Raw genomic sequence first — 53,834 nt, forward strand, 5'->3', positions numbered from 1 at the left:
CCGTCGGCGCCAAGATGCTGATGATCGACCTGGCCGGCGCCGGTACGGTCGAATGGACCGGTTCGCTGCTGGGCATCGGCGCGCTCATCCTGATTGCCAGTTACGCCGCACCGGTGCCGCCCGGCACGCTTCCAGATGGAGAGGACACCCGATGAAAGGACTGCTCGTTCCTGCCGCACTCGCGCTGGCCTCACTCGGCCCGGCGCACGCCGCCGACATCAAGCCCGGCCTGTGGGAATTCAAGTCGGCGATGAGCATGCCGGGCATGCCCGACATGTCGGCGCAGATGGCGCGCATGCAGGAAGAAATGAAGAAGATGCCGCCGGAAGCGCGCAAGATGATGGAACAGCAGATGGCCGCGCAGGGCGTGGCCATGGGCAGCGGCGGCGCGGTCCGCGTCTGCATCACGCCGGACGACGCCAAGCGCAGCGACATCTACTCCGGCAAGAACGATGGCAGCTGCTCCTACAGCAACGTCACGAACACCGCGAAATCGGTCAAGGGCAAGATCAGCTGCACCAATCCGAAAGCCAGCGGCGACTTCGAGGCGGTGATCGACAGTCCGACCCATTTCACGTCGAAAATGAACATGCAGTCGGCTGAGGGGTCGATGAAGGCTGACACCGACGCGCGCTGGATCGCCGCCGATTGCGGCGCGGTCAAACCGACCGCCCGCTGACCCGCCGACTGTCCGACCCAACGCTTCACCCGATTGCAGACCCAACGCTGAACAGGAATGAAGGACTCACTGCTGCGGACGCCACTGGCGGACGCGACCGGACAGCCCGCCCGTCCGCAGCCGCCTGAACAGCCCATGCACGCCGCACACCCCGAACACCCGCGCAACCGCCGGCGGGCCGACAGCCTCGCACCGTTCTCGCTGAGCGTCGAGACCGGTCCACTCGGCGACACCAGCCTGCATTTCCGCGTCCGCCCCAGCGGGTTGATTGCCCTCGTGCTGGCACTGCTGATCCACGCGCTCGCGCTGTGGTGGGTGATGCGGCCGAAGGCGGAACCGGAGCAGCCACTCAGCGCGAACCAGCCGATCAGCGTGCGCATGATCACGCCGGAGGAACCGCGCAAGGCGGCGTCGGCGCCCCCTCCGGCCGCCGCACCGACGCCGCCGGCACCGCAGCCGAAGAAGCAGCCGCCGCAGAAGAAGCGCGAAAAGGCCCGCAAGGCGCCACCAGCGCCGACCGAACCGCCGGTCGCCCGCGTGCCGGTGCCCGAACCCGCCCCTGCCCCGCCGCCGCCCAAACCCGCCGTTGCACCGGACGCGCCGACCGATATGGCGTCCTTCGTCGCCGCCCAGCGCGAAAAACGCCGACTTGCCGAAGAGGCCGCCGCCGGCGAGAACGCCGCTGCGCGCGCCCGCGAACGCGGCCCGTCGGCCGACGACATCGCCGCCGCCAACATCAAGCGCAATCTGCAGCAGCCGGGCACCAACGGCGTGTTCCAGATCACCCGCAAGAGCGTGCGCACGGCCGCCTTCGTGTTCCGCGGCTGGACCACCGACGCCGGCAATGCGCGGCGCGAATTCATCGAGGTCGACGCCGGCCTGAACGGCGACATCGAACGCGCCGTCGTGCAGCGCATGATCGAGCTGATACGCCGCTACTACAGCGGCAACTTCAACTGGGAATCGCTGCGCCTGGGCCGCACCGTCGTGCTGTCGGCGCGACCGGAACATCAGAAGGAACTGGAGGACTTCCTGATCAAGGAGTTCTTCCGGGTCGGCGCGCAATACCCACCGTAGTCGGGCCGAGCGCCCGCCGTGCCGCAGCGCAGCTTGGTAACGGCATGGCGGACGACCGATAATCCGGGCGCACACGGAGGATTTCACGATGCCGCGCCACCCCGCACTGCCGGACGACGACGAGAACGGAATGACGGACGCCGAACCTTTCCGCGGTCTCGCCCGCTACGAACGGCAGATGCCCATCCATCAGATTTCCTACTATCTGTGCGGCGAGATCCGCGAGCCGCACCACTACACCGATCTGTTCTATACGCTGCGCACCGCGGCCGAGACCGATCTGATCTATCTGCACCTGAATTCGCCGGGCGGCGAATTCGACACCGGTCTGCAGATCATCAACAACATCCGCGCCTCCGAGGCGCACGTGGTCACGGTGCTCGAAGCGCGCGCTTTCTCGATGGCCGCCTTCATCTTCCTCAGCGGCGACGAACTGGTGGTGCACGACAACTGCCAGCTCATGTTCCACACCTACACCGGCAGCCTCGATGGTCGCGGCAGCGAGCAGCAGGCGCAGGTGGCCGCGGTCAGCAGCTGGTTCGAGAAGATGACGACCCGGCTCTGCTCGCCCTTCCTCAGCGACAGCGAAATCAGCCGCATCCTGAAGGGCAGCGACGTGTGGATGGACTCCGACGGCGTGCGCCAGCGGCTGATGCGGATGCAGCGCGCTCAGGCGCAGGCTGTCCGGCGCAGCGTGGCGAAGAAGGGTTGAGAAGCGTCCCGAGCATAAAATCGTCCGTGAGTAGAAGTAGATGGAGCGACTGCTATGATTCAGCGCATAGCGCAGCGCCAAAGGAGTTCTCACGTGAAGCCCTCCACCCTTGAAACCATTGAGGCGACCTTGATGCAGTTGCCGCAGGCGGACCGAGTCCATCTCGCCGAACGTCTGCTGGCCAGCCTCGATGAAGAGGATGAAACCCTCACCGAGTGGATTGCGGAGGCCGAGCGTCGCGCTGATGCGCATGACCGCGGTGAAATCGGGGCAATCAGCCTTGAAGATGCCCTGACCCGCTTGCGAGCTGGCCTTCCCGGCCAAGCCGCCGGATGAAGGTCATCCTGCTTGAACCCGCACTGGACGAACTGACTGAGGCGCGTAATTACTACCTGAAGCAGGCCAGCGCACGCATTGCGGCCGCCTTCGTGGAACAGTTCAACAACACGGCCTCCATGATTCTGGCGCACCCCGAGCTTGGCAAGCCGGTTTCCCCGCGCATGCGCGCTCTGCCGATCAAGCGTTTCCCATACTCGGTCATCTACCGCATCACGTCCGACGCAATCATCGTGCAGGCGATCGCCCACCAGCGCCGCCGCCCGGCGTATTGGGCGCAGCGACGCTGATCCACGATTGTCACCCGCGGCCGAACACCCTCTCCAGCGACGGCTGCAGCATCGCGCCGTCGTCGCCCAGCCAGAGCTGCCCTTCCTGCACGATGCACTGCAGGTCGGCCCCCCGCTGCGCGAGGCTGGCCAGCGCCTGGCTGTCGGCGGTGGACAGGCGGTAGACGGTGAGGTTGGACAGCTTGGCCAGCGTGGCCTTCGACTGTTCCCACCACTGGTTGGCGGTGCGGCCGTAGTTCAGCACCACCACCTGTTCGGCGCGGGCGGCCGCCTTGCGCACCAGGCGCTCGTCCGGCAGGCCGACGTCTATCCACAGCCGGATGGCGCCGGTCAGGTCCTGGGCGTAGAGGTCTGCCTCGTCTTCGGTGCTCAGGCCGCGGCCGAAACGCAGGTCCTCGTCGGCGTGCAGCGCGAAGGCCAGCACGCGCACCATCATGCGTTCGTCGCTCTCCGACGGGTGGCGGGCGACGGTCAGCGCGTACTCGCCGTAATGCGGCCGGTCCATGTCGGACACGTTCAATTTGATCTTGTAGATGGTGGATTTCAGAGCCATGGCCGACAATGTGCGCGATTCGAAAGACCGCACAGGATACCGACGTGAAGAAAACCGATCTGTACAAGAACGAAAGACTGAAGGTGGTGGCGCAGATGAAGCACGCCGCCGGGGCAAAAAGCGCGCTGGGCGCAGCACCGGTCGTGGACCGCAAGGAACAGCGTCGGCTCGATGCCGAGCGCGGTCTGGTGCCGTTCGCGGTGAAGATACCGGCCGAACTGGCGGCGCGCCTGCGCGACCTCGCAACCGAGCGCCAGGTGTCGCTGAACGATCTGGTCGACGAACTGCTGCGCAAGGCGCTCGACTGAGGCCGCCGTGCTGCGCGCCATCTTCGTCCTCAATCTGGTGACGGTCGGGCTGTTCTACCTGCCCGGCTGGCTCACGCTGCGCGTGCTGACGCTGGGGCGCTATCCGCCGCCGCGCGGCGAGCCGCACAGCGAAGAGGCGGTGGCGTTGTTCGGCTTCTTCGTCACGCTGGCGCTGCTGCTGTGGTGGCTGATGTGAGCATGGCGCCGGCCATCTGGGTCGATGCCGACGCCTGCCCGGCACCGGTCAAGGACATCCTGTTCCGCGCCGCCACGCGCACCGGCCTGCAGCTGACGCTGGTCGCCAACAAGCTGCTGCGCGTGCCGCCGTCGCCGCACATCCGCGCCGTACAGGTGGCGCACGGCTTCGACGCGGCCGACCGCTACATCGAAGAGGCGGTGGGCAGCGGCGATCTGGTGATCACCGCCGACATTCCGCTGGCGGCGGCGGTGCTGGCGCGCGGTGCGCACGCGCTGGAACCGCGCGGCGAGTGGTTCGCGCCGGGCACCATCCACGAGCGGCTGCAGATGCGCGCGCTGATGAACGACCTGCGCGACAGCGGCGTCATGAGCGGCGGGCCGTCGGCGTTCTCCACCGCCGACAGCCGAAGTTTCGCCGCCGCGCTGGATGGCTTCCTGGCCAGACGCACAGGCCGCTGAGCGGCATTTTTCGCGCCGCGGGCTTCGATGCCGGCTGCTGTCGGGGCCAAGACCCCTCCCACAGAGCCCCGGCTCGAGCTCAGGCCGTGGGTCGCGCGCATCCCCTGTGGGAGCGGCCTTGCCCGCGACAGGCCGCTGCGGGCCGCGGGCTTCGATCCCGGCCGCAATCGCGAGCAAGTTCGCTCCCATAGAACCCCGGCTCAATCCGGCAGATCGACCTCGACCATGCCGTCGACAACGCGCATCGGGTATTCGGTCATTTCGCAACCGGTGGGTGACAGCCCTGCGCCATTGCGGCCGTCGAACACCCAGCCGTGGGCGATGCAGATCAGCGTGCGCCCGTTGAACACGCCGCGCGCCAGCGACACGTCCTCGTGCGGACAGGCGGCGTCGAAGGCGCGCGGCTGACCGCCGTCCGGCCACATGATGAGCAGTTCGCGACCATCGGCCCGACAGGGCACGAGTTCGCCCTCGTACAGGATTTTCTGCTTGCACACCGGTGTGTAGCCCATATTCGGTTCCTTCGCGACGGATGCGACACGGCGACGTGTGCTTCCCGACGGGAAACGCGCAGAGCCGGCCTTGTCCGCACACCCAGCAAGTTGCGCACCCACTGGCGCAGTCGATGTGTTGATCTGGCGCAAGAAACATCGTCGCGACGCTGCGTAGTCTGCGCATCGACCCGTGACGCCAGCGACGGGTCACCCCAACCACTCTTGAGGAGAAGCAGACATGGTTCGTGAGTTCCTCTATCGGGGCGACCGTTACCGCGCAACGGTGCATGGCCGGCCCGGCAAGGAAGAAATCTTCATCGTGCAGATGCTGGAAGACGACGAGGAAGGCCCGGAAATTTCGATCGACCGCTTCGAGGACGCATCGAACGACCCGCAGGCCAGCCTCGAAGCCGCGATCGCCACGCTGGTCGACCGCATGCATGCCGAACAGGGCCTGCAGGCGAGCGAGCCGTCGGCGCCGTTCGCGTGGTCCGACGGCAAGGTGCTGGCCCGGGTGCACAACGGCGTGCGGATGGCGCACTGATCGCCTGAGTTTCACACACGGTTCTTTTTCCCGGACCTGCCGGGCCGTGAGCGCAGCACCCCGCAGCACACGCATCATCCCGCCCTGATCTCCGGGTCATAAGAAGACTTCCGCCAGCGCACTCCGTGCCGGCATCTCCCGGGTTCAGGCTTCTCCGCCGCGCGGTCGGCCATAAGTCCGACGCTATTCCTGCTGCAAAAAAACCAATTTTTCGTCGTCTCCCGCACTTCCTACAGTGATTCAGCATCCGTGTCCGCGGATGTCGAAACCGGGGGAGATCGGCATGACAACAAAGAGCTGGGCAGGCATCGCGGCAGTCGCCGCATCGACATTCATGTTCGCAGGCGGCGCGCAGGCCGCCGAAGGTGACTGGCTGGTACGCGTGCGCGCGCTGCACATGGACCCGTCGAACGACAACTCGACCACCGCCGTGGTACCGGCGCTCGGCGAGGTGAAGGCGGAAGACAAGCTGTTCCCGGAAGTCGATATCAGCTACTTCTTCACGCCGAACATCGCCGCCGAACTGATCCTGACGGTGCCGCAGAAGCATGACGTCGAACTGGGCGGAGTGGACATCGGCTCGGTCAAGCACCTGCCGCCGACGCTGACGCTGCAGTATCACTTCAACCCGACCGGCACGGTGCGCCCGTACGCCGGCGTCGGCCTGAACTACACGCGCTTTTCCGGCGTGAAGCTGGACGCCGGCACCGTGCTCGGCGGCAGCGTGCCGCTGAAGGTGGACCGCAGCAGCGTCGGCTGGGCGGCGCAGATCGGCGTCGACATCCAGCTCGCGCCACAGTGGTTCCTGAACCTCGACGCCAAGTACGTGAAGATAGACACGGACATATCGGTCAAGGGCGCCGGCATTCCGGTCACCAGGCTGGACATCGACCCGGTTCTGCTGTCGGTCGGTCTGGGTTACCGCTTCTGATCGGCGGCGGCCGCGTCGAGGCAGGCCTCGAGCGCGGCCAGGCCATCGGTCAGCGCGGCGATGCCCGGCGCCAGTATCAGCGGCGACTTGATCTCGTACAGCCGGTCGTGGGCGACGGCCGGCACCTCAGCCCAGCCCGGCCGCGCACGCACGTGCTCGGGCTGGAATTTCTTGCCGCACCACGAGCCGATGATGATGTCCGGCGCGCGGGCGACCACCGTCGGCGGGTCCTCGATGCGCCGCTCCTTCGCGCTGTGGCGGGTGGCGAAATCGGCGAACACGTCCTCGCCCCCAGCGAGCGTGATCAGCTCGGACACCCAGCGGATGCCGGAAATGAGTGGCTCGTCCCACTCCTCGAAATAGACGCGCAGCCGCCGGCCGTGGCGGGCGATGCGCGCCTCGCCGCGAACACGTGCGTCATCGAGCCCACGCCGCAGGTCGTCCACCAGCGTCTGCGCCTCGGTTGCGCGGCCGACCAGCGCGCCGGTCGTCACGATCATGCGCAGGATGCCGGCTATCGACCGCTGGTTGAACACATGCACCTCGACGCCGGCGCGCACCAGATCGCGGCACATGTCGGCCTGCAGATCGGAGAAGGCCAGCACCAGATCCGGTTCGACCGCGAGGATGCGTTCCAGCTTGCCGGACGAGAAGCCGCTGATCTTCGGCTTGTCACGGCGCGCTTCGGGCGGCCGAACGGTGAAGCCGGAAATGCCGGCGATGCGGTCCGCTTCGCCCAGCGCGTACAGCACCTCGACCGCCTCGGTACACAGGCAGGCGATGCGCCTAGGATACGGATCTCCGCGCAGATCGCCGCCGCTCATTTGCGGCCCGCCTTCTGGCGCGCCTGCTCCAGCTGTTCGCACAGCTTCTGCGCACCATCGAGGATGCGCGGCGTGTGCCGCTGCAGGATTTCCGGCGGGATGAAATACAGGTTGTCGCCCTTCACCGCCGGCAGCGCGCTCCAGCGCCGCCAGGCATCCAGCCACTCCGGCCTCGACTCGCCCATGCCGCTGGCGACGATGACGTCGGGTGCCGCCGCCAGCACCGCCTCCTCGGTCACGGTCGGCGCCAGTATCGGCAGGCCGGCGAACACGTTGCGCCCGCCGCACAGCGCCATCACGTCGGAAATCAGGTGCTGGCCGTTGATGGTCATCAGCGGCTTGTTCCAGATCTGGTAGAACACCGCGACCGGCGGCCGTGCCGCGTATTGCTTCGCCAGCGCGTCACGCCGCGCGCGGAAGGCACGCGCCGACTCGTCGGCCTCGCGCGGCGTGGCGGCGATGCGGCCGAAGGTTTCGATCGCGCGCGCCACGTCGTCCAGACTGCGCGGCTCGTTCACGAACACCGGTATGCCGAGCTTTTCCAGCTTGTCGTACTGCTGGTTGCGGTTTCCGCTCTTCCAAACGATCACCAGATCCGGCTTCAGCGCCACCACCGCTTCCATGTCCACCGAGGTGTAGCCGCCGACGCGCGGAATCGTCTTCGCCGCCTCCGGGTAGTCGCTGTACTGGGTCGCACCGACCACCTTGCCGCCGGCGCCGGCGGCGAACAGCAGTTCGGTCACGTGCGGCGCAAGACTGACGATGCGCTGCGCCGACGTGGCCAGTACGACGGTGCGGCCGGCGTCGTCGGTCAGCCTCAGTTCGGCCGCGGCCGGCAGGGCCAGCGCAGCGAACAGCAGAAACAATGCCTTCTTCATCCCTTCATTCCTCGAATATCGCGCAGGCGCGGTCGCGGTCGGAAGACCGCTCCTACTGGACGGCTGTCCGTATGTCGTCGATCGCCTGTTCCAGCCTCTGCCATTGCGCCTCGTCCGCCGGCAAGCCGAAACGCAGGGCAGCCGGAGCGTCGAAATGGCGCAACAGGATGCCGCGCCGGCAGAAGGCGTCGTTCAGCGCCGCGGCGTCGGCGGTCAGCACGCGCTGGAACAGTACGCAGCCGCTCACCTCGCCCCAGCCGGTCGCACGCAACAGCGCTTCCAGCCGCGCACCTTCGACCGCCAGCCGCGCGCGCTGCTGCGCCTGCCAGTCGCGGTCGGCCAGCGCGCGCTGCGCCACCCAGCGCGACGGGCCGGCCACCGGCCACGGTCCGAGCCGCACCGCCAGCGCGTCGCGCAGCGACTGTTCGGCGAACATGAAGCCGACGCGCGCACCGGCCAGGCCGAAGAACTTGCCGAGCGAGCGCAGCACGATCAGGCCCGGCCGGCCGGCGTGACACACCACGCTGGCGTCGGGCGTGGCGTCGATGAAGGCTTCATCGACGATGAGCGTGCCGCCGCGCGCGGCCAGCCGCGCCTGCCAGTCCATCACCTGGTCCGGCGGAAACAGCGTGCCGCAGGGGTTGTTCGGCTGCACCAGCAGCAGCACGTCGGTGTGGTCCACGGCCGCCTCGACCTCGGCCGGGGCGACCGCACGCACCGCGTGTCCGGCCTGGGTCCAACCGTGCGGGTGCTCGTTATAGGTCGGCGAAAGGATCGCCACCCGGCTGTGCGGGAACAGCGCCGGCAGCAGCTGTATCGCCGCCTGCGAGCCGGCCAGGGGCAGCAACGCGTCGCAACCGAAATAGGCCGCCGCTGCCGCCTCCAGACCGTCGTCCTCCTCCGGCAGACGCTGCCATACCGATTGCGGCACCGGCGGCACCGGCCAGGGCTGCGGATTGATGCCGGTCGACAGGTCCATCCAGTCCTGCGGTGCGATGCCATAGCGATCGGCGGCGACCAGCAGGCGGCCGCCATGCAGCGGGCGGGCGGGTGTCATGACAGATGCACTCCGAGGGCGAGCAGCAGCGCCACGGTGAGCCACAGGCGCAACGCGCTGGCCACCAGCGTGACGGCGCGGTCGATGTCGGCAGCGCCCGGCGCCGCCCCTTCGCCCAGCGGCGGGCGCTGTTCGACCGCGCCGTGATAGACCGCTGCACCACCGAGCGACAGATGCAGCGCGCCGGCGCCGGCCGCCATGACCGGGCCCGCGTTCGGGCTGTCCCATGCCGGCGCCTGGGCACGCCAGCAGGCGAGCGCGCTGCGCGTGGCACCGCACAGCGCATAGCTCAGCGCGGTCAGCCGCGCCGGGACGAAATTGAGCACGTCATCGATGCGCGCCGCCGCCCAGCCGAAGTAGCGCAGGCGCGGCGTGCGGTAGCCCCACATCGCGTCCAGCGTGTTGGCCAGCCGGAACAGCAGCGCGCCGGGCCCGCCCAGCAGCAGGAACCAGAACAGCGCCCCGAACACCGCGTCGTTGCCGTTCTCCAGCACCGATTCGGTGGCGGCGCGCGCAACGCCGGCTTCATCGAGCTGCGAGGTGTCGCGGCTCACCATCCAGCCGACGCGCCGCCGCGCCTCGACCAGGTCGCCGGCCGCCAGCGGGCGCGATACCGCGTGTGCGTGCTCGCCCAGGCTGCGCGCGCCAAGCGCGAAATAGAGCAGCAGCAGGTCGGTCGCCAGCTGCCAGGGCAGGCCCAGACCGCGCAGCCACAAGGCCAGCGACAGCAGCGGCAGCACCGCCAGCGCCCACGCCAGCAGACCGGTCAGCCGGGTCGGCGGGCGGCTCTGCCACGCGCCCACATTCATCCGCGTCTGCAGCCAGCCGGCCAGGTGGCCGAAGCCGACCAGCGGATGCAGGTGGCGCAGTTCGCCGAAACGGCGGTCGAGCATGACGCCGGCGCAGGCGCACAGCGCCAGCACGACGAAGGGATGAAGCGCATTCACGGCGCGCGCTCCGGCCACACGTTGTCGCCGATCAGCAGACCTTCGGGCAACCGGCTGGCCCAGCCTTCGAGTTCGAGCATCGGCGCTTCGTAGAACGCATCGACGTGGCCGATGCACAGTACGGCCAGCGGTCGCGCGCCGTCGGGCATCTGCAGCAGTGCCGCCAGCTTCAGCGGATCGAAGATGGACACCCAGCCCATGCCCAGCCCTTCGGCACGCGCCGCCAGCCACATGTTCTGAATCGCGCAGGCGCAGGAAGCGACGTCCATGTCGGGCATCGTGCGACGGCCGAACACGTGCTGCTCGCGTCCGCCGCACAGCGCGACCACCAGCAGCTCGCCGCTGTCGAGCACGCCTTCGACCTTGAGCCGCATGAATTCGTCCTCGCGCTCGCCAAGCGCGCGCGCGGTGGCCAGCCGCTCCTCCTCGACCAGCCCGTGAATGGAGCGGCGCAGCGCCGGGTCGGTGACGCGCACGAAGCGCCAGGGCTGCATGTAGCCGACGCTGGGCGCGTGATGGGCCGCCCACAGCAGGCGACGCAGCACCGCCGGATCGACCGGGTCGGGCCTGAAGTGGCGCATGTCGCGCCGCTCCGCGATGGCGCGGTAGAGCGCGTCGCGGGCGTCGTCGGGGTAACGGTGGGCGTCGTTCGTTGCTGTCATGGTTCAGCGTCCGAACAGCGCGGCGACCGCGGCCGGAGCGGACGGGAAATAGAGGTGCAGATAGCTCGCGGTGAGCCGGCCCCGACGATACACCGCCTCGCCCTCGCGGTCGTCCGGCGTCCGTGCACGCGCCAACGGCGACAGCGACGTATCGGCGGTCGAGTAGTGGAAGGTGTGGCCACGCAGCCGGCCTTCGGGCAGGTCGACCTGCTGCAGGCCGAGCGCGGCCAGCCGCGTCTGCATGCGCACCGCGCCCGGCAGCAGGCTGGCGCCCGCGTGGCTGACGCCGGCCTTGTCGGTCAGCGTATCGAACAGGCTCATCATGCCGCCGCATTCGGCCAGCAGCGCCCGGCCGGCGTCGACGTGGGCGCGCAGCGCGGCGTGCATCGCGGTGTTGGCGGCCCAGCGTGCCGCGTGCAGCTCCGGGTAGCCGCCGGGCAGCCACACGGCGTCGCAGGCGGGCAGCGCGGCATCATTGAGCGGTGAGAACTCGACCAGTTCGGCGCCGAGCGCGCGCAGGCAGTCGAGGTTGGCCGGGTAGATGAAGCAGAAGGCGTCGTCGCGCGCCAGCGCAATGCGCACGCCGTCGAGCAGGCGTGGCGGAGCCGCGCGTTCGACCGGTGCGAACGCGACCGCCGGCGGCAGGTCGGCCGCGGTCGAGGCGCCGAGCAGTTGTGCGGCGATGTCGAGCTGGGCGTCCAGCCCTTCGATCTCGGCCGCAGGCAGCAGGCCGAGGTGTCGCTCCGGCAGCGCGATGCGCTCGTCGCGCGGCAGACCGCCGTACCAGGCGATATCGGCCGGCAGGCTGTCGCGCAGCATGTCGATGTGGCGGGCCGAACCAACCCGGTTGGCGATCACCGCCGTCAGGTTCACGCCGTCGCGGTAGTGCTTCAGGCCGTACGCCAGCGCGCCGAAGGTCTGCGCCATCGCGCGCGCGTCGATCACTGCGAGCACTGGAAGATTGAAGCGGCGCGCGATGTCGGCACTGGACGGGCTGCCGTCGTGCAGACCCATGACCGATTCGACCAGGATGAGGTCGGCTTCGCCGGCCGCGTCATACAGCCGCGCGGCGATGTCGGCTTCGCCGGTCATCCACAGGTCGACATTGCACACCGGCGCGCCACTGGCCTGCGCGTGGATCTGCGGGTCGAGGAAGTCCGGCCCGCACTTGAACACGCGCACGCGGCGGCCACGTGAACGGTGCAGCCGCGCCAGTGCGGCGACCACCGTGGTCTTGCCCTGGCCTGATGCGGGCGCGGCCACCATCAGTGCCGGGCAGTGCCGGACTGCGGACGGCACGCTCACCACTCCAGCCCCGGCATCGCCTTCACGCCGGCCTTGAAGGCGTGCTTCACCATGGCCATGTCGGTCACCGTGTCGGCAGCCTCGACCAGTTCCGGCGGCGCCGCGCGGCCGGTCACGATGACGTGCTGCATGGCGGGCCGCGCCTGCAGGTCGGCGATGACGTTGGCGACGTCGAGGTAGTGGTACTTCAGCGCGATATTCAATTCGTCCAGCACGACCAGGCCGATGGCCGGATCGCGCAGGAAGGCGCGCGCCTGTTCCCAGGCCGCTTCGGCGGTGGCGACGTCGCGCGCGCGGTTCTGCGTTTCCCAGGTGAAGCCCTCACCCGACACATGCCACTGCACGTCCGGCTGGCGACGATAGAAGGCCTCCTCGCCGGTGTCGGAACGCCCCTTGATGAACTGCACCACGCCCACCTTCATGCCGTGGCCGAGCGCGCGCGCGACCACGCCGAAGGCGGCGCTGGACTTGCCCTTGCCGGTGCCGGTATTCACCACCAGCACGCCGCGCTCGACCTGCGCCGCGGCGATGGCCTGGTCCACCACGTCCTTCTTGCGTTTCATGCGCGCTTCATGGCGTTCGTCAAGATCGCTCATCACATCCTCCACTCATTCTGTCCTCACGCCGGCACGAAATAGCGCCGGGCGTCGTCGCGCAATTCCTTCAGCGGATGGCAGAAGGCGCGCGACAGCACCTCCGCCTGCAGCACCGCGTCGACCGGCCCGCATACCCATTCGCCGCCGCCGGTCAGCAGCAGCGCGCGGTCGGCGAAGCGCAGCACCTGATTGAGATCGTGCAGCACCGCCACGACTGCCCGGCCTTCGTCGCGCGCAAGGCGCGCGAACAGCTCCAGCGTCTCGATCTGGTAATCGAGGTCGAGGTGGGTGACCGGCTCGTCGAGCAGGCAGAGCGGCGCCTGCTGTGCCAGCAGCGCGGCGATCGCGACCCGCTGCCGCTCGCCACCGGACAGCGTGCGCACCTCGCGCAGTTCGAAGCCGCGCAGCGATACGGCCGCCAGCGCAGCGAGCGCAATGTCGACATCGGCGTCGCTCTCGTCGGCCCAGCGGCCGATGTGCGGATGGCGACCGACCAGCACGGTGTCGAGCACGGTGGAGGCGAAGTGGTCCTCCTGCGACTGCGCCAGCAGTGCCCGTCGTTTCGCCAGATCGCGTGCCGGCCAGTCGGCGAGCGCGCGGCCTTCCAGTGTCAGCGTGCCGGCAGCCGGCGGGCGCAGCCCGGCCAGCGTGGTGAGCAGCGTGGATTTGCCGATGCCATTGCGGCCGACGATGGCCAGCAGTTCGCCCGGCCGCAGGTCGAGGTCGAGGCCGGTGCACAGCGCGCGCCCCGCGACCGACACGTCGAGGCCGCGCGCGAGCAGGGTCGGGACGGCGCTCATCGGTGACGGTTCAGCAGGAACAGGAACACCGGCACGCCGAGCAGCGCGGTCAGCACGCCGACCGGCAGCTGCGCCGGGGCGATGACGGTGCGCGCGGCGGTGTCGGCCAGCAGCAGCAGCGTGGCACCTGCCAGTGCGCTGGCCGGCAGCAGCAGGCGCTGGTCGTTGCCGAAGGCGAGCCGGATCAGATGCGGCACGACCAGGCCGACGAAGCCGACCGACCCGACGGTGGTGACCGCGATCGCGGTCAATGCCGACGCCAGCAGATAGACGACCAGACGCAGGCGAACCACCGGTACGCCCAGCACCTGGGCCGTGCCATCGCCGCGCGCCAGCAGGTTGAGGTCGCGCGCCAGTGGCGCGCAGGCGATCAGCCCGGCGCCCAGCACCGCCACCGCCACACCCGGACGGCTGGCCGTGCTGGCGTCGCCCATCAGCCAGAACAGCATGCCGCGCAGCGACTGTTCGCTCGCCACCGCGAGGATGAAGGACACCGCCGCGCCGCAGCCCGCCGACACGATGACGCCGGTCAGCAGCAGGCGCGTCGGCGTGCGACTGCCCTCTCCGTGCGCCAGCCCGAATACCAGCGCCATCGCGGCCAGCGCACCGGCGAAGGCCGAAAGCTCCAGCAGCAGGCCGGCCGCACCGACCAGCATGGCCAGCAAGGCGCCGACCGCGGCGCCCCCGGAAATGCCCAGCACATAGGGATCGGCCAGCGGATTGCGCAGCAGCACCTGCATCAGCGCGCCGGCCAGCGCCAGCAGGCCACCGCAGGCCGCCGCCGCCAAAGCGCGCGGCAGACGCAGCGAGCGCACGATGTCGCCCGCCATGCCGGCGTCGCCGCCGGTCGCGATCTGCCACAGCTCGGCTGCACTGACCGCCACGCTGCCCACCGCCAGCGCCAGCGCGAAGGCCGCGCCCAGCGCCAGCAGCAGCGCCGGCAGCACCCATACGCGGCGCCGCTGCGCGCGCAGTGCGACCGGCGACGGCAGGGTGGTGGCGGGCGGGTGGCTGCTCATCGCGTGAGTTTACCGGTCAGCTCGGCCGCGTTCAGAACTGCGGCGTGTAGCGCAGGCCGGCGAACACGCTGCTGCCGGCCATGTTGTAGCCGAACACGGTGGTGTAGTCCTTGTCGGTCACGTTGTTCACGCGTGCTTCAAGTGCCACCTCGGGTGACAGCTTCCAGACGGCAAACAGGTTCAGCAGCGTGTAGCCGCCGAGCCGGCGCGTCTCGTCGGCGTTCGAGTAGCGGTCGCCGGTGCTCTGGATCTCGATGCCGACGCGGCCGCGCGTCATGTGCTGGATGACGCGCAGCTGACCGGTCTGCACGGCGCGCCGCTGCAGGCGGTCGCCGCTGTCCTGGTCGGTCGCGTCGAGCAGGTCGACCGAACCCTGCAGCTCGGTGTGGCCGAACAGATAGGTCGAGCCGTCGAAGGTCAGGCCGCGCAGACGCGCCTCGCCGACGTTGCGCGCCTCCGACACGCCGGGCGACACGGTGACCGTGTTGATCAGGTTGCGCACCTTGTTGTCGTAGGCGGTAAGCGCAGCGCGCGAGCCCTTGCGCTGCCACACCACGCCGGCCTCCTTGTTGCGCGACGACTCCGGCGCCAGATCCGGATTGCCGAAACCGGGGAAGAACAGCTGGTTGAAAGTGGGCAGACGGAAGGCGGTACCGTAACCGCCATGCAGCCGCCATTCATCGGTCAGCCGATAGCCGTAGGCGACGTTGCCGGTGGTCTTGTGCTGCGAGCTGGTGCTGTAGCGGTCGTGGCGGGTATTCAGCTGCAGGCTGTGGCGGTCGATGGCGCCGGACCAGCCGAGCTGCAGCGAGTCGATCTTGCGTTCGGTGTCGATGTTCACCGCGGTCGGCGTGGTCGACAGCACGTCCTGCTCCAGCCGCTCGACGCTGCCGAACAGCGTGCCCAGAGGCAGCTTCACGCGTGCCTCCAGCGCGTGGTTGTACTGCTCGGTGCGGAAATGGTTGCCCAGCGGTGAGGTGCGGGCGTAGCTGATGAAGTCCTCGACCGAGCGGCCGCTGCGCAACGTGGTCGACAGGGCGTCGTTCCACGCGTGGGTCAGATAGATGGTCGCACTGTCGTTGTCGAAATCATTGCGCGTGTTCGGGAAGCTCAGACCGGAGTCGAACTCGTTGTAGCCCTTGCTGGCCAGCGCGCTGACGCCGATCTCGGTGCCTGCGTGCGGCGTGAAGCTCAGGCTGCCGCTGAAGTTCTGGTTCAGGTAGCCGTCGTGATCCGGGTTGTGGGCGCGCCGCGCCACCGACACGCCTTCATTGATGCGTGGGCTGGTCGAACTGAAGCCGCGGCTGCTGGTCACGCCGGCGCCCAGTGCGAAGCGCCAGCGGCCATCGCCGCCGCGCAGGCTGGCGCTGCCCTCGGAGGTGCCGTAGCTGCCGCCGCCGGCGAACGCCTCGCCCTGCAGTCCATCGTCGCCACGGCGGGTGAAGATCTGGATCACGCCGCCGATCGCGTCGGCGCCGAATACGGCGGAGGCCGGACCGCGCAGCACTTCGATGCGCTCGATCTGCGACAGCGGCAGGTACTGCAGCGCGGCGGTGCCGCTGGAACCCGAACCGACGCGCACGCCGTCGATCAGCACCACGGTCTGCCGCGAGTCGCTGCCGCGGATGAAGTAATCGACGCTGGCACCGGCACCGCCGTTGCCGCTCATCTGCACACCCGGCTGGCGCGCCAGCAGTTCGGTCAGCGTCGACTGGCCGGCCGCCTCGATCTGTTCACGATCGATGACGCTGACGTCGGACAAGGTGTCCGACACGCGCTGCTCGACGCGGGTAGCGGTGACGACGACAGGCTCCAGCACATGCGTCTGGGCATACAGCGGAGAGGAAAGAAGGCCGGCGCCGGCAAGCAGCGCGGCGACCGAGGTAAGGCTGTGCATTGTTATGTGCTCCCTGCAGCCGTCGCCCGTCCCCGAACGACGGCAGTCTCATGAAGTCATGGCACAGGGGACAACAACGCAGGCAGCCGGCAGCAGGCCGCATCCGTCGCGATGCCGCACCCCGGGCATGACCGCTCGTGCATCCGGGGCCGGTATCCGGGCTCGCAGCTGCGACGACGGGCGGTGTGCCGCGTGTCGCGATGCACGGCCTTCCCAGGCACAGGGCCCAGTGGCATGAACGTGCATCGAATCTGCTTACCGTTGCGGGGGCAGCGCAGGCCTTGCGAGCAGAGCTCGCTCACCTGCTTCCCGTTTAACCCTGTGCCGCGGCACAGGGCACCTCGAATGCGGCACCGCCACAGCGGCACCGGCGCGCACGATACCACCGGGCGGCGGAAGGCCCAAACCGGCGGGCCGGGTGGGTGCCTCGCGCCGAGGTCCGCCGCGGGTTTCCTCCACGACCCGGGGGACGTCGGAGCGAGGATTCTCGCGATCCGACCATCGCCGAAGTCCTGTCGGTGCAGCGGCTGAGATCGCGACCAGTGGTCGCTCCCACGGGACGACGCGGGTTCAGTGGGAGCGAGCTTGCTCGCGATGCGGCGCGAAAAATCCTGCAGCGCTGGGCAGCCGCCCGATCGCGAGCAAGCTCGCTCCCACAAGAGTCCCGCGCGCCACAACTGAGGAGAGGGTTTTCCGACCTTCGCAGTGGTCAGCGGAAACCGCACATCCGGTCGATGTCGATCTCCGCTTCGATGCAGTCGGCCAGCCGGTCGAGGCTGGCTTCACGCAGCGCGTGCAGGTCGAGCGGCTGCGCCGCTTCGAGGCCGGCCCAGGCGAGCAGTGCGGCACAGGCCTGGGGCGCGTCGAACAGGCCGTGCAGATAGGTCGCCATCAGCTGCCCGTCCGCCGAGCGCGCGCCGTCCGGGCCGTGCTCCAGTTCGACTGCCGGACGCGCCAGCGCCGGGCCGCTGCTGACGCCCATATGGATTTCGTATCCGCGCACCGCCTCGCCGCCCGGCTGCAGGCGGCCCGCGACCACCCGCAGCTGCTTTTCCGCTTCCAGCGTGGTGTCGTAGTCGAACAGGCCGAGGCCGGCCACGCTGCCCGGCGCGCCCTCCAGGCCCTGCGGATCGTGCAGTGCACCGCCCATCATCTGCATGCCGCCGCAGATGCCGAGCAGGCGACCGCCGTAACGCAGGTGACGGGCGATCTGCGCGTCCCAGCCGTGCGCGCGCAGTGCCGCCAGGTCGCCCTGCACGCTCTTGCTGCCGGGCAGGATGACGAGGTCGCAGGCCGGCAGCGGCCGATCGAGCGGCACGAACATCAGGTCGACCTGGGGATGGGCACGCAGCGCGTCGAAGTCCGTGTGATTGCTGATGCGCGGAAACACCGGCACCGCCACGCGCAACCGCGCGACCTCACCCGCAGCGGTCTGTTGTGTCTGAATCGCGTCCTCGGCGTCGAGGTGCAGACCTTTCAGCATCGGCAGCACGCCGAACACCGGCAGGCCGGTGCGCCGCTCAAGCCACTCTTCGCCCGAACGCAGCAGCGCGCGGTCGCCGCGGAAGCGGTTGATGACGAAGCCGCGTACCAGCGCGCGTTCGTCACCGGATAGGCAGTCCAGCGTGCCGACCAGATGGGCGAACACGCCACCGCGGTCGATGTCGGCGACGATGACGACAGGGCAGCGGTTGGGCAGCGCGAAGCCCATGTTGGCGATGTCACGGTCGCGCAGATTGATCTCCGCAGGACTGCCGGCGCCTTCGACGACGACGAAGTCGTACTGCGCGGTGAGCCGCCGCCAGGACTGCATCACCGCGTCCATCGCGACCCGCTTGTAGTCGTGGTAGGCGCGCGCTTCCATATTGGCCAGTGCGCGGCCATGCACGATGACCTGCGCGCCGGTGTCGGAATTGGGCTTGAGCAGCACCGGGTTCATGTCGGTGTGCGGCGCCAGCCCGCAGGCGTGCGCCTGCAGCGCCTGGGCGCGGCCGATCTCGCCGCCGTCGGCGGTGACCGCGCTGTTCAGCGCCATGTTCTGCGGCTTGAACGGCGCCACGCGCACACCGCGCCGGTGCAGGCTGCGGCACAGGCCGGCGGCGACCGTGCTCTTGCCGGCGTCCGACGTGGTGCCCTGGATCATCAGCGCGTTCGCTGTCATCGCGCTCACGGATGCGCCGCCAGCTTGTCGCGCAGCTGAGCGGCAGCGCGCTCGCTCGCCACCAGCACCAGCTTCATCATGGCGCGCGTGGCGCCGACGAAGAGCTTGCGCAGCGTGCGTTCGTCCAGCGTTTCGAAATCGATTTCGGCGAGGATGACCGCCGGCGCCGACTGTCCCTTGAAGCGGTACACCGATTCGATCAGCACCTCACCGCCGGAATACTCCGGCTGGCCGAGCAGGTCGTACTGACCGGTGAAGCTGCGCAGCGCATTGGCGCCGAGCCGGTCGTGGCGCAGCAGTTCCGACTGTTCGCGGCCGCGCCAGCTGATGATGGCAACGTCCTGCGCATGGAAGCCGGCGGCGAAGCACAGCCGTATCGCTTCCTTCACCCGCGTGGTCAGCGGATGGGCCGCGTCGTAGCTGAGCAGCTCGACCTCGTCCGCCTCGAACGGCGACGCCGCCTCGATGTGCTCGGCGGCCGGCAGCAGCGCCTGCAGCATGCGCACCACCGGCCGCGGGCTGCGGAAATTGCTGTGCGCGCGCAGCGTGACCCAGCCCGGCAGTTCGATCGGCGGGCGCGCGTACAGGTTCTGCATCGGATCTTCCAGCCAGATGCGGCGCGCGTCGTCGTCGGCGTGGCGCCACAGCTGCTGCGCCCAGTCGGCGGAAAAGTCCTGCCCCTCGTCGACAATGATGGAATCGAAACGCAGGTCGTCCGGCACCTCAAGCTCGCCGGCACGCGCAATGAGCGCGTCGAAAGCGTCCGGCTTGGCGTAGTCCGGCCGCTCGCCGTGCGCGGCGAGCACGCGTTCGCACAGGTGGTGGAAGGTGCAGGCCATGCCGCCTTCCGGCGCGATGTGCGCGAGGTGGTCGGCGAGCGGGCGGTTGAAGCAGACGTAGAGCGGGCGACGGCCGGCGGCGATGGCCGCGCTGTACTCGGCCAGCGCGAGCTGGGTCTTGCCGGAACCGGCGGTACCGACCACGCGCAGCCGGTAGGGATCGAAGTCGAGCGCGCGCGCCCACTGCGACAGGCCGCCGGCGACGCGCGTGATGCGCTCGCGCGCGATGCCCAGCCGCGCGGCGACGTCCGGCTCCAGCTTGATCTCGTCACGCAGAAAGCGGTGCACCTCGGGCGCGTGCCCGCTGTGTTCGCCCGGCGGCAGGATGGCGCGGATGCGCGGTATCAGCTGGTCGCGCACCGCGGCGTCGACGATGCGCTCAGGCTCGATGCCGGCGGTATGCGCCTGGCGCACGAAGTAGTCCGGGCAGTACAGCAGGTATTCGATGCGCGGTGCCGGCCCGCCGAGCCGCGCGGCCAGCCGGGCCTGCAGCGCGGTGCGCGAGCGCGCGATGCCGACCGCGACGTTGCGGTCGCGACCGCGCCGGCGCGAACTGAGGCCGTGCGGCCCCTCTTCGAGGAAACCGCTGCGCTGTTCGATGGCCAGCAGTTCGCCGGCGGCATTCACCACGACGAAGTCGATGTCGCCGTAGATCGAGAAGCCGCCCTCGTCGAGCCGCGTCCAATGCACGCCGTGATAGACGGTATAGGCGGCCGGCAGGCCGCGCTCGAGCAGCGCCAGCGTCGCCAGTTCGCGCTCGGCCGCGCCGCCGGCCTCGCCCGCCGCGAGTTCTCGCCAGCCGTCGGGAATGACTTTCGCCACTGCAGGATCCTGGATCGGAAAGCCGCGAGCTTACACGGCCGGCGCGCCGTTCTTATCCACAACATCTGTGGACAAGATGCATCGCGTCGTCACGACAGCCGCGCCGGCTGAGGGTGTCAATAGGGTTGCCTCATTTTTGGGCAGGTGCGCCGAAGCCGGGGGATTCACCTCCGTCCGCGGCGCGTACCGATGACCGCGACATGGTTCGAGGCATGCCGCGGTGCGTCATCCACAGCATCTGTGGACAAACTTGTTAGCGAAAGATGTATAGACGCCGCAATCGCCCGGCGGGGGCCGGTGTCAACGGTGTTGCCTGTTTTTTGGGCAACGGTGACGAAATAGTTTTTCGCGCGCTGCGTGGATATCAGTCCGGGCCGCGCGCACCGAGCAGTTCGTCGTGGTTCTCGGCCACCATTTCCTCGTAGCCGGTGAGCGGGTCAATCTCGCGGCGGATTTCCCAACCGCTGGCGATGCCGAGCACCAGTTCCACCGTCGTGCGCACGATGCTGCCGGCAAGAAGATGACCGCCGGTCACCTGTCCGTGCGCGTCGGCCACCGACAGGTGCAGATGCACGCCGTGCGCGCTGATCGTGCCGGACAGCGTCAGCAGTTCGCTGTCGCCGTCGATCACCGTCGGCGTATCCCGCCCGGCCAGCCGCAGCATGGCCGGCGACAGGCTGCCGACGGCCGACAGCACGAATGCGGCGCCGAGGTCCTGCCGCTTAGCCCATTGTTCGAGGCTGCGCCGCAGGTCGTCGCCCGGGCGCAGGCGCTCGATGTGCACGGTCATCATTCCCGCTCTCCTCAGCCGAAGGGCCGCACGCCGATCAGCAGGCCGTGCAGCCAGAACGCGAACACGGCCCAGCCGGCGACGCCGGCCAGCACCACCTTCAGATCGCCGGCCGCCGAGCCCGGCGGCACCGGCAGATGCGCCTCGCGCCGACGCAGCAGCGTGAAGGACAGCACCGCCCACGCGAGGAAACTGCCGAACATGAGCAGGTCGGCCAGCGTGCCATTGGCCAGCAGGTGGGCGAACGCCCATATCTTCACCGACGCGGCCAGCGGCTGGCGCAGCCGGGCGGCGATGCGCGAGCCCGGCAGCAGCGAAGCCGCCAGCAGCACGAATGAAGGCAGCATCAGCAGCGCGGCGGCGTGACGCGACCACACCGGCGGTATCCACAGCCACAGCGGCTCCGCCCGCGCCTCGCCGTAGCCCCAGATCAGCAGCACCAGGCCGACGAGCGACGCGCCCGAATGCAGCAGGCGCCAGCGCATCGCGCCGTGCCGCGCAATCACCTGCTCGCGCAGGCCGGGTGAAACCAGCCTCAATGAATGCACACCGATCACCAGCACCAGTCCTGCAATCAACCAGATCATGTCCGCCCTCCTCGACCAGACGCGAGGGTAACCGAAGCGCCTGCCGGATTTGTCCTACACGCACCCACCGCGACGGATGACAGGCGCACACGCACCTGCTGCCCATACTGGGCTCGTGTGATGCAGACGGAGATTCCCATCGTGACTGGACGCATGCTGATGTCGGCACTGGCCGGCGCGCTGACCGTGATCGCCCTGCTCGCCGCCTATGAACTGGGTCGCACCGGACGCATCGACGCGTCGCCGTCGGGCGCCGCCGTCGCGCTGTCGTCGCTGGACGGCCGCGAAGTGTTCGACACCGAAGGCGCGACCGTGGGCGTGGTGGAGCAGACCATTTCGGCCCGTCACGGCGAACGCTCCGCCCGTTACGCCATGGTGCGCATCTCGCGCGGCAGTGACGCCGGACTGCGTCTGGCGGTACCCGATTACCGGCTGCAGCCGGTCGAGGACGGACTGATGCTGACGCTGGATGTCGATGAAGAGGGCGACTTCCAGCCGACGGTTGCACAGCTGCGCAACCGCACCTGAACCCCACACAGAACGACAGGAGACGACGATGAACAGATTGATCACCCTGATGCTGATGTGCGCCGGCCTCGCGCTGGCGGGCTGCAACACGATCGCTGGCGCCGGCAAGGACATCGAAGCCGGTGGCGAGAAGGTTCAGGACACCGCCCGCGACGTCCAGCAAAAGATGTAGTCCTGCTGTTGATGCTGTTGAAGTAGCTGCTCCGTTTCACTCCTCCTTGCGCTCGCCCGGTCCGCTCGCGGAACCGGGCGTTTTTTTGTCCACGCAGTCAGCGGAGGAGACGGGTTGCGGTCGGTGCGACGCCGGACTCCTGGTATTCGACGTCGCCGTCTCTCGCCCATACCCAGTGCGGCACGCCGGCCGGCGCTTCGTAGATGGCGCCCGTCGGCACCGCCACCACGGCGGTCTCATCGACGCGCTCGCCGAAGCCGACGTAAAGCGTGCCGCTGAGCACCGTCGTGTAGCGGGTGTCGGGATGGGTATGCGGCGGAAAGCGACCGCCCGCCGCCAGACGCACGCGCAGCAGGTAGGGTCCGGCGCCCTGTTCCGAACCGACCAGCCAGGCGGCTTTCAGCGCCGGAACCGCCGGCGGGCTGAACCAGGTGGCCTGCTCCGGCCGCAGCGGCAGCGGCGGGGTCTGTGCCGCGACCGCGCCACTGAGCAGGGCAACGGTCAGCGCGATCATCGATCCATGCATCGACGGCTCCCTACTGCTGCGCTTGATCGGTACGCAGCGGCGTATGACCGTCGTGCCGCGCGCGCTCTTTCTCAGCCGCATCGAGTGCGGCGGCCGCCAGCTGGCGGCCGTAGTCGATCAGCGACGCCGCCAGATGGAATTCATGGAACTGGCAGGTGTTCTTCGGCACGCTGATGACGACATCCGGCCAGAACACCGCGAGGTGCTGGCGGGTGATCGCTGCCTGCATGGTTTCGAGCGAACGCATGAGCACGTCGGACATCGCCAGACCGGTCTCGACCGGCTTGGCGTCGCCATTGCCCCCCGGCAGATAGCCGCGCAGGCGCGCCAGCAATCCGGGGGATACCTCGGCGGGCAGCTTCTGCAGCGGTGGCGGCTCGACCGATTCGCCATTCAGGTCAACCACGACGGTGAGGTCGGTCAGCGTGCGCTGTGTCGGCGCCACCGGCACCGGATTGAGCAGGCCGCCATCGACCAGCATACGGCCGCGGTAGGCGTGCGGCGTGAAGATGGACGGCACCGCCATCGAGGCGCGCATCGCTTCGAACAGCGGACCGTCGGTGAACCACACCTCGCGCCCGCGCTCGATGTCGACCGCGACCGCGGTGAAGTCCAGCGGCAGGGTTTCGATGTCGCAGTCGCCGATCAGATCGCGCAGCCGCGTCATCAGCAGCGTGCCGCGGATCAGGCCGCCGCCGGAGAAGGTCCAGTCGAGCAGGCGGAACACGTCGGACTGGGCGAGGCCGGTCACCCACTGCTCGTACGCGTCGAGCCCGCCGGCAGCGTGAATGCCGCCCACCACGGCGCCCATCGACGAACCGGAGATCGCGCGGATGTCGTAGCCGCGCGCCAGCAGTTCGCGGATGACGCCGATGTGCGCAAGGCCGCGGGCGCCACCGGAACCGAGCACGAGAGATACGGTTTTCTTCAGTTCGCTCATCGGCCGCAGTGTAGCGCCGCGCGGGTCACCGGCTACGCGGACTTCCCTGCGAGATCGAGACAGGTCAGGTGCAGCCGCAGGTCGAACTCGTACTGGTGATAGCGCGGTTCCATGTGCTCGCACAGCGCATAGAAACTCTTGTCGTGCTCACGCACCTTCAGATGAGCCAGCTCATGCACGACGATCATCTTCAGAAACTCCGGCGCGCAGTCGCGGAACAGCGTGGCGACGCGGATTTCCCGCTTGCTCTTGAGCTTTGCACCCTGCACGCGCGAAATCGTGGTCTGCGTGCCGAGCGCCTTCGCCACCAGTCCAAGGCCGCTGTCGTACGCCACTTTGGCGACCGGCGGCGCGGTGCGCAGGTGGCGGTTCTTCAGTTCGAGCACGTAGTCGTACAGCGCGGAATCGCTGCGCACGTCATGGCGCTCGGGATAGCGCACGCGCAGGGTTTCGGCCAGCCGGTCCTGCTCGATCAGCGTGCGCACCTGGTCCTGGATATGGGCCGGATAGGCCGACAGGTACTTCAGCGTCGTCATCAGGCGACCTGGTTGGCCGCGGTACGCCGGCGTTCGGCCGCCAGCACGCGCTCGGCGTCGAGCGACGAAATGGCGATGCGGGTGTCGGCCGGTATCGCGCCGGCCAGTTGCAGCGCCATGTAACGGCCGCAGCACACGCGCAGGAAGGAGGTGAAGTTGGCCGGCAGCAGGTGGGCGCCGTCACCGCCGCCCGCCTCGGCCAGTTCGTCGTACAGCTTGGAAATGAGGCGCGGCAGCGTCAGCCCGTCGCGCGCGCCGATCTCCTCCAGCACGTCCCAGAACTGGTTTTCCAGCCGGATGCTGGTGGCGACGCCGCGCAGCCTCAGCGAACGGCTGCGCATCACATAAAGTTCGGGGTCGGCGCGGATGAAGATCTGGCACATGGGTGACACCTCCTGCGCCTATTGTAGACAGCGCAGCGGAACGCAGGCGCCCCGCTGCGCTGTTCGCTTACTCGATGCGTGTGCCGAGCACTGCGAGGAACTGAGAAATCCACGCCGGGTGCGCCGGCCAGGCCGGTGCGGTGACGAGGTTGCGATCGGTCACCGCGCCGTCGATGGCGATGTCGGCGTAGCGGCCACCCGCCAGTTCGACCTCGGCGCGGCAGGCTGGGTAGGCCGAGCACAGGCGGCCTTCGAGCACCTTGGCGCCGGCCAGCAGCTGGGCACCGTGGCAGATCGCGGCGATCGGCTTGTCGGCCAGCGCGAAGTGACGGACGATGGCCAGCACCTTGTCGTCCATGCGCAGGTATTCAGGCGCACGACCGCCCGGAATGACCAGCGCGTCGTAGTCCTCTGCCTTCACGGTGTCGAACGTGGCGTTCAGCGTGAAGTTGTGGCCGCGCTTTTCGGAATAGGTCTGCTGACCTTCGAAATCGTGAATGGCGGTGGCGATCTGGTCGCCCGCCTTCTTGTCCGGACACACCGCGTGCACGGTGTGGCCCACGGCCAGCAGCGCCTGGAAAGGCACCATGATTTCGTAGTCCTCGACGAAATCGCCGGCCAGCAACAGGATTTTCTTCGCCTTCATGTCCGTCCTCCTCGCGTGAAGCGCGCGACGCGCGCAGGTCGCTAACGTGCTACGGACAAAAGGGTTCGGGGTGGTATTCGGTTAACACATGAGGCACATGCGGCCGTAGCTGATCGACGGCCGCTGTCGGGGTCAGAAGACCCCTCCCACAGGTTCGGCTAGCGGCTCGGGCGCACGCGTCGTGGGAGCGGCCTTGGCCGCGACACGGCAGCTGCGCTCCGGCGCCGCCTCAGTCCTTGAACGCCTCGACCGGGATATTGATCACCACCGTGTCGCCGATGCCCGGCAGGTACTTGGTCATGCCGAAGTCCGAACGCTTGATGGTGGTCGAGATGTCTGCACCGCACAGCGCCTTCTTGTTGATCGGGTGGGTGCCGCAGGCGAAGCCCTTGACGTCGAGGCGCACCGGCTGGGTCACGCCAAGCAGCGTGAAATCGCCTTCCGCGCCGACCAGCTTGTCACCTTCGTACATCAGCTTGGTCGACTTGAAGGTCATGTTCGGAAACTTCTCGACGTTGAAGAAATCCTCGCCGCGCATGTGCTTGTCCCAGGCTTCGAGGCCCATGTCGACCGAAGCGCTGTCGATGGTGACTTCGATGCTGCCGCTCTTCTGCGCCGGCACCAGCATGATCTTGCCGGTCACGTTGTTGAAGCGGCCGCGCTGGGTCGAGAAACCGAGGTGGTTCACCTCGAACACCGGGAAGGTGTGGCGGCTGTCGATGGTGAAGCTGTCGGCGGCCATCGCGCCGGCGGTCATGGACAGGCCGGCGAATGCGCCGAACAGGGCAACAGCGATCTTCTTCATGCAGGAACTCCTTCTTATTGATGTACCGGCGCGCCGCGGGCGGGCGGGCCCGGGGGATTACTTGCCGGCGACGGCCAGCCGGAAGCGGATCTGCACCTCGTCGGCGACCACCGAGGTGTCACCCCAGGCGCCGGTGCCGACCCCGTAATCGAGGCGCTTGAGCGGGAAACTGCCTTCGAGCACCGCACCGGCGCCTTCCGGTTTCAGCGTGAAGGGGGCCGCCACCTCACGCGTCTTGCCCTTGATGCTCATCTGGCCACGCACTTCGTACTTGTTGTTACCCAGCGGCTTGACCGAGGTGGACACGAAGCGCGCGGTCGGAAACTGCTTCACGTCGAACCAGTTCTTGCCCTTCACCTCGTCGTTGGCTTCCGGGCCGCCGGCGTCGATCGATGCCAGTTCGATGTCCAACGTGGCCTTGCCGGCCTCGGGTTTGGTCGGGTCGAAGTCCAGCGTGGCAGCAAACTTGCGGAAGGTGCCGTCGACCGACACCCCCATCTGCTGCGACACGAAGGCCAGTGAACTTTTCTCGGGCAGCACACGGCTGTAGGTGCCGGCCGCCAGCGCCGGCAAAGCCAGCGCCAGACCCGCAGCGATCACGGTCGACCGGCACACGGCCGTGAAATTCGGGAAGGTCATGAGCTCTCCATATAAGTCGCACACCGTTGTTGATGCGCGATGACGGGAAAAATTCCGCGGCGGCAGTCAGCCTTCGCGCTGAGCCATTCTGCTTTCGAGCTCGGCAACGCGCGCTTCCAGCGCTTCGAGCTGGGCGCGGGTGCGGGCCAGCACCTCTTTCTGCACGTCGAATTCCTCGCGCGTAACCAGATCGAGGCGGGAAAACATGGCGCTGGCCATCGCCTTGGCGTTCTTTTCCAGATCGCGGGCCGGGCTGGCGGCAATCAGTTCGGAAAAACGGCTGGACAGCTCCTCGAGCATCTTGGGATTGAGCATGGCGACCTCCTGCAGTTAGGGATTCAACGCGTCACCCCGGCGGGACGCCGACGCGACGAACGTTCGCCGCGCATTGTGCCGGCAAGCGGCAGCCGGCGCGACCATCGCGGCGACGCCATTCATGACATCGCGGTGCATTTCCGGGCATGCGGGCACCGAATTCGCGCACGGAATGTAAGGCCATGTATTCACGCACCGACTTGGTGCGAGTCGGATTTGTCGCGCGTGAACTTGGGGCAAGGCCGTTGCATGGATCACGGCGCCGCTGTGGGACATGATCACAAACCATTGAAATGATTGATGTTTGTTTGCTGGCACGGTCCGTGCAATGGAGGCTGAGCAGTTTTCCCTAACATCAAGGAGTGAACACTCATGCAAAAGACTCTGATCGCCGCCGCCCTCGCCAGCGCGCTGGCCGTGCCCGCCTTCTCCGTCCATGCCGAAGAGCCGGCCAGCCCGCACACCTTCACCGGCAACGTCGGTCTGTTCAGCCAGTACGTGTTCCGCGGCATCAGCCAGACCAACGAAGACATCGCACTGCAGGGCGGCTTCGACTACTCGCACGCCAGCGGCTTCTACATCGGCACCTGGGCTTCGAACATTTCGTGGCTCAAGGATGCGCCGGCTGGTGTGGATCCGGCCTATTCCAGCTCCAGCATGGAAATCGACGTCTACGGCGGCTACAAGTTCGCAGTGACCGAAGACATCGGCATGGACGTGGGTATCCTGCAATACATCTATCCGGGCGATCGCAACCCCGGCATAACCAAGGCCGACACGACCGAAGTCTATGTTGCAGCCAGCTGGAAGTTCCTGTCGGCGAAGTACTCGTACAGCCTCGGCGACACCTTCGGCGTAAACAACGCCGACGGCACCTGGTATCTGGACCTGCAGGCCAACTACCCGATCACCGACGCCCTGACGCTTAACCTGCACTACGGCATCCAGGAATTTGATGGCTCGAACGCCGGCGTCAAGAACGACTCCTTCGCCTCGTACGAAGACTGGAAGATCGGCCTGTCCTACGCGCTGCCGCAAAGCTTCACTGTCGGTGCTTTCTATACCGACACCAGCATGAACAGCACGGAAAAGGCCTTCTACACCAATCTGAAGGGCAAGTACCTCGGTGACGACCAGTACGTCGTATTCGTTTCCAAGACCTTCTGATTTACAAACGCTTCGCGGCATCTGCCAGGGGAATGTCATGAAACTAGTCACTGCCATCATCAAGCCGTTCAAGCTTGACGAAGTGCGTGAGGCGCTGTCCGCCATCGGCGTGCAGGGCATCACCGTCACCGAGGTCAAGGGTTTCGGTCGTCAGAAAGGCCACACCGAGCTGTATCGCGGTGCCGAGTATGTCGTCGATTTCCTGCCGAAGGTGAAGATCGAAGCGGCGATCAGCGACGAGCTGGTCGACAGCGTCGTCGAAGCCATCGAAAAATCCGCCAGCACCGGCAAGATCGGCGACGGCAAGATTTTCGTATTCGATCTCGAACAAGTCGTCCGCATCCGCACCGGTGAAACCGGCGTCGATGCGCTTTAAGGGAGAACGGGAGATGAAGCGCTTTTTGAGCATCCTGTGCGCAACGCTGGCCATCGGCCTGGCAGCGCCTGTCATGGCAGAAGACCCCCCGGCAGCGCCGGTCGCGGCAGAAGCGGCCGCACCGGCCGCCGACGCCCCGGCGGCGCCCGAGGCAGCACCGGTGGCCGCCGAAGCAGCACCGGCTGAAGCGGCTCCGGCCGAAGAAGTGAAGGCCGAAGTCCATAAGGGCGACGTGGCCTGGATGCTGGTCTCCACCATCATCGTGCTGTTCATGGCCCTGCCCGGCCTGGCGCTGTTCTACGGCGGCATGGTGCGCGCCAAGAACATGCTGTCGGTGCTGATGCAGGTGATGGTGGTGTTCTCGCTGATCGGCGTGCTGTGGGTCGTCTACGGCTACAGCCTGGCCTTCACCGAGGGCACGCCCTTCATCGGTTCGCTGGACAAGCTCTTCCTGAGCGGTGTCTCGGTCGAATCGCTGGCTGACACCTTCAGCCCCGCCGTGAAGCTGCCCGAGTACGTGTTCATCGTGTTCCAGCTGACCTTCGCCGGCATCACCGCCGCGCTGATCGTCGGTTCGTTCGCCGAACGCGCCAAGTTCTCGGCCGTGCTGCTGTTCTCGGTGCTGTGGTTCACCTTCTCCTACATCCCGATCGCCCACATGGTGTGGGGTGCCGGTGGTTACCTGCTGGGTCACGGCGCGCTCGACTTCGCCGGCGGCACGGTGGTGCACATCAATGCCGGTGTCGCCGGTCTGGTGGGTGCCTACATGGTCGGCAAGCGCATCGGCTACGGCAAGGAATCGATGGCCCCGCACTCGCTGGTACTGACCATGGTCGGTGCGTCGATGCTGTGGGTGGGCTGGTTCGGCTTCAACGCCGGCTCCAACCTGGAAGCCAACGCCAACACTGCGCTGGCCGCCATCAACACGATGATTGCCGCCGCTGCTGCTACCGTTGCGTGGATCGCCGCCGAAGCCATCTTCAAGGGCAAGCCGTCGATGCTGGGTGCCGCTTCCGGCTCGATCGCCGGTCTGGTTGCCATCACCCCGGCCTGCGGTACCGTCGGCCCGATGGGTGCACTGGTGATCGGTCTGCTGGCTGGCGTGATCTGCTTGTGGGGCGTGAATGGCCTGAAGCACATGCTCGGTGCCGATGACTCGCTCGACGTGTTCGGCGTGCATGGTGTCGGCGGCATCGTCGGCGCCATCCTGACCGGCGTGTTCACCGCGCCGTCGCTCGGCGGCACCGGTGCCGAGGACTTCGCGATGGGTGCCCAGGTCGGCATCCAGGCGATGAGCGTGGTGATCACCATCGTGTGGTCGGGCGTCGTGTCCTTCATCGCCTACAAGCTGGTCGACATCTTCATCGGCCTGCGTGTGCCGGAAGACGAAGAGCGCGAAGGTCTGGACGTGACCGCCCACGGCGAAACCGCCTACCGCCTCTGATACGAACACTCCTCCAGCAATGGTTCGGGCGCCTTCGGGCGCCCGTTTTTTTTGTGCGTGCACGGTGTCAGCGAGGCCCAGGCCGGCGCGTGCTGTCCGTCGCCAGCGAGGCATGCGCGTTGATCGATCTCGTGCCCGACCCGCGGTTGCGGGTTAGCATCATGGCCCCTGCTGCCCTCAGCGCCGCGGGGGACGGCAACGAGGGCGCCCGCCGAGGCGCCCCGGATTGAACGAGGACACCGCACGTGAACACCTTTGCCCTGCGCAGCATGGCTGCGCTGATCGCCCTGAGCGCGAGCACCTTCGCCGCTGCGCAGGAGGACAGCTTCCCCGCGGAAGAGCGCGCACGGCTGCGCGACCAGGCCGCTGAGCTGAAACAGCAGGCACGCACGCAACAGGAAGCCGCCCGCATCGCGCGCGACGAGGGCTATGCCGCCTGCTGGCAGCGCACGCTGGTGTCGTCCTGCATCGAGGACACCGACGAAGCCTATCGCCGCAGCGTGGGCGAGGCGCGCAAGCTGGAAATACAGGCCAGCGAAATCGAGCGCGACATGCGCACCCGCGCCGCCGAAGTTCGCCGCGCGGAAAAGCAGCGTGCGGCCGAAGCGCGCCGGGACAAGTCGATCGAAATGAGCGTCAAGACGCGCGAACAGGAGGCGCAGCGGGCGCAGGATGCAGCCGCCCGCGCCGACAAGGACGCCGAAATGGCGGCCCAGGCCGAGGCGCGCGAACGCGCTCAGGCAGAGCGCGACGCCGCACAGGCGGCCAAGCGCAAGCGCGAGGACGCGCGTGCCGCCGAGCGCGCCGCCGACCAACGGCGTAAGGCGGCGAAGATCGACGAGCGCGTACAGCGCCGCGAAGAGGAGCGCGCCCGCCGCGAGGCCGAGGCGGCAGCGAAGGAAGCCACCAAGGACGCCAAGGAAACCACCGAGACGGGCGCGAAGCCCTGATCAGTTCGGCGTGTGGTGACCGCCAGGCGCGGCGTGGTGCGTACCTGACGCAGCATGGTGATGCAGCGCGGCGTGATCCGGTTCGTGCGGCAGCCGGTGACCGACCCACTGCGGCAGCAGTGACCCACCCACCATGCCGACCATGCTGACGACCAGACCGATCAGCTGCGGCGGTACCAGGCTCGCTTCACCGACCAGGATCTCGATCAGCAGCCATGACATCAGCCCGCCGATGATGGCCGCCAGCGCGCCCTGGGTCGTCGCGCGTTTCCAGAAGGCACCGAAGAACAGCGGCACGAAGGCGCCGGCCAGCGTCACCTTGTAGGCGTTCTCGACCATGCCGAAGATACTGGTTTCCGAATTGAGCGCGACCAGCAGCACGACGCTGGCAAAGCCGACGATGGCGCCGCGCATCACGAACAGCAGCTGACGGTCGCTCATGCGCGGGTAGAAGCCCTTCACGATGTTCTCGGCAAAGGTGACCGAGGGCGCCAGCAGCGTCGCCGACGAGCAGCTCATGATGGCCGACAGCACGGCGCCGAAGAACAGGATCTGCGCGATCAGCGGCGTGTGCTGCATCACCAGCGTCGGCAGCACGCGCTGCGAATCCTCCTCGATCAGCGCGCCGAAGGTGGCCGGATCGATCAGCGTCGCCGAATAGGCGATGAACATCGGCACGAAGCAGAAGCAGAAGTAGATGGTCGCGCCGAGCACCGAACCACCGACGGCCACCTTGGCCGACTTCGCCGAGGTGACGCGCTGGAACACGTCCTGCTGCGGAATCGAACCCAGCATCATGGTGAGCCAGGCGCCGATGAAGGTGATCCACAGCCAGGGGTCGGCCGGCGGGAAGAAATCGAGCTTGCCGGCTGCCGACGCGTGCTCGATCACCGGCGCCACGCCGCCGGTCAGGCCGCTGATGATGTAGGCGATGTAGAGCAGGCCGCCCATCGACACCGCCATCTGCACGAAGTCGAGGATGGCCACCGAGAACATGCCGCCGAAGGTGGTGTAGGTGAGCACGATGACCGCGCCCAGCACCATGCCTGCCTCCTGGCTCACGGCGCCGTTGGTCACCATGAAGAAGATGAGGCCCATGGCCTTGATCTGCGCCGCCACCCAGCCGAGGTAGGACACGACGATGCACATCGAGGTGATCGCCTCCACCGTGCGGTTGTAGCGCATGCGGTAGTAGTCGCCGACGGTCAGGATGTTGAGCTTGTACAGCTTCGAGGCGAAGAAGAAGCCGGCGATGATCAGGCACATCGACGAACCGAAGGGGTCGGCCACCACGCCGCCCAGGCCTTCGGTGACGAACTGCGCCGACACGCCGAACACCGCCTCGGCACCGAACCACGTGGCGAACACGGTGGCGGTGACCACCGGCAGCGGCAGGCTGCGCCCGGCCACCGCGAAGTCCTTCGCGTTATGGACGTTCTTCGACGCGTACAGGCCGATGCCGACCGACACCATCAGATAGAGCACTACGAACCAGATCAGCATGAACGCCCCGGCGGAACATTGCGCGGCGCGGCACGACGCCGCGCGAGCGCAATGATAGCGGCGCGCAAACGCTGATGGGCAAAGGAAAGCGGCTGTTTTTCTATCAGGCCGAAAGTGGATAGTGCGAGGCGGCCGGCAGCGCCGTGTCGGCCACCATTTCGAGCACCACGCGCCCCTCGACCCGCAGGCCGGACAGATGGATGTGCAGGTGGGTGACCAGCGCGTTCTGCAGCGATTCGTCGACGCCGAAAGCGCAGTCGCGCGACGACAGCGCAACCCGCGGCTGCGTCGCCTCGACCTTCCAGCCGAAGGCGCCGGCGAGGCCGCCGCTGCAGGCGTCGATGACGATGCTGCCGGCTTCGGCCAGCGCATCCTGTTCGAGTTCGGTCAGTTCGTCGGAGACATCGGCCAGCCCGAGCATGCGGCGCACGATGAGCAGCGCGCCCTCCTCCGGCAGCGCCAGCAGCGCTTCGGCCGCCTGGCCATCGGCGGTGCGCATGCGCTGCGCGACCACGCAAAGGCGACCGCCGCTGAATTCGTCGAGCGCGCACAGGCTGCGCTGCAGCGACTCGCGGTCGGCCAGCGCGACGTGCGAAACCGACATGCCGACGCGTTCGGACACGATCTGCGAAAAGGTCATCGCCGCGCCGCGTACCGAACGGGTCATCGACCCGGCCAGCGCGCCGAGGCGTGCGGGGTGAGCCGGCGTCATCGCGCGTCCTCCGGGCGGGACGCCGTGCAGCCTTGATGCGTATCTACCGTGGTCGTTTTCATCGTTGTGATCTCGCGGCATGAAGGATCACTAACGACGGTGCGGGCGCTGACTTGAGGGCGCCGCTTCGGGTGTTCTTCCCGACCACGGCAGACGTGCTGCCGATGACTCCTACAGACCGGCGGCGATGCGCCAGATTTCGAGACCGATCAGCACCGCGACCAGCGCGCTCAGTATGCGCAGCCAGCGCAGCTGGCGACGGCTGCGCCGCTCGATGATGATGGGGTCGTGCAAGGCGTCGTGGGCGGCGGCCTGGCTCAGCACGCGGTGCGCCAGACGGGGCAGCTCGGGCATCGTCAGCGCCCAGCCCGGCGCCTCTTCGACCAGCTTGCGGCGCAGCGCGCGCCAGCCCATCTGTTCGCTCATCCAGCGCTCGAGGAAGGGCTTGGCCGTCTTCCACAGATCCAGTTCCGGATCGAGCTGACGGCCCAGGCCTTCGATATTGAGCAGCGTCTTCTGCAGCATCACCAGCTGCGGCTGGATCTCGACGTTGAAGCGGCGCGATACCTGGAACAGGCGCAGCAGCGTGCGGCCGAACTCGATTTCCTTCAGCGGCTTGTCGAAGATGGGCTCGCAGACGGCACGGATCGACGCTTCGAATTCGTCTACCCGAGTGCCGCGCGGCACCCAGCCGGCGTCGACGTGGGCCTGCGCGACGCGCTTGTAGTCGCGCTGGAAGAAGGCGAGGAAGTTCTGCGCCAGGTAGTTCTTGTCGACGTCGGTCAGCGTGCCCATGATGCCGAAGTCGAGCGCGATGTACTGGCCGTCCGGTGCGACGAAAATGTTGCCCGGATGCATGTCGGCGTGAAAAAAGCCGTCGCGGAACACCTGGGTGAAAAAGATTTCGACGCCGGCGCGCGACAGCGCGGCCATGTCTACGCCCTGGGCGCGCAATGCGTCGACCTGCGAGATGGGCAGACCGTGCATGCGCTGCATCACCATCGCGCCCGGACCGCAGTAGTCCCAGTACACCTCTGGCACGGCGAGCAGCGGCGAATCGCGGAAGTTACGGCGCAGCTGCGAACAGTTCGACGCCTCGCGCATCAGGTCCAGCTCGTCGCCGAGATGCTTGGAAAACTCCGCCACCACCTCGCGCGCCTTCAGCCGGCGGCCTTCCGACCACACGCGTTCGAGCAGCGTGGCGGCGGTTTCCATCAGCGCGATGTCGTTGGCGATGACGTGCTCGATGCCCGGCCGCAGCACCTTGACCGCCACTTCCTCACCGGTCGGCAGCACCGCGAAATGCACCTGGGCGACCGAGGCCGACGCCACCGGCTGCGTTTCGAAGCTGCGGAAGACCTGCGCCAGCGGCTTGCCGTAGAAGGTTTCGAGGCGGGCGATCGCCTGTTCCGACGGAAAGGGCGGCACGCGGTCCTGCAGCTTCGCCAGTTCGTCGGCCAGATCGGGCGGCAGCAGGTCGCGCCGCGTCGACAGCATCTGGCCGAACTTGACGAAGATGGGGCCGAGCGCCTCCAGCGCCTGACGCAGACGCACCGCGCGCGGCGCGTCGAAGCGGCGGCCCAGCCGGGTGACGCGCAGCAGACCGGCGAAGCGCAGCTTGCTGCCGGCGTCGATCAGCATCTGGTCGAGCCCGAAACGCAGGCTGACGGTGACGATCTTGAGCAGTCGCAACCAGCGCATCGGTTCAGCCCTTCACCGCGGGCAGCGGATCGGCAGGGGTCGGACGGGCGGCGTGAAACGTCATGTTGCTAAATTCGGCAGCGGCGCGGGAGCGCGCACTGTACAAGAAGGCCTGCCGCCCCGGAAGCCGCGCGCGGCGGGCCTCCACGGGCTCGCGTTATACTTCGCGGTCTTCAAATGCTTCTGCGCTTCGCGCCCTCGTTCCATTCATGACCCCCGAACTGCGCCAGGAACTGACCCGTCTGCTGCATGCCTCGCTCGCCAGCGTGGCACCTGACCTCGCCGCGCCCGACATCATCCTTGATCGCCCGAAGCAGGCCGCGCATGGCGACCTCGCCTGCAACGTCGCGCTGCAGCTGGCCAAGGCGCTGAAGCAGAACCCGCGCGTGATCGCCGGACGCATCGTGCGCGAACTGCCGCCATCCAACTTGATCGAGCGTGCCGAGGTGGCAGGCGCGGGCTTCATCAACTTCTTCTTCAGCGCATCGGTGAAGCAGGCCATCGTCGGCCGCATCCTCGCCGAACGCGAACGCTACGGCCGCTCGGACAGCGGCGCCGGCCGGAAGGTGCAGATCGAATTCGTGTCGGCCAATCCGACCGGCCCGCTGCACGTCGGTCACGGCCGCGGCGCGGCCTATGGCTCGGCGCTGTCCAATCTGCTGGAGGCCGCCGGCTACGCGGTGACGCGCGAGTTCTATGTGAACGACGCCGGCCGCCAGATGGACATCCTGGCCGTGTCGGTATGGCTGCGCTATCTCGAAACCCAGGGCACCGCCGTAAAATTCCCGGCCGACGGCTACCGCGGTGAGTACGTGCGCGACATCGGCGCAGAACTGTTCATCCAGCAAGGCACACGACTCAACCGCCACACCGGCGACCTGCCCGACGCTTCGCAGCCGGGCGACACCGCCGACGCCATGCTCGATGCGCTGATCGCCGCCGCCAAGAAGTCGCTCGGCGACGAATGGTGGACGGTGCACCGCTTTGCGCTCGACGCGATGCTGGCCGACCAGCGCAACGACCTCGGCGAATTCCGCGTGCACTACGACGTGTGGTATTCGGAACAGTCGCTGCACACCAACGGTGCCGTCGATCGCGCGGTGAAACGCCTGCAGGACGCCGGCCACATCTACGAACAGGACGGCGCGCTGTGGTTCCGCTCCACCCATTTCGGTGACGAGAAGGACCGCGTGGTCCGCCGCGACAACGGCGCGTATACGTATTTCGCGTCCGACATCGCCTACCACGCCGAGAAATTCGCGCGCGGCTTCGATCTGGTAATCGACGTCTGGGGCGCCGACCACCATGGCTACATCCCGCGCGTGAAGGGTGCGCTCGCCGCACTCGGCGAGAACCCGGACAAGCTCGAAATCGCGCTGGTGCAGTTCGCCGTGCTCTACCGTGGCGGCGAAAAGGCGGCCATGGGCAAGCGCTCGGGCGACTTCGTCACGCTGCGCGATCTGCGCGCCGAGGTGGGCAACGACGCCGCCCGCTTCTTCTACGTGCTGCGCAAGAGCGACCAGCACCTGGATTTCGACCTCGATCTGGCCAAGTCGGAATCGAACGACAACCCGGTCTATTACATCCAATACGCGCACGCGCGCATCTGTTCTGTCATCCGCGAGGCGGTGGCCAACCATGCGCTCGACCTGTCGCTGCTGCAGGGCGTGCCGGTGGACAGCCTGTCCGGCGAGAAGGAACTGCTGCTGGCACAGCGCCTGGCCGAATTCCCGGACGTGATCACGGCGGCGGTCGCCGACCGCGCCCCGCACTCGGTTGCCTTCTACCTGCGCGACGTGGCATCCGACTTCCACGCCTTCTACAACGCCTCGCGCATGCTGGTCGACGATCTGGCCGTGCGCGAAGCCCGCCTCGCACTGGCAGCGGCCACCCGGCAGGTCATCGCCAACGGCCTCGCCCTGCTCGGCGTGTCCGCCCCGGAAACGATGTAAATGGCCAAGGCCCCTGCGAAGAAATCGTCTGCACGCAAGAGCCGCGGCGGCACCGTGGTCGGCATCTTCATCGGCCTGGTGCTCGGTGTGGTGCTGAGCGCTGGCGTCATGTGGTACATCAACGGCTCGTCGCTGCCGCTGCAGGTCCGCGGCAGCGCACCGCCGCCGGCACAGCCACCGGCCGAGCCGGCCGCACTGCCGGGCAAGCCGGGCGACAAGGCACCCGCCAAGCCGCGCTTCGACTTCTACGAAACCCTGCCCGGCAACACGCCGGCGCCGGCCGCCGCGCCGGAAGCGAAACCGGCTCCTGCCGCGGAGCAGCCTGCGGCCGCACAGCCGCCGGCGTCGCTGCTGCTGCAGGCGGGCGCTTTCTCGTCGGAAGAAGAAGCGGACAACCTGCGCGCCCGTCTTGCGTTGATCGGTCTGGAATCTTCGGTGCAGAAAGGTACGGTGCCCGGCAAGGGCACGCTGTACCGGGTGCGCCTGGGCCCCTTCGCCAACGCGGAAGACATGCAGCGCGTACGCGCTGACCTTGCACAGAACGGAATCGACGCGTCGATTGTCCGATGACGTCGATTCAGAATAAGGAGACAGCATGAAATTCGGATTCAAAGCCCTTGCCGCGCTGGCCGTCGCCGGCTTCATGTCCATCGGCACCGCCACCGCCGCGCCGCTGACCGACAAGGACTACCGTGAAATCAAGCCGGCGCAGTCCACCGAGCCGGGCAACAAGGTCGAAGTGATCGAGTTCTTCTGGTACGGCTGCCCGCACTGCTTCGACCTCGAACCGACGCTGAAGAAGTGGCTGGCCAAGCTGCCGGCCGACGTCACCTTCAAGCGCGTACCGGCGATCTTCCGCCAGTCGTGGGTGGCCGGTGCGCAGACCTACTACACGCTGGAAACCATGGGCGAGCTCGATCGCATGCACGGCAAGGTGTTCGACGCGATCCACGTGGATCGCCAGGCCTTCAACGACATCGGCACCATCTCGACGTGGATGAGCAAGAACGGCATCGACGGCAAGAAGTTCGAGGACACCGCCAAGTCCTTCGCCGTGTCGGGCAAGGTGCAGCGCGCGCAGCAGATGAGCGCCGCCTACCAGCTGACCGGCGTGCCGGCGCTGGTGGTCGATGGCAAGTACATCGCGCTGGGCAACAGCTTCGACGGCATGCTCGCCAACCTCGACGCGCTGATCGACCGCGCCCGCGCCGAGCGCGCTGCTGCCGGCAAGAAGTGAAAGCGGACGGTTCGACGATGACGACGGGTGCCCGCGCGGCACCCGTTGTTTTTTTGACCGGCGCATCGACCGGCATCGGCGAGGCGCTGGCGCGCCATTACGCGGCACAGGGCGCCACACTCGGTCTGGTCGCGCGCCGCGCCGAGCTGCTCGAAAAAGTGACGGCCAGCCTGCCGGGCCAGCACCTGCACTACACCGCCGACGTGCGCGACACCGACGCGCTGCGTGCTGCAGCGGAAGATTTCATCGCCCGCGTCGGCGTGCCCGACGTCGTCATCGGCAACGCCGGCGTATCGGTCGGTACGCTGACCGGCGAACAGGAAGACCTGCCCGCGTTCGAGGCGGTGTTCGACATCAATGTGCTGGGGCTGGTGCGCACCTTCGCACCCTTCGTGAAACCGATGCAGGCGCGCGGCTCGGGCACGCTGGTGGGCATCGCTTCCGTCGCCGGCATCCGAGGCCTGCCGGGCGCCGGCGCCTACAGCGCGTCGAAGGCGGCGGCGATCAGCTACCTGGAAAGTCTGCGCGTCGAACTGCGCGGCAGCGGCGTACGGGTGAAGACGCTGTGCCCCGGTTACATCGACACGCCGATGACCGAGAAGAACCCTTACCCGATGCCCTTCATGCTCGAAGCCGCCGACGCCGCCGAACGCTTCGCCCGCTTCATCGACGGCCCGCGCAGCTATGCCGTCATCCCGTGGCAGATGGGCATCGTCGCCAAGTTGATGCGGCTGCTGCCCAACGCGGTGTACGACGCGCTGGCGTCGAAGTCAGGGCGCAAGCCGCGCGGCACGCTGTAGGGCCGATACAAGACCCGGGCCGCGGGACTCAAGGAAACGGCATTGCGGCCGTGCCAGCGCGTGAGGTGACCCGTCATTTCCACAGTGCGTGGAAGTGGTGCACCGGACCGCGTCCCCTGCCGACCTCCAGCCGGTCCGCGGCGGCCAGCGCGGCACCCAGATAGTCTTTCGCCTGGCGCACCGCGCTCACCACGTCGGTGGTCGGCAGCAGCGCTGCCGCAGCGGCAGCCAGCGTGCAGCCGGTACCGTGATCGCGGGTGGTGTCGATACGCTGCGCCGGCAGCGCAAGTTCTACGTCGGGGCCGGCGAGCAGATCCGTACTGTGTGGCGCGCGCAGATGACCCCCCTTAAGCAGCACCCACTGTGATCCGAGCGCGCGCAGCGCGGTCAGCATTTCGCGCATGTCGTCCAGCGTTTGCGGCGGCGGGCGGTCGAGCAGCACCGCCGCTTCCGGCAGATTGGGCGTGATCAGCGTAGCCAGCGGCAGCAGTTCGTCGCGCAGCGCGGCCACCGCATCCGGCAACAGCAGATGGTCGCCGCTCTTGGCCACCATGACCGGATCGACCACCACCGGGCAGCGCGCATGCCGCCGCAGCCGGTCCGCCACCACGCGGGCGATCGCCGCGTTGGCGATCATGCCCACCTTCACCGCATCGACCCGCACGTCGTCGAACACCGCGTCGATCTGTTCGCCGACAAACTCCGGCTCAAGTGCGACGAAACTGCGCACGCCGCAGGTGTTCTGCGCCACCACCGCGGTGATCGCGCTCATGCCATAGACGCCGAGCGCGGAAAAGGTCTTGAGGTCGGCCTGTATGCCGGCGCCACCGGTCGGGTCGGTGCCGGCGATGGTGAGGACGTTGGGGATCATGGCCGTCCCATGCAAGCCGCGCTTGCTGTCACGCCACCTTCGCAAACGCCGCCTTCGCCCGCGCGATGGTCTGCGCCACGTCGTCCTCGCTGTGCGCGCCCGACACGAAGCCGGCTTCGAAGGCCGACGGTGCGAGGTAGACGCCGGCGTCCAGCATGGCGTGGAAGAAGCGGTTGAAGCGCTCGCGGTCGGACTGCATCACTTCGGCGTAGCTCGCCGGGCAGCCGTCGCGGAAGTAGAGGCCGAACATGCCGCCGACCGACTGGGCCGAGAAGGTGACGCCGGCCTCTTTCGCGGCGGCGACCAGGCCGTCGCAGAACTGCTTGGTGCGAGCGGCGAGGCGGTCGTGGAAGCCGGGGGCGTTGATCAGTTCCAGCGTCTTCAGGCCGGCGGCCACGGCGACCGGGTTGCCGGACAGCGTGCCGGCCTGGTAGACCGCGCCCAGCGGCGCGATGGCGGACATGATGTCGCGCCGTCCGCCGAAGGCGCCGACTGGCATGCCGCCACCGATCACCTTGCCCAGCGTGGTCAGGTCGGGCGTGATGCCGAACAGGCCCTGGGCGCCGACCGGGCCGACGCGGAAGCCGGTCATCACCTCGTCGAAGATGAGTACCGAACCGTATTTCGTGCACAGCGCGCGCATCGCGTCGATGAACTCGCGGCTCGGCACGATGAGGTTCATGTTGCCGACGACCGGCTCGACGATGACGCAGGCGATGCGCTCGCCGTGGTTGCGGAAGCAGTCTTCGAGCTGCTGCACGTCGTTGTAGTCGAGCACCAGCGTGTGCTTGGCGAAGTCGTCCGGCACGCCGCCCGAACTCGGGTTGCCGAAGGTGAGCGCGCCGGAGCCGGCTTTCACCAGCAGGCTGTCGGCGTGGCCGTGGTAGCAGCCTTCGAATTTCACGATGGCGTCGCGACCGGTGAAGCCGCGCGCCAGCCGGATGGCGCTCATCGTCGCCTCGGTGCCGGAGCTGACCAGGCGCACCTGTTCGATCGACGGCACGCGCGCGCACAGCGTTTCCGCCATAACGATTTCGGCTTCGGTCGGCGCGCCGAACGAGAGGCCGCCGACGGCCGCCTCCTGCACTGCGCGGATCACCTCCGGGTGCGCATGGCCGACGATGGCCGGGCCCCAGGAACCGACGTAGTCGATGTATTCGGTGCCGTCGGCGTCCCACAGCCGGCTGCCTGCGCCGCGGGTGAAGAAGCGCGGCGTGCCGCCGACCGAGCGGAAGGCGCGCACCGGCGAATTGACGCCGCCCGGAATGCTGCGCTGGGCGCGTTCGAAAAGTTGTTCGTTGCGGGTGCTCATGGGGAATTCCTTCAGAAAAGCCTGGCGTAGGCGCGGGCGCGCGCCGCGATGTCGGGCGCGTCGAACAGGTCGGACACCACGGCCAGCAGATCGGCGCCGGCAGCGATCAGTTCCGGCGCGCGCGCAAGCGTGATGCCGCCGATGGCGCAGCGCGGCAGGCCGAGGTTGGCCACTTCGGCGAAACGGCCGATAGAGGCCGGCGGTGCGGCGGGCTTGGTGCTCGATGCGTACATCGAGCCGAAGGCGACGTAATCGGCGCCGTCGCGCGCGGCGGCCCGGGCCAGCGCCGGGTCGTCGTAACAGGACACGCCGATCAGCGCGTCACGGCCGAGCGCCTTGCGCGCCAGCGCCGGGCCGCCGTCGTCGCGACCGACATGCACGCCATCGGCGCCGCAGGCCTTCGCCAGTTCGATGTCGTCGTTGATGATGAACAGCGCGCCGCAGACGGTGGTGATCGCGCGCAGCGCGTCGGCGTCGGCGCGCCGCTGCACGGTGTCGGTGGACTTGTTGCGGTACTGCAGCACGACCGCGCCGTTGCCGCAGGCGGCTTCGGCCGCGCGGTACAGCGCGGCGCCGCTCAGCGCTTCCGGCGTCACCGCGTACAGGCCGCGCAGCGGCTTACGCGTCATCGTCGGACTCCCGGTCGGCGGTCGCCGCATTGTGTTCGCGCAGGAAGAAGAAGCGGTCTGGCAGGTGCTGGCCCATGCCCGGCCGGAAACCGGCCTGCAGCGTGCGCCAGGTGTACTCCTGCGCAGCGTGCGCCGCTTCACCGACGTCGAGGCCGTGCGCCAGCCAGGCTGCCAGCGCCGACGCCAGCGTGCAGCCGGAACCGTGGTAGCTGCCGGGCAGACGGTCCCACTCGTCGCGGCGGATGACGCCACTGCGCCCGTACAGCACGTTGGCGACGCGGGTGGTCGATTCGTGCGTGCCGGTCAGCAGCACGTGGCCGCAGCCGGCGGCGATGAGCTGACGCGCGCACTGTTCCAGCGTCGGTGCGGCCGCACCCGCGCCATCGTCCCGCTCGTCCTCGTCGTCGTCGCTTTCGTCATCCTCGTCGGCGAAATCATCTCCGTCGTCGTCCTCGTCGTCGGCCTGCGCCAGACGACGGGCTTCGAGGCTGTTGGGCGTCAGCACGGTGGTCAGCGGCAGCAGCAGTTCCTGCAGCGCGATCACCATGTCCTCGTCGGCGAGCTCGTCGCCACGGCCGGACGACAGCACCGGATCGAGCACCACCGGCACGTCGGGGTAGTCGGAAATGATTTCGGCGATGGCGGCGATGTTCTCGATGCTGCCCATCACGCCGATCTTGAACGCCGCGACCGGCATGTCGGCGAGCAGCACACGCGCCTGATCGACCAGCAGGTCGTCGTCCATCGGCACGACCTCTTCAACGCCGGCGCTGTCCTGCACCGTGACGGCCGTCACGACCGTCAGCGGATGGCAGCCCAGGGCCGACAGCGTCATCAGATCGGCCTGCATGCCGGCCCCGCCAGTGGGGTCGGTCGCCGAAAAACACATGACAAGCGGAGGATGCGCCCGCACATCAGAATTGACCATAAAGCGCGCGCCCGGATTGTCGTTACAGATGGTTAATTACGGTAATATCGACCGGATTCTAACAAACCAACCTGCCATGAGTTCCACTGTCACGGCCGAATTCCAGACTTACATGTGTCTCATCTGCGGCTTCATCTACGACGAAGCCGCCGGTCTGCCGGAAGAGGGCATCGCCCCCGGCACTCGCTGGGCGGACGTTCCGCCCAACTGGACCTGTCCCGAGTGCAGCGCACGCAAGGACGATTTCGAGATGGTCCAGATCTGAAACACGCATCGGTCGCGGACCTGTCGGGCCGGTGCATCCGCCTCATGAAGACCAACCGGGTGCCGTCGCCGCGCAGTCCAGCGGCAGAACGGCGTGCGGACAACAGGGGAGAACATCTTGGCTGAATCGGGTGGCAATACCGGCGTCAAGGTGATGGTGATCGACGACAGCAACACCATACGCCGCAGTGCCGAAATCTTCCTGGTCCAGGCCGGGTACCAGGTGGTCCTCGCCGAGGATGGCTTCGACGCCCTGTCGAAAATCAGTGACCACCACCCCCAGGTCATCTTCTGCGACATCATGATGCCGCGCCTCGACGGCTACCAGACCTGCGCGCTCATCAAGAAGAACCCCCGTTTTGCCGCTACTCCCGTCGTGATGCTTTCGTCACGCGATGGCCTGTTCGACCGCGCACGCGGCCGGATGGTCGGCTCGGACGAATATCTCACCAAGCCCTTCACGAAGGACAGCCTGCTGCAGGCGGTGTCGCGTCACGCGCGCAACGGCGCTGACTGAGACGCCTTACACCGTATCCACCGAACGCGGAGCCGACGATGGCGATCAAGCGCATCATGGTGGTGGACGATTCGCCCACCGAACGCCATGTTCTGAACGACTTCCTGACCCGCAAGGGCTTCGAGGTCATCATCGCCGAGAACGGCGAACAGGCCATCGAGAAGGCCAAGGCCGAAAAGCCCGACCTCATCCTGATGGACGTGGTGATGCCGGGCATCAACGGCTACCAGGCCACCCGCACGATCACCCGCGACGACAGCACGCGCGACATCCCGGTGATCATGTGTACCAGCAAGGACCTGCCGACCGACCGCATCTGGGGCATGCGCCAGGGCGCGCTCGACTACATGGTCAAGCCGGTCAACCTCGAAGAGCTGCTCGGACGCATCGCCCAGCTCGGCGCGGCAAACAACAATGGCTAAGCTCTCGCTGCGCGAGTTTCAGGAAGAGCTGGCCCGCAAGCTGTCGGACACCTCGGGCGCCACCAGTACGCGGGCGCTGCTCGGCCTGCAGTCCGGCGCCGAACTGTGGCTGATCGATCTGGCCGAGTCCGGCGAAATCCTGCCGGTGCCGGCGCTGACACCGGTGCCGCTGGCCACCGGCTGGCTGCGCGGCGTCGCCAACGTGCGCGGCGTGCTGTACGCGGTCAGCGATTTTTCCGCCTTCCAGGGCAATGCGCCGACCGCGCTGACCAGCGACGCCCGGCTGCTGCTGCCGCACGCCAAGTTCGGCTGCAACAGCGCGCTGCTGGTGTCGCGCGTGCTCGGCCTGCGCGCACTCGACGATTTCGAACCGGCCGACGCGGCACCGGATCCGCGGCCCTGGGTTTCGACGCAGTTTTCCGACACGCAGGGCCGGCTGTGGCGCCGCTTCGATCCGCGCAAGCTCTACACCGACGCGCGTTTCCTCGACGTCGCCGCCTGATTGCAGCAGAGGCTGACAGCACACCGTCCTCCAAGAACCGAACAGCCCTCCAGGAATAGCTCCGATGGCACTGAACATCCCAGGACTGAAATCCGCCCGTCCCGCCGACGGCAGCAGCGCCCCCACCGCGCCACGCGGCACCCTCGGTTTCCTGCGCGGACGCCTGCCGCTGATCGGTCACCTGCCGCTCGAACAGCAGGTACGCGTGCTCGGAACGCTGTTCCTGTTCTTCATCGTGATCGCCGCCTTCCTTGTCTGGCAGGACTTGCGCATCACCCGCTACAACGCGAGCTATGTATCGGCCGCCGGCCAGATGCGCACGCTGAGCCAGAGCATGGCGAAGTCGGCGCACCAGGCGCTGGCCGGCGAGTCGGCCGCCTTCGCCGAACTGGCCGCCTCGCGTGACGCCTTCTTCCGGCTGCTCGACCGCGTCACCCAGGGCGGCGAGATCGACGGTGTCGACGTGCCGGCCAGTTCCGGTGCGGTGCAGGGGTCGCTGCAGCAGCTCGACGCGGCCTGGTCAGGCTTCGATCAGAACGTATCGGCCGTGCTGGCGCAGGAAAAGGCGCTGCGCGCGCTCGGCGACGCCGCCCGCGCGCTCGACCAGCAGGCGCCGGCGCTGGCCGCGGCGGCAGCACAGACCGCCGTCGTGCGGGCCGGCAAGGACGGCAACCTGTTCCACAGCTTCGCCACCGTGCTCAGTCAGGTGCAGGCTGGCGCGCACGCGACCGCGGCCGACGCACCGGCGACGCTCGCCCGCAGCGTGCCGGCGCTGCGCGACGCCGCGCAGCAGATCGAGACGCTGGCCGAAGGCGCGGCGCGCGACACCTTCAGCAGCGCGCGCGCCGTGATCGACCGCCCGCTCGGCGTGCTGGCCGGTGAGCTCGACAAACCCGAAGCACTGGCTGGCGCACGCAAGGCCGGTGCTGCCGTGCTCGCCGAGGCGGCGACGCTGTCGAAACTGACGGATGAACTGGGCGCCGGCTACGTCGCCGAACGCGAGGGGCGGCTGGCCCTGGCCGGTGCCGGCGCGCTGTGCGTGCTGCTGGCTCTGGTCAGCGTCTTCCTGATGGTGCGCGCCTACAACGAGGACCAGAACGAACAGCGTCTGCAGGCCGAAGGTTCGCGCGAGGAAGCGAAGCGCGAGAAGGACATGACGCAGCAGGCCATCCTGCGGCTGATGAACGAGATGGGCGACCTCGCCGACGGTGACCTGACGGTGCGCGCGACGGTGTCGGAAGACATCACCGGCGCCATCGCCGACTCGGTCAATTACACGATCGAGGAACTGTCGGTGCTGGTGAAGCGGATCAACGACGCCGCCGGCCGCGTGACCGAGGCGTCGGAAACCGCGCAGCGCATCTCGACCCAGTTGCTGACGGCGGCGGAAAAGCAGTCGCGCGAAGTGACCGAATCCGGCCAGTCGGTGCTGGCGATGGCGCAGTCGATGAATATGGTGTCGCAGGAGGCGACACGCTCGGCGCAGGTGGCGCGTCAGTCCCTGGCCGCGGCGCAGAACGGCTCGACCGCGGTGTCGAACTCGATCCGCGGCATGAACGACATCCGCGAGCAGATCCAGGAAACGTCGAAGCGCATCAAGCGGCTGGGCGAATCGTCGCAGGAGATCGGCGAGATCGTCGAGCTCATTTCCGACATTACCGAACAGACCAACGTGCTCGCGCTGAACGCGGCCATCCAGGCCGCGAGTGCCGGCGAAGCCGGTCGCGGCTTCACGGTGGTGGCGGAGGAAGTGCAGCGTCTGGCCGAACGTTCGGCCGAGGCGACCAAGCAGATCGCCGCCATCGTTCGCACCATCCAGACCGACACCCAGGACGCCGTGGCGGCGATGGAAAACTCGACCCGCGGCGTGGTCGAGGGGGCACGCCTGTCGGACGCTGCCGGTCAGGCACTGGGCGAGATTTCGACCGTGTCGTCGGAACTGGCGCAGCTGATCGAACGCATTTCGTCGTCCGCCCAGGTTCAGGCGGAACAGGCCACACGCGTGGCGCAGGGCATGCAGGGCATCCTGCGCATCACGGAGCAGACCACGGTCGGCACCAAGCAGACCGCGGTGTCCATCGGCCAGCTGGCGGACCTCGCCGCTGAACTCAAGGGCTCGGTCGCGGGCTTCAAGGTATGAACACCTCTACCAGCGAACAGGATCTGGGCCCGCTGATCTGGGTCCGCGGCGAGATCGACCTCGCCCTCGTGCGCGCCGCCGAGGCACTCGGTGACGGTCAGCACGGCAGCGGCGCCGAAGCACTGAAATTCGCCCAGACACACCTGCACCAGGCGCGCGGCGCGCTGGCCATCGTCGGTCTCGACGGCCTGACCCATTTCTGCGACGCGCTCGAACAGACACTGGCCGACTGGCACGGTGGCCGGCTCGTCGACACCGGCACCGCCGGTGCTGTCGCGCTGCGCGCCATCGCCGCGATCCGCACCCACCTGGACGAACTGGTAGCCGGGGGCAGCGACCAGCCGATGCGGCTGATGTCGCTCTACCGCGACCTGATGGCGCTGCGCGGCGAAGCCGTGGTGGCGCCGTCGGAACTGTTCTTCCCCGATCTGACGCTGCGCCCGCCGCCGGCACCATCCGCCGCCGCGGCGCTGTCGCCGCTGGATCGCGCGCGCGCATTGCGCAGTGCGCGCAGCCAGTTCGAACGCGGCCTGCTGCGCTTCCTGCGTGACGACCGCGACGGCCTGCTGCAGATGCGCCAGGCCGTCGGCGCGATCGAACAGACGCAGACCGCACCGGCCACGCGCGCCTTCTGGTGGGTCGCCGGTGCGCTGTTCGACGGCATGGCGCAGGGCGCCATCCAGGGCGATTTCTTCATCAAGCGGCTGTGCGCGCGCATCGACGTGCAGATGCGCCGCCTGCTCGAAGGCTCGCGCGGCGTGGCCGAGCGGCTGATGCGTGACTCGCTGTACTTCATTGCCACCGCCGAACACCCGACGCCTGCACTGCGCGCGGTGCGCGACACCTACCGGCTGGACACGCTGCTGGCCACCGACGCCGACACGCGCGACGACATCGCCGCGCTGCGTCCGGCGCTGGCCGCACTGCGCGAGTCGCTCGGTCAGGCCAAGGAGGCGTGGACGCGCTTCTCGTCCGGCGCCGCCGTGGCGCTGCCGCAGTTCCACGAACAGTGCGAATCCATGGTCGCGTCGGCGGCGCGCGTCGGTCAGCCCGACCTCGCCCGGCTCGCCGCGGCACTGCTCGACCTCGGTCAGTGGCTGCGGCGCGATCCGCTGCAGCACCAGGAAAACCTGGCGATGGAAGTCGCCACCGCACTGCTGGTGATGGACGCACTGGTCGAGCAGTTCAGCCGCGCCCAGAGCGACGACCTGCCGGCCCAGGTCGATACGCTGATCGACCGCCTGGCGCGCGCTCGTCGCGGCGAAACACTGCCGGCGATGCAGATTCCGCTGTTCGACGAAATGTCGCGCCGCGCCCAGGAGCGGCTGTTCATGGGGCAGGTCGCGCGCGAAATCCTGGCCAGCCTGACCGAGGTCGAACAGCAGCTCGACGCCTACTTCCGCAATCCCGCCAAGGCGGCCGAACTGGCTGCGCTGGCTGCGCCGCTGAAGCAGGTGGAAGGCGCGCTGAACATGCTGGGGCAGGACGCCGCGGTGTCGCTGGTGCGGCGCTGCGCGCAGCAGATCGCCCGCATGGCGCAACCCGACCACGTCGCCGTTGAGGGCGAATTCGAGGCGCTGGCGCACCAGCTGTCCGGCCTCGGCTTCTTCGTGGACAAGCTGCAGTACGGCCCGGCCGATCTCGACGCCATCCTGAACCCGCGCGGCAGCGCACCAGCGGCCGGCGACGCGCCGACCGAGGCGGACGAAGCCAGCGTCGAGTCGGAACTGGCAGCGCGGCGCAACGAGGCGACCCAGTTGCTCGACCGGCTGGCGCACGGCGACGCCGACGAGCGCACGCGCGACGAGCTGCAGCAGTCGCTCGAAACCATCCGCCAGGACGCCAAACTGCTGGCCGACGAAAAGCTGGAAAAGCGGGTGACCGAAACGCTGGCCGCGCTGAAGGCCGGCGACGATGCGGTGGCCGATGCGGTGCAGGCGCTGGCCGAAGCCCCGGTCGAATCGCTGGCGCCGTCTGCCGACACGGTGCGTCTGGCCGAAGCCAGCCAGGAGGAGTTCGATGCCGAACTGCTCGAAATCTTCATCGAGGAAGCGCGCGAAGTTCTCGACAACATCGCCTCCGGCACCGCCGCCGCACGTCAGGCGCCGCACAGCCAGGAGCTGTTGACTGCGCTGCGCCGTGGCTTCCACACGCTGAAGGGCAGCGGCCGCATGGTCGGCCTGCGCGACCTCGGCGAAAGCGCGTACGCGATCGAGCAGGTGATGAACCGCTGGCTGTCCAGCGAGCGCGACGGCACACCTGAGCTGTTCGACCTGCTCGACCGCGCGCGCGACCTGTTCGCCGGCTGGGTCGAACAGCTGGCCGACGGCAACACCGTCACGCCCGAGCACGGCTGGCTGCCGCCCGCCTGCGCCGCGCTGTTCGGCGGCGAGCCGGACGACAGCGAAGCGGCCCCGGCCGCGCCGGTCACCATCGAGGCGGCCGCAGCGCCGGAGGAGAACGCGCTCGACATCGAGCTCGACATGGACCTCGATTTCAATCTCGACGAGGCCGACACGGCAGCAGGCGTCATCGAACTGGACGACGCGCCGCAGGTGGTCGAGGCAACGGCCCCCGACTTCGATCTCGATCTGGACCTCGGCCTGCCCGTCGCCAGCGAAGCCGAAGCCGTCATCGACAGCCCGGAAGCGATCGATATCACGGCCGACGTCGACGCCGAAGATCTCGCCCTGGACGCCGGCACCGACCGCACGCTGTTCGACCTGTTCGTCGCCGAGGCGCGCGGCCATCTGGCCACGCTGCGGCGCGAACTTGCCCGCCTGCACGTCAATCCGTCGCTGCTGCCGACACAGGACAGCCTGATCGCCGCGCACACGCTGGGCGGCATTTCGCTGACCGTCGGCCAGCCTGACATCAGCGCGCTGGCGAAGGCGCTCGAGCACGCGCTGAGCCGCTGCGAAGCCCACGGCGAGCCGCCGGCCGACCACGAATCGGCGCTGCTGAACACCGCCGCCAGCACGCTCGAAAGCCAGGTCGGCGCGATCGCCGACGGGGGTCAGGCGCACGCTGCGCCGGCCCTGGTCGAACAGCTCGACGCGCTGTTCTTCCACACCCGCCCGGCCGTCGAGTTGCCGGTGCTGGAACTGCCGGCCGGCAGCCACGACCTCCCTTCCGCCCCGGATCTGGACGTCGGCGCCGCGGACATCGACGGAATCACCCCGATCGAAAGCGGCGCCCGTTCGGTACTGAGCGACCGCGACGGCTTCCGCTGCGGCCTCGACGCGGACGGCAATACCCAGCCCGAGCCCGAACCGGCGGCCGAAGCGGTCGATGAGAACTCGGCGCCTGAGGCCGACGCCGAACTGCCCGCGGCGGACGTCCCGCTGCTCGAAGAGCCGGCGCTCGACCTGTCGCCCGAGGAGGCGGCAGAGGCCGTGACGGCCACCGACGAAATCGTGCTCGACGAAGCGCTGGCGGACGAAGACATGCGCTTCGAGAAGGTGGCGCTGCCGGACGAGTACGTGCTGCCGCAGACCAGCGACCTGCCGACCGCGGCCGACAGCCTGCGCAGCGCGGCGCCACGTAGCGCCGCCGAAACCGCGGACGCACCGCGCGTTGCCGACGATATCGACCCGCAGCTGCTGCCCATCTTCATCGAGGAAGCGCACGACCTGCTGCGCGACATCGGCCACGAACTGCGCGCATGGCGTGAAGAGCCGGAGCAGCTGTCGGCCTCCGACGTGCTGCGCCGTCAGCTGCACACGCTGAAGGGCAGCGCGCGCATGGCCGGCGTCATGCGCTTCGGCGATCTGGTGCACAGCATGGAGGGCGTGATCGAAGCGCCCTGCAGTGCCGACGAACGCCCGGCCGTGCTCGACGAACTCGAAATGGCCTACGACCGCTGCGAGGAACTGGTCGCCCGGCTGGAACGCGGGGAAACGGGCGAGCCGCACGAAGTCGCAAGCGCGGACGCCGACGGCACCCAGGCGGTGCCGGCTGCCGGCGACGACGATGCCGGTACGGTGCGCGAGCGGCCCACGGTGCGCGTGCGTTCCGACATGGTCGACCGCTTCGTGAACGAAGCCGGCGAAATGAGCATCGCGCGCACCCGTATCGAGGGCGAACTGCGCGCGCTGCGCGGCTCGCTGAACGACCTGACCGAAAACGTGCAGCGTCTGCGCGGCCAGCTGCGCGAAATCGAGATCCACGCCGAAAGCCAGATGCAGTCGCGCATGGCGGCGGCCGAAGCACATCACGAACAGTTCGACCCGCTGGAGATGGACCGCTTCACGCGACTGCAGGAACTGTCACGGCTGATGACCGAGAGCCTGTCCGACGTGACCACCGTGCAGTACAACCTGGTGCGCAACCTCGACGCCGCCGACACCGCAATCCAGTCGCAGGCGCGGCTGAACCGCGAGCTGTCGCAGGCGCTGATGTCGGTGCGCATGGTGCCGTTCTCGACGCTTGAAGACCGGCTCTACCGGGTCGCCCGGCAGTCGGCCAAGGAGCTGGGCAAGAAGGTGAACCTCGAACTGCGCAACACGCAGATCGAGCTGGACCGCGAAGTGCTGGAACAGATGACCGGTCCGATCGAGCACCTGCTGCGCAACGCGGTGGCCCACGGCATCGAGTCGCGCGAGGCGCGCGCCGCCTCCGGCAAGTCGGAAACCGGCGAAATCGTGATCACGCTGACCCAGCAGACCAACGAAGTGGTGATCGAACTGGCCGACGACGGCGCCGGCCTCGCCTTCGACCGCATCCGCGCGCGCGGTGTCGAGCGCGGCCTGATCGCGCCGGACGAGACGGTCGACGAGCGCCGTCTGACCGGGCTGATCTTCGAACCGGGCTTCTCGACCGCGGCAGCGGTATCCGAGCTGGCCGGCCGCGGCGTCGGCATGGACGTGGTGAAGAACGCGACCACCGCACTCGGCGGTCGCATCGAAACCACGAGCGAAACCGGCCACGGCACGCGTTTCCGGCTGTCGCTGCCGATGACGCTGGCGGTAACGCAGTCGGTGCTGGTAAGCAGCGCCGGCAAGACCTATGCGATTCCGTCGTCGATGGTGCAGCACGCACGCGAACTGAAGGGCGACGCCGGCGAGGCGCTGCGCGAGGCGGGCGGACAGGATTGGCTGGGCACGCACTACCGCTACCAGTACCTGCCGCGCCTGCTCGGCGACGGTCACAGCCAGCCGGTGCCCGGCAGCTGGGCGCTGCTGATCAACAGCGGCCACGAATTCATGGCGCTGGAAGTCGATGCGCTGCGCGGCAACCAGGAAGTGGTGGTGAAGCCGGTCGGCCCGCAGCTGTCGAAGCTGGTCGGCATTTCCGGTGCCACCGTGCTGCCCGACGGCGAGGTGACGCTGATCATCAACCCGGTGGCGATCGCCGCGCGCAACCGCAGCGAACTGCTGCGCGCGACGTCAGCTGACGAACCGGTGCGCACGATGGCACCGGTGGCGCAGGCGGTCGAAGCGCCGCTGATCATGGTGGTGGATGACTCGCTGACCGTGCGCAAGGTGACCAGCCGTCTGCTGGAGCGCGAGGGCTATCGCGTGGTGACCGCGAAGGACGGCGTGGATGCGCTGGAAAAGCTGATCGACACCGAGCCGGCCGTGATGCTGGTGGACATCGAAATGCCGCGCATGGACGGCTTCGACCTGACGCGCAACGTGCGTGCCGATGCACGCACGAAGGCTATCCCCATCATCATGATCACCTCGCGTACGGCGGAAAAGCACAAGACCTACGCGCGCGAGATCGGCGTGAACCACTACCTCGGCAAGCCCTACAACGAGGCCGAGCTGCTGGAACTGATCACCGGCTACGCCCCGCCGCCCGACACCCTCTGATCAGGTTCGATCCCCGTGGGAGCGGCCTTGGCCGCGACACGGCCGCCGCCAACCGCCGGCTTCGATCCAGGCCGCAATCGCGAGCAAACTCGCTCCCACGGTCTTCGCTCCGCGCCTGAGCGAGGGAATCTTGCGGGAAGCAGCCGTCGCTGCCGACGGCACCTGAAAACGGCGCCGCGCACTGCCCATCGCTGCTGTCGGGGTCGGAAGACCCCTCCCACAGAACCCCTGCTCCGGCGACGGTGCGGGTGGCCCCCTGTGGGAGCGGCCTTGGCCGCGACGCGGCGGTCGCCGGCCGCTGGCTTCGATCCAGGCCGCAATCGCGAGCAAGCTCGCCCCCACGGTCTTCTGCACAGTGCGGTGCGAAGGATCTCTGCGGGAAGCAGCCGTCGCTGCCGACGGGGCCTGAACCCGGCGCCGCGCACTGCTCTCCGCCGCTGTCGGGGTCGGAAGACCCCTCCCACAGAACCCCGGCTCCGGCGACGGTGCGAGGGTGCTTCCTGTGTGCGCGGCGGCGGCTCTCAGGACCAGTCAGGCACGCGGCGGCGCGATCACTTCTTCATCGTGTCCAGACGCAGCTTGGCGAAACGGCCCGGCGCGTCTTCGATCGGCTTCAGCTTGCCCTTGGCCGGGTCACGCGCCGGCACGGTGTCCGCGTCCTGCGCGCTCACCCATTCCTGCCAGTCGGTCCACCACGAACCCGGGTGCTGGGTGCAGCCGTTGAACCACTCGTCGGCATCACCCGCCAGCTTCACGCCGGGGTTGGTCCAGTAGCCGTACTTGTTGGCCGCAGGCGGATTGACGATGCCGGCGATGTGGCCGGATCCGCCGAGCACGAAGCGCACCGGGCCCGACACCAGCTGGGCGCCGAGATAGGTGCTCTTCCACGGCGCGATGTGGTCCTCGATGGCCGACACGAAGTACACCGGCACCTTGATCTTGCGGATGTCGATCGGCTCGCCCAGCACGGTGATGCCGCCCGGCTCGCGCAGCTTGTTCTGGATGTACATCTGGCGCAGATAGAAGCTGTGCATGCAGGCCGGCATGCGGGTCGAGTCCGAGTTCCAGTACAGCAGGTCGAACGGGAAAGGCTCGCGACCCATCAGGTAGTTGTTGACGACGAAGGACCAGATCAGGTCATTCGAACGCAGCATGTTGAAGGTGCCGGCCATTTCGCTGCCTTCGAGGTAGCCGCGCTCGAACATCTTCTTTTCCAGGCCCTCGACCGCCTTCTCGTCGATGAACACGCCCAGTTCGCCCGGCTCCGAGAAGTCGATCAGCGTGGTGAAGAAGGTGGCGCTGGCGATGCGCTTCTGCTTCTTGCCGGCGAGGTAGG

The 53,834-nt window shown here is 68.0% G+C and carries 59 protein-coding genes and 1 riboswitch (2 of these 60 cut by a window edge); of the genes, 27 read left to right on the top strand and 32 right to left on the bottom strand.

Features of this window, described 5'->3' with window-relative positions; all coding sequences use genetic code 11:
• From METRZ18153_RS0119340 to METRZ18153_RS0119365, 6 genes are all read left to right on the top strand, one after another.
• A protein-coding gene (locus METRZ18153_RS0119340) for a DUF2339 domain-containing protein (RefSeq protein ID WP_020166289.1) crosses the window boundary here: on the top strand, positions 1 to 155 show its end. The gene continues 2,560 nt to the left of window position 1, outside the view; the window shows 155 of its 2,715 coding nt (coding positions 2,561–2,715); its start codon lies beyond the left edge, outside the window; its stop codon occupies positions 153 to 155.
• Complete coding sequence (locus METRZ18153_RS0119345) at positions 152 to 679, top strand: DUF3617 domain-containing protein (protein WP_020166290.1); 528 nt, start codon at positions 152 to 154, stop codon at positions 677 to 679. The genes METRZ18153_RS0119340 and METRZ18153_RS0119345 overlap by 4 nt, the downstream gene beginning before the upstream one ends.
• 57 nt (positions 680 to 736) lie before the next feature.
• Entirely contained in the window at positions 737 to 1,756 is a 1,020-nt protein-coding gene (locus METRZ18153_RS0119350; protein ID WP_020166291.1) for a hypothetical protein, read from the top strand.
• An 88-nt stretch (positions 1,757 to 1,844) separates the two neighbouring features.
• On the top strand, positions 1,845 to 2,468 hold the full coding sequence (locus METRZ18153_RS0119355) for a Clp protease ClpP (RefSeq protein WP_020166292.1): 624 nt from the start codon (positions 1,845 to 1,847) through the stop codon (positions 2,466 to 2,468).
• Positions 2,469 to 2,561: 93 nt separating this feature from the next.
• Positions 2,562 to 2,804: an addiction module protein gene (locus METRZ18153_RS0119360; RefSeq protein ID WP_043364338.1), complete on the top strand. Its 243-nt coding sequence runs from the start codon at positions 2,562 to 2,564 to the stop codon at positions 2,802 to 2,804.
• Positions 2,801 to 3,094, top strand: coding sequence for a type II toxin-antitoxin system RelE/ParE family toxin (locus METRZ18153_RS0119365; RefSeq protein WP_020166294.1), 294 nt, complete (start codon positions 2,801 to 2,803; stop codon positions 3,092 to 3,094). Before METRZ18153_RS0119360 ends, METRZ18153_RS0119365 begins: the two co-directional genes overlap by 4 nt.
• Positions 3,095 to 3,104: 10 nt before the next feature.
• Here METRZ18153_RS0119365 and METRZ18153_RS0119370 read toward each other — a convergent pair whose 3' ends face one another.
• On the bottom strand, positions 3,105 to 3,647 hold the full coding sequence (locus METRZ18153_RS0119370) for a YaeQ family protein (protein ID WP_020166295.1): 543 nt from the start codon (positions 3,645 to 3,647) through the stop codon (positions 3,105 to 3,107).
• 44 nt (positions 3,648 to 3,691) lie between these two features.
• Between METRZ18153_RS0119370 and METRZ18153_RS0119375 the strand changes: the two genes are divergently transcribed.
• Genes METRZ18153_RS0119375 through METRZ18153_RS0119385 form a run of 3 tightly spaced genes read left to right on the top strand, consistent with a single transcriptional unit; the run spans position 3,692 to position 4,612 of the window.
• Positions 3,692 to 3,955: a hypothetical protein gene (locus tag METRZ18153_RS0119375; RefSeq protein ID WP_020166296.1), complete on the top strand. Its 264-nt coding sequence runs from the start codon at positions 3,692 to 3,694 to the stop codon at positions 3,953 to 3,955.
• A 7-nt stretch (positions 3,956 to 3,962) separates the two neighbouring features.
• Positions 3,963 to 4,151, top strand: coding sequence for a hypothetical protein (locus METRZ18153_RS0119380; protein ID WP_020166297.1), 189 nt, complete (start codon positions 3,963 to 3,965; stop codon positions 4,149 to 4,151).
• Between the two features lie 2 nt (positions 4,152 to 4,153).
• Positions 4,154 to 4,612 carry a YaiI/YqxD family protein gene (locus METRZ18153_RS0119385; protein ID WP_020166298.1) on the top strand — a complete coding sequence of 153 codons (459 nt, stop codon included), beginning with the start codon at positions 4,154 to 4,156 and terminating at the stop codon, positions 4,610 to 4,612.
• Positions 4,613 to 4,812: 200 nt separating this feature from the next.
• Here the strand turns inward: METRZ18153_RS0119385 and METRZ18153_RS0119390 are convergent, their stop codons facing one another.
• Entirely contained in the window at positions 4,813 to 5,124 is a 312-nt protein-coding gene (locus METRZ18153_RS0119390) for a Rieske 2Fe-2S domain-containing protein (RefSeq protein ID WP_020166299.1), read from the bottom strand.
• Positions 5,125 to 5,344: 220 nt separating this feature from the next.
• Here METRZ18153_RS0119390 and METRZ18153_RS0119395 point away from each other — a divergent pair, with 220 nt between their 5' ends.
• A complete protein-coding gene (locus tag METRZ18153_RS0119395) occupies positions 5,345 to 5,650 on the top strand; it encodes a hypothetical protein (protein ID WP_020166300.1) in 306 nt (101 codons plus the stop codon).
• Positions 5,651 to 5,933: 283 nt separating this feature from the next.
• On the top strand, positions 5,934 to 6,581 hold the full coding sequence (locus tag METRZ18153_RS0119400; RefSeq protein WP_029143887.1) for an OmpW/AlkL family protein: 648 nt from the start codon (positions 5,934 to 5,936) through the stop codon (positions 6,579 to 6,581).
• Here the strand turns inward: METRZ18153_RS0119400 and METRZ18153_RS0119405 are convergent.
• The 14 genes from METRZ18153_RS0119405 to METRZ18153_RS0119470 all read right to left on the bottom strand — a co-directional run bounded on the left by METRZ18153_RS0119405 (position 6,569) and on the right by METRZ18153_RS0119470 (position 21,765).
• Positions 6,569 to 7,405: an ABC transporter substrate-binding protein gene (locus METRZ18153_RS0119405; RefSeq protein ID WP_020166302.1), complete on the bottom strand. Its 837-nt coding sequence runs from the start codon at positions 7,403 to 7,405 to the stop codon at positions 6,569 to 6,571. The genes METRZ18153_RS0119400 and METRZ18153_RS0119405 overlap by 13 nt on opposite strands.
• Positions 7,402 to 8,283, bottom strand: a complete 882-nt coding sequence (locus tag METRZ18153_RS0119410; protein WP_020166303.1) for a cobalamin-binding protein — start codon at positions 8,281 to 8,283, stop codon at positions 7,402 to 7,404. Before METRZ18153_RS0119410 ends, METRZ18153_RS0119405 begins: the two co-directional genes overlap by 4 nt.
• Positions 8,284 to 8,335: 52 nt before the next feature.
• Positions 8,336 to 9,340, bottom strand: coding sequence for a threonine-phosphate decarboxylase CobD (cobD, locus tag METRZ18153_RS0119415; RefSeq protein WP_020166304.1), 1,005 nt, complete (start codon positions 9,338 to 9,340; stop codon positions 8,336 to 8,338).
• Positions 9,337 to 10,305, bottom strand: a complete 969-nt coding sequence (gene cbiB, locus METRZ18153_RS0119420; protein WP_020166305.1) for an adenosylcobinamide-phosphate synthase CbiB — start codon at positions 10,303 to 10,305, stop codon at positions 9,337 to 9,339. The genes cobD and cbiB overlap by 4 nt, the downstream gene beginning before the upstream one ends.
• The gene (gene bluB / locus METRZ18153_RS0119425) at positions 10,284 to 10,949 is read right to left on the bottom strand and encodes a 5,6-dimethylbenzimidazole synthase (protein WP_020166306.1); all 666 of its coding nucleotides are present in this window, start codon (positions 10,947 to 10,949) and stop codon (positions 10,284 to 10,286) included. Before bluB ends, cbiB begins: the two co-directional genes overlap by 22 nt.
• Before the next feature lie 3 nt (positions 10,950 to 10,952).
• Positions 10,953 to 12,215, bottom strand: a complete 1,263-nt coding sequence (locus METRZ18153_RS0119430; protein ID WP_020166307.1) for a cobyrinate a,c-diamide synthase — start codon at positions 12,213 to 12,215, stop codon at positions 10,953 to 10,955.
• Between the two features lie 35 nt (positions 12,216 to 12,250).
• Positions 12,251 to 12,850 (bottom strand): cob(I)yrinic acid a,c-diamide adenosyltransferase, encoded by a 600-nt coding sequence (gene cobO / locus METRZ18153_RS0119435; RefSeq protein WP_020166308.1) that lies wholly within the window; start codon positions 12,848 to 12,850, stop codon positions 12,251 to 12,253.
• Positions 12,851 to 12,873: 23 nt separating this feature from the next.
• Positions 12,874 to 13,650 carry an ABC transporter ATP-binding protein gene (locus METRZ18153_RS0119440; RefSeq protein WP_020166309.1) on the bottom strand — a complete coding sequence of 259 codons (777 nt, stop codon included), beginning with the start codon at positions 13,648 to 13,650 and terminating at the stop codon, positions 12,874 to 12,876.
• On the bottom strand, positions 13,647 to 14,669 hold the full coding sequence (locus tag METRZ18153_RS0119445; RefSeq protein WP_020166310.1) for a FecCD family ABC transporter permease: 1,023 nt from the start codon (positions 14,667 to 14,669) through the stop codon (positions 13,647 to 13,649). The genes METRZ18153_RS0119440 and METRZ18153_RS0119445 overlap by 4 nt, the downstream gene beginning before the upstream one ends.
• Positions 14,670 to 14,700: 31 nt before the next feature.
• A complete protein-coding gene (locus METRZ18153_RS0119450) occupies positions 14,701 to 16,566 on the bottom strand; it encodes a TonB-dependent receptor domain-containing protein (RefSeq protein WP_020166311.1) in 1,866 nt (621 codons plus the stop codon).
• A 130-nt stretch (positions 16,567 to 16,696) separates the two neighbouring features.
• Positions 16,697 to 16,925: riboswitch (cobalamin riboswitch) on the bottom strand.
• Positions 16,926 to 17,275: 350 nt separating this feature from the next.
• Positions 17,276 to 18,709: a cobyric acid synthase gene (locus METRZ18153_RS0119455; RefSeq protein ID WP_198291266.1), complete on the bottom strand. Its 1,434-nt coding sequence runs from the start codon at positions 18,707 to 18,709 to the stop codon at positions 17,276 to 17,278.
• A gap of 23 nt (positions 18,710 to 18,732) precedes the next feature.
• A complete protein-coding gene (locus tag METRZ18153_RS0119460) occupies positions 18,733 to 20,388 on the bottom strand; it encodes an ATP-binding domain-containing protein (protein WP_020166313.1) in 1,656 nt (551 codons plus the stop codon).
• A 364-nt stretch (positions 20,389 to 20,752) separates the two neighbouring features.
• Positions 20,753 to 21,181, bottom strand: a complete 429-nt coding sequence (locus METRZ18153_RS0119465; RefSeq protein WP_020166314.1) for a PPC domain-containing DNA-binding protein — start codon at positions 21,179 to 21,181, stop codon at positions 20,753 to 20,755.
• Positions 21,182 to 21,192: 11 nt separating this feature from the next.
• Positions 21,193 to 21,765, bottom strand: a complete 573-nt coding sequence (locus METRZ18153_RS0119470) for an NnrU family protein (RefSeq protein WP_020166315.1) — start codon at positions 21,763 to 21,765, stop codon at positions 21,193 to 21,195.
• Positions 21,766 to 21,906: 141 nt separating this feature from the next.
• Here METRZ18153_RS0119470 and METRZ18153_RS0119475 point away from each other — a divergent pair, with 141 nt between their 5' ends.
• Together METRZ18153_RS0119475 and METRZ18153_RS0119480 are read left to right on the top strand one after the other, a co-directional pair.
• On the top strand, positions 21,907 to 22,293 hold the full coding sequence (locus METRZ18153_RS0119475; protein WP_232416096.1) for a hypothetical protein: 387 nt from the start codon (positions 21,907 to 21,909) through the stop codon (positions 22,291 to 22,293).
• Positions 22,294 to 22,321: 28 nt separating this feature from the next.
• The gene (locus METRZ18153_RS0119480) at positions 22,322 to 22,465 is read left to right on the top strand and encodes an entericidin A/B family lipoprotein (RefSeq protein WP_020166317.1); all 144 of its coding nucleotides are present in this window, start codon (positions 22,322 to 22,324) and stop codon (positions 22,463 to 22,465) included.
• Positions 22,466 to 22,562: 97 nt separating this feature from the next.
• Here METRZ18153_RS0119480 and METRZ18153_RS0119485 read toward each other — a convergent pair whose 3' ends face one another.
• The 8 genes from METRZ18153_RS0119485 to METRZ18153_RS0119520 all read right to left on the bottom strand — a co-directional run bounded on the left by METRZ18153_RS0119485 (position 22,563) and on the right by METRZ18153_RS0119520 (position 27,255).
• A complete protein-coding gene (locus tag METRZ18153_RS0119485) occupies positions 22,563 to 22,991 on the bottom strand; it encodes a cupin domain-containing protein (RefSeq protein ID WP_157257257.1) in 429 nt (142 codons plus the stop codon).
• A gap of 10 nt (positions 22,992 to 23,001) precedes the next feature.
• The gene (locus METRZ18153_RS0119490; protein ID WP_020166319.1) at positions 23,002 to 23,931 is read right to left on the bottom strand and encodes a patatin-like phospholipase family protein; all 930 of its coding nucleotides are present in this window, start codon (positions 23,929 to 23,931) and stop codon (positions 23,002 to 23,004) included.
• 32 nt (positions 23,932 to 23,963) lie between these two features.
• The gene (locus METRZ18153_RS0119495; RefSeq protein WP_020166320.1) at positions 23,964 to 24,467 is read right to left on the bottom strand and encodes a YgjP-like metallopeptidase domain-containing protein; all 504 of its coding nucleotides are present in this window, start codon (positions 24,465 to 24,467) and stop codon (positions 23,964 to 23,966) included.
• Entirely contained in the window at positions 24,467 to 24,850 is a 384-nt protein-coding gene (locus tag METRZ18153_RS0119500) for a ribbon-helix-helix domain-containing protein (protein ID WP_020166321.1), read from the bottom strand. The genes METRZ18153_RS0119495 and METRZ18153_RS0119500 overlap by 1 nt, the downstream gene beginning before the upstream one ends.
• A 67-nt stretch (positions 24,851 to 24,917) precedes the next feature.
• Positions 24,918 to 25,496, bottom strand: a complete 579-nt coding sequence (locus tag METRZ18153_RS0119505) for a DJ-1/PfpI family protein (RefSeq protein WP_020166322.1) — start codon at positions 25,494 to 25,496, stop codon at positions 24,918 to 24,920.
• A gap of 229 nt (positions 25,497 to 25,725) precedes the next feature.
• Complete coding sequence (locus METRZ18153_RS0119510) at positions 25,726 to 26,301, bottom strand: YceI family protein (RefSeq protein ID WP_020166323.1); 576 nt, start codon at positions 26,299 to 26,301, stop codon at positions 25,726 to 25,728.
• Between the two features lie 57 nt (positions 26,302 to 26,358).
• Positions 26,359 to 26,940, bottom strand: coding sequence for a YceI family protein (locus tag METRZ18153_RS0119515; RefSeq protein WP_020166324.1), 582 nt, complete (start codon positions 26,938 to 26,940; stop codon positions 26,359 to 26,361).
• 66 nt (positions 26,941 to 27,006) lie between these two features.
• Entirely contained in the window at positions 27,007 to 27,255 is a 249-nt protein-coding gene (locus METRZ18153_RS0119520) for an accessory factor UbiK family protein (protein WP_019916149.1), read from the bottom strand.
• A 372-nt stretch (positions 27,256 to 27,627) separates the two neighbouring features.
• On the opposite strand from METRZ18153_RS0119520, the gene METRZ18153_RS0119525 reads away from it, so the two are divergent.
• From METRZ18153_RS0119525 to METRZ18153_RS0119540, 4 genes are all read left to right on the top strand, one after another.
• Positions 27,628 to 28,422, top strand: coding sequence for a TorF family putative porin (locus METRZ18153_RS0119525; RefSeq protein WP_020166325.1), 795 nt, complete (start codon positions 27,628 to 27,630; stop codon positions 28,420 to 28,422).
• Between the two features lie 37 nt (positions 28,423 to 28,459).
• Complete coding sequence (gene glnK, locus METRZ18153_RS0119530) at positions 28,460 to 28,798, top strand: P-II family nitrogen regulator (protein WP_018412627.1); 339 nt, start codon at positions 28,460 to 28,462, stop codon at positions 28,796 to 28,798.
• Positions 28,799 to 28,811: 13 nt separating this feature from the next.
• A complete protein-coding gene (locus METRZ18153_RS0119535) occupies positions 28,812 to 30,242 on the top strand; it encodes an ammonium transporter (RefSeq protein WP_020166326.1) in 1,431 nt (476 codons plus the stop codon).
• A 245-nt stretch (positions 30,243 to 30,487) separates the two neighbouring features.
• Positions 30,488 to 31,192: a hypothetical protein gene (locus METRZ18153_RS0119540; RefSeq protein ID WP_020166327.1), complete on the top strand. Its 705-nt coding sequence runs from the start codon at positions 30,488 to 30,490 to the stop codon at positions 31,190 to 31,192.
• On the opposite strand, the gene METRZ18153_RS0119545 is transcribed toward METRZ18153_RS0119540, so the two are convergent.
• The 3 genes from METRZ18153_RS0119545 to ubiB form a co-directional block, all read right to left on the bottom strand.
• The gene (locus METRZ18153_RS0119545; RefSeq protein ID WP_020166328.1) at positions 31,193 to 32,695 is read right to left on the bottom strand and encodes a high affinity choline transporter 1; all 1,503 of its coding nucleotides are present in this window, start codon (positions 32,693 to 32,695) and stop codon (positions 31,193 to 31,195) included.
• Positions 32,696 to 32,798: 103 nt separating this feature from the next.
• The gene (locus METRZ18153_RS0119550) at positions 32,799 to 33,407 is read right to left on the bottom strand and encodes a hypothetical protein (RefSeq protein WP_020166329.1); all 609 of its coding nucleotides are present in this window, start codon (positions 33,405 to 33,407) and stop codon (positions 32,799 to 32,801) included.
• 171 nt (positions 33,408 to 33,578) lie between these two features.
• A complete protein-coding gene (gene ubiB, locus METRZ18153_RS0119555) occupies positions 33,579 to 35,108 on the bottom strand; it encodes a ubiquinone biosynthesis regulatory protein kinase UbiB (protein ID WP_020166330.1) in 1,530 nt (509 codons plus the stop codon).
• A 209-nt stretch (positions 35,109 to 35,317) separates the two neighbouring features.
• Here ubiB and argS point away from each other — a divergent pair, with 209 nt between their 5' ends.
• Genes argS through METRZ18153_RS0119575 form a run of 4 tightly spaced genes read left to right on the top strand, consistent with a single transcriptional unit; the run spans position 35,318 to position 39,097 of the window.
• Complete coding sequence (gene argS / locus METRZ18153_RS0119560; RefSeq protein ID WP_020166331.1) at positions 35,318 to 37,060, top strand: arginine--tRNA ligase; 1,743 nt, start codon at positions 35,318 to 35,320, stop codon at positions 37,058 to 37,060.
• On the top strand, positions 37,061 to 37,630 hold the full coding sequence (locus METRZ18153_RS0119565; protein ID WP_020166332.1) for an SPOR domain-containing protein: 570 nt from the start codon (positions 37,061 to 37,063) through the stop codon (positions 37,628 to 37,630). It abuts the gene before it with no gap.
• 25 nt (positions 37,631 to 37,655) lie between these two features.
• Entirely contained in the window at positions 37,656 to 38,297 is a 642-nt protein-coding gene (locus tag METRZ18153_RS0119570; RefSeq protein ID WP_020166333.1) for a thiol:disulfide interchange protein DsbA/DsbL, read from the top strand.
• Positions 38,298 to 38,314: 17 nt separating this feature from the next.
• Entirely contained in the window at positions 38,315 to 39,097 is a 783-nt protein-coding gene (locus tag METRZ18153_RS0119575; protein ID WP_232416097.1) for an SDR family oxidoreductase, read from the top strand.
• A gap of 73 nt (positions 39,098 to 39,170) precedes the next feature.
• Here the strand turns inward: METRZ18153_RS0119575 and thiD (METRZ18153_RS0119580) are convergent, their stop codons facing one another.
• The 4 genes from thiD (METRZ18153_RS0119580) to thiD (METRZ18153_RS0119595) are packed head-to-tail and all read right to left on the bottom strand — an operon-like array spanning position 39,171 to position 42,837.
• Positions 39,171 to 39,968: a bifunctional hydroxymethylpyrimidine kinase/phosphomethylpyrimidine kinase gene (gene thiD / locus METRZ18153_RS0119580; RefSeq protein WP_020166335.1), complete on the bottom strand. Its 798-nt coding sequence runs from the start codon at positions 39,966 to 39,968 to the stop codon at positions 39,171 to 39,173.
• Positions 39,969 to 39,996: 28 nt separating this feature from the next.
• Positions 39,997 to 41,280, bottom strand: coding sequence for a glutamate-1-semialdehyde 2,1-aminomutase (hemL, locus tag METRZ18153_RS0119585; protein WP_020166336.1), 1,284 nt, complete (start codon positions 41,278 to 41,280; stop codon positions 39,997 to 39,999).
• Positions 41,281 to 41,291: 11 nt separating this feature from the next.
• On the bottom strand, positions 41,292 to 41,909 hold the full coding sequence (gene thiE / locus METRZ18153_RS0119590; RefSeq protein WP_020166337.1) for a thiamine phosphate synthase: 618 nt from the start codon (positions 41,907 to 41,909) through the stop codon (positions 41,292 to 41,294).
• A complete protein-coding gene (gene thiD, locus METRZ18153_RS0119595) occupies positions 41,899 to 42,837 on the bottom strand; it encodes a bifunctional hydroxymethylpyrimidine kinase/phosphomethylpyrimidine kinase (protein ID WP_415857699.1) in 939 nt (312 codons plus the stop codon). Before thiD (METRZ18153_RS0119595) ends, thiE begins: the two co-directional genes overlap by 11 nt.
• 76 nt (positions 42,838 to 42,913) lie before the next feature.
• Here thiD (METRZ18153_RS0119595) and METRZ18153_RS0119600 point away from each other — a divergent pair, with 76 nt between their 5' ends.
• From METRZ18153_RS0119600 to METRZ18153_RS0119625, 6 genes are all read left to right on the top strand, one after another.
• Positions 42,914 to 43,102 (top strand): rubredoxin, encoded by a 189-nt coding sequence (locus METRZ18153_RS0119600; protein WP_020166339.1) that lies wholly within the window; start codon positions 42,914 to 42,916, stop codon positions 43,100 to 43,102.
• A gap of 117 nt (positions 43,103 to 43,219) precedes the next feature.
• Positions 43,220 to 43,618, top strand: coding sequence for a response regulator (locus tag METRZ18153_RS0119605; protein ID WP_020166340.1), 399 nt, complete (start codon positions 43,220 to 43,222; stop codon positions 43,616 to 43,618).
• A gap of 38 nt (positions 43,619 to 43,656) precedes the next feature.
• Positions 43,657 to 44,040, top strand: a complete 384-nt coding sequence (locus tag METRZ18153_RS0119610; RefSeq protein ID WP_020166341.1) for a response regulator — start codon at positions 43,657 to 43,659, stop codon at positions 44,038 to 44,040.
• On the top strand, positions 44,033 to 44,542 hold the full coding sequence (locus METRZ18153_RS0119615) for a chemotaxis protein CheW (protein WP_020166342.1): 510 nt from the start codon (positions 44,033 to 44,035) through the stop codon (positions 44,540 to 44,542). The genes METRZ18153_RS0119610 and METRZ18153_RS0119615 overlap by 8 nt, the downstream gene beginning before the upstream one ends.
• A 64-nt stretch (positions 44,543 to 44,606) precedes the next feature.
• Positions 44,607 to 46,682 carry a methyl-accepting chemotaxis protein gene (locus METRZ18153_RS0119620; protein WP_020166343.1) on the top strand — a complete coding sequence of 692 codons (2,076 nt, stop codon included), beginning with the start codon at positions 44,607 to 44,609 and terminating at the stop codon, positions 46,680 to 46,682.
• The gene (locus METRZ18153_RS0119625) at positions 46,679 to 52,498 is read left to right on the top strand and encodes a hybrid sensor histidine kinase/response regulator (protein ID WP_020166344.1); all 5,820 of its coding nucleotides are present in this window, start codon (positions 46,679 to 46,681) and stop codon (positions 52,496 to 52,498) included. The genes METRZ18153_RS0119620 and METRZ18153_RS0119625 overlap by 4 nt, the downstream gene beginning before the upstream one ends.
• Before the next feature lie 551 nt (positions 52,499 to 53,049).
• Here the strand turns inward: METRZ18153_RS0119625 and METRZ18153_RS0119630 are convergent.
• A protein-coding gene (locus METRZ18153_RS0119630; RefSeq protein ID WP_020166345.1) for a PHA/PHB synthase family protein crosses the window boundary here: on the bottom strand, positions 53,050 to 53,834 show its final stretch. Its footprint extends 1,048 nt past the window's final position; the window shows 785 of its 1,833 coding nt (coding positions 1,049–1,833); the start codon falls outside the window, past its right edge — the gene reads right to left on this strand; it ends in the stop codon at positions 53,050 to 53,052.

This window comes from Methyloversatilis discipulorum, assembly GCF_000385375.1.
GTDB lineage: Bacteria > Pseudomonadota > Gammaproteobacteria > Burkholderiales > Rhodocyclaceae > Methyloversatilis > Methyloversatilis discipulorum_A.

Excerpts from the sequence above, each read along its gene's own strand:
- METRZ18153_RS0119545 (WP_020166328.1), bottom strand. The coding sequence starts at position 32,695 with ATGCTGATCTGGTTCGTAGTGCTCTATCTGATGGTGTCGGTCGGCATC.
- METRZ18153_RS0119390 (WP_020166299.1), bottom strand. The coding sequence starts at position 5,124 with ATGGGCTACACACCGGTGTGCAAGCAGAAAATCCTGTACGAGGGCGAA.
- METRZ18153_RS0119365 (WP_020166294.1), top strand. The coding sequence starts at position 2,801 with ATGAAGGTCATCCTGCTTGAACCCGCACTGGACGAACTGACTGAGGCG.
- argS (WP_020166331.1), top strand. The coding sequence starts at position 35,318 with ATGACCCCCGAACTGCGCCAGGAACTGACCCGTCTGCTGCATGCCTCG.
- METRZ18153_RS0119525 (WP_020166325.1), top strand. The coding sequence starts at position 27,628 with ATGCAAAAGACTCTGATCGCCGCCGCCCTCGCCAGCGCGCTGGCCGTG.
- cobD (WP_020166304.1), bottom strand. The coding sequence starts at position 9,340 with ATGACACCCGCCCGCCCGCTGCATGGCGGCCGCCTGCTGGTCGCCGCC.
- METRZ18153_RS0119625 (WP_020166344.1), top strand. The coding sequence starts at position 46,679 with ATGAACACCTCTACCAGCGAACAGGATCTGGGCCCGCTGATCTGGGTC.
- METRZ18153_RS0119510 (WP_020166323.1), bottom strand. The coding sequence starts at position 26,301 with ATGAAGAAGATCGCTGTTGCCCTGTTCGGCGCATTCGCCGGCCTGTCC.
- METRZ18153_RS0119455 (WP_198291266.1), bottom strand. The coding sequence starts at position 18,709 with ATGATCCAGGGCACCACGTCGGACGCCGGCAAGAGCACGGTCGCCGCC.
- METRZ18153_RS0119350 (WP_020166291.1), top strand. The coding sequence starts at position 737 with ATGAAGGACTCACTGCTGCGGACGCCACTGGCGGACGCGACCGGACAG.
- METRZ18153_RS0119405 (WP_020166302.1), bottom strand. The coding sequence starts at position 7,405 with ATGAGCGGCGGCGATCTGCGCGGAGATCCGTATCCTAGGCGCATCGCC.
- hemL (WP_020166336.1), bottom strand. The coding sequence starts at position 41,280 with ATGAGCACCCGCAACGAACAACTTTTCGAACGCGCCCAGCGCAGCATT.
- cobO (WP_020166308.1), bottom strand. The coding sequence starts at position 12,850 with ATGAGCGATCTTGACGAACGCCATGAAGCGCGCATGAAACGCAAGAAG.
- METRZ18153_RS0119400 (WP_029143887.1), top strand. The coding sequence starts at position 5,934 with ATGACAACAAAGAGCTGGGCAGGCATCGCGGCAGTCGCCGCATCGACA.
- METRZ18153_RS0119515 (WP_020166324.1), bottom strand. The coding sequence starts at position 26,940 with ATGACCTTCCCGAATTTCACGGCCGTGTGCCGGTCGACCGTGATCGCT.
- METRZ18153_RS0119495 (WP_020166320.1), bottom strand. The coding sequence starts at position 24,467 with ATGACGACGCTGAAGTACCTGTCGGCCTATCCGGCCCATATCCAGGAC.
- METRZ18153_RS0119430 (WP_020166307.1), bottom strand. The coding sequence starts at position 12,215 with ATGGTGGCCGCGCCCGCATCAGGCCAGGGCAAGACCACGGTGGTCGCC.
- glnK (WP_018412627.1), top strand. The coding sequence starts at position 28,460 with ATGAAACTAGTCACTGCCATCATCAAGCCGTTCAAGCTTGACGAAGTG.
- METRZ18153_RS0119570 (WP_020166333.1), top strand. The coding sequence starts at position 37,656 with ATGAAATTCGGATTCAAAGCCCTTGCCGCGCTGGCCGTCGCCGGCTTC.
- METRZ18153_RS0119395 (WP_020166300.1), top strand. The coding sequence starts at position 5,345 with ATGGTTCGTGAGTTCCTCTATCGGGGCGACCGTTACCGCGCAACGGTG.
- METRZ18153_RS0119535 (WP_020166326.1), top strand. The coding sequence starts at position 28,812 with ATGAAGCGCTTTTTGAGCATCCTGTGCGCAACGCTGGCCATCGGCCTG.
- METRZ18153_RS0119500 (WP_020166321.1), bottom strand. The coding sequence starts at position 24,850 with ATGTGCCAGATCTTCATCCGCGCCGACCCCGAACTTTATGTGATGCGC.
- METRZ18153_RS0119620 (WP_020166343.1), top strand. The coding sequence starts at position 44,607 with ATGGCACTGAACATCCCAGGACTGAAATCCGCCCGTCCCGCCGACGGC.
- thiD (WP_020166335.1), bottom strand. The coding sequence starts at position 39,968 with ATGATCCCCAACGTCCTCACCATCGCCGGCACCGACCCGACCGGTGGC.
- METRZ18153_RS0119610 (WP_020166341.1), top strand. The coding sequence starts at position 43,657 with ATGGCGATCAAGCGCATCATGGTGGTGGACGATTCGCCCACCGAACGC.
- METRZ18153_RS0119550 (WP_020166329.1), bottom strand. The coding sequence starts at position 33,407 with ATGACGCCGGCTCACCCCGCACGCCTCGGCGCGCTGGCCGGGTCGATG.
- ubiB (WP_020166330.1), bottom strand. The coding sequence starts at position 35,108 with ATGCGCTGGTTGCGACTGCTCAAGATCGTCACCGTCAGCCTGCGTTTC.
- METRZ18153_RS0119385 (WP_020166298.1), top strand. The coding sequence starts at position 4,154 with ATGGCGCCGGCCATCTGGGTCGATGCCGACGCCTGCCCGGCACCGGTC.
- METRZ18153_RS0119615 (WP_020166342.1), top strand. The coding sequence starts at position 44,033 with ATGGCTAAGCTCTCGCTGCGCGAGTTTCAGGAAGAGCTGGCCCGCAAG.
- METRZ18153_RS0119480 (WP_020166317.1), top strand. The coding sequence starts at position 22,322 with ATGAACAGATTGATCACCCTGATGCTGATGTGCGCCGGCCTCGCGCTG.
- METRZ18153_RS0119355 (WP_020166292.1), top strand. The coding sequence starts at position 1,845 with ATGCCGCGCCACCCCGCACTGCCGGACGACGACGAGAACGGAATGACG.
- METRZ18153_RS0119520 (WP_019916149.1), bottom strand. The coding sequence starts at position 27,255 with ATGCTCAATCCCAAGATGCTCGAGGAGCTGTCCAGCCGTTTTTCCGAA.
- METRZ18153_RS0119600 (WP_020166339.1), top strand. The coding sequence starts at position 42,914 with ATGAGTTCCACTGTCACGGCCGAATTCCAGACTTACATGTGTCTCATC.
- METRZ18153_RS0119505 (WP_020166322.1), bottom strand. The coding sequence starts at position 25,496 with ATGAAGGCGAAGAAAATCCTGTTGCTGGCCGGCGATTTCGTCGAGGAC.
- METRZ18153_RS0119470 (WP_020166315.1), bottom strand. The coding sequence starts at position 21,765 with ATGATCTGGTTGATTGCAGGACTGGTGCTGGTGATCGGTGTGCATTCA.
- bluB (WP_020166306.1), bottom strand. The coding sequence starts at position 10,949 with ATGACAGCAACGAACGACGCCCACCGTTACCCCGACGACGCCCGCGAC.
- METRZ18153_RS0119465 (WP_020166314.1), bottom strand. The coding sequence starts at position 21,181 with ATGATGACCGTGCACATCGAGCGCCTGCGCCCGGGCGACGACCTGCGG.
- METRZ18153_RS0119575 (WP_232416097.1), top strand. The coding sequence starts at position 38,315 with ATGACGACGGGTGCCCGCGCGGCACCCGTTGTTTTTTTGACCGGCGCA.
- METRZ18153_RS0119370 (WP_020166295.1), bottom strand. The coding sequence starts at position 3,647 with ATGGCTCTGAAATCCACCATCTACAAGATCAAATTGAACGTGTCCGAC.
- METRZ18153_RS0119345 (WP_020166290.1), top strand. The coding sequence starts at position 152 with ATGAAAGGACTGCTCGTTCCTGCCGCACTCGCGCTGGCCTCACTCGGC.
- METRZ18153_RS0119445 (WP_020166310.1), bottom strand. The coding sequence starts at position 14,669 with ATGAGCAGCCACCCGCCCGCCACCACCCTGCCGTCGCCGGTCGCACTG.
- thiE (WP_020166337.1), bottom strand. The coding sequence starts at position 41,909 with ATGACGCGTAAGCCGCTGCGCGGCCTGTACGCGGTGACGCCGGAAGCG.
- METRZ18153_RS0119485 (WP_157257257.1), bottom strand. The coding sequence starts at position 22,991 with ATGCATGGATCGATGATCGCGCTGACCGTTGCCCTGCTCAGTGGCGCG.
- METRZ18153_RS0119410 (WP_020166303.1), bottom strand. The coding sequence starts at position 8,283 with ATGAAGAAGGCATTGTTTCTGCTGTTCGCTGCGCTGGCCCTGCCGGCC.
- METRZ18153_RS0119450 (WP_020166311.1), bottom strand. The coding sequence starts at position 16,566 with ATGCACAGCCTTACCTCGGTCGCCGCGCTGCTTGCCGGCGCCGGCCTT.
- METRZ18153_RS0119440 (WP_020166309.1), bottom strand. The coding sequence starts at position 13,650 with ATGAGCGCCGTCCCGACCCTGCTCGCGCGCGGCCTCGACGTGTCGGTC.
- METRZ18153_RS0119490 (WP_020166319.1), bottom strand. The coding sequence starts at position 23,931 with ATGAGCGAACTGAAGAAAACCGTATCTCTCGTGCTCGGTTCCGGTGGC.
- thiD (WP_415857699.1), bottom strand. The coding sequence starts at position 42,837 with ATGGTCAATTCTGATGTGCGGGCGCATCCTCCGCTTGTCATGTGTTTT.
- METRZ18153_RS0119565 (WP_020166332.1), top strand. The coding sequence starts at position 37,061 with ATGGCCAAGGCCCCTGCGAAGAAATCGTCTGCACGCAAGAGCCGCGGC.